Source organism: Aureibaculum koreense, assembly GCF_034296135.1.
In the GTDB taxonomy this organism is placed as follows: domain Bacteria; phylum Bacteroidota; class Bacteroidia; order Flavobacteriales; family Flavobacteriaceae; genus Aureibaculum.
In genome coordinates this window covers 57672-115342 of record NZ_JAXKVV010000010.1, presented here as the reverse complement: position 1 = coordinate 115342, position 57671 = coordinate 57672, and the positions used below count along the sequence as shown (strand labels likewise).

Annotated in this window: 52 protein-coding genes (1 of these 52 only partly in view); 32 read left to right on the top strand and 20 right to left on the bottom strand. The window is 32.7% G+C overall.

All coding sequences use genetic code 11. The features are described from left to right. Window positions 1–174 precede the first annotated feature (174 nt). From UMM65_RS10775 to UMM65_RS10700, 17 genes are all read left to right on the top strand, one after another. The gene (locus UMM65_RS10775) at window positions 175–2082 is read left to right on the top strand and encodes an AHH domain-containing protein (protein WP_321976540.1); all 1908 of its coding nucleotides are present in this window, start codon (window positions 175–177) and stop codon (window positions 2080–2082) included. 15 nt (window positions 2083–2097) lie between these two features. Beyond that, window positions 2098–2820: an imm11 family protein gene (locus tag UMM65_RS10770; protein WP_321976539.1), complete on the top strand. Its 723-nt coding sequence runs from the start codon at window positions 2098–2100 to the stop codon at window positions 2818–2820. A 74-nt stretch (window positions 2821–2894) separates the two neighbouring features. After that, window positions 2895–3032, top strand: coding sequence for a hypothetical protein (locus UMM65_RS10765; RefSeq protein ID WP_321976538.1), 138 nt, complete (start codon window positions 2895–2897; stop codon window positions 3030–3032). An 83-nt stretch (window positions 3033–3115) separates the two neighbouring features. Continuing rightward, entirely contained in the window at window positions 3116–4009 is an 894-nt protein-coding gene (locus UMM65_RS10760) for a DUF1963 domain-containing protein (protein WP_321976537.1), read from the top strand. A 60-nt stretch (window positions 4010–4069) separates the two neighbouring features. Then, window positions 4070–4210, top strand: coding sequence for a hypothetical protein (locus UMM65_RS10755; protein WP_321976535.1), 141 nt, complete (start codon window positions 4070–4072; stop codon window positions 4208–4210). Between the two features lie 884 nt (window positions 4211–5094). Then, the gene (locus UMM65_RS10750) at window positions 5095–6873 is read left to right on the top strand and encodes a hypothetical protein (protein ID WP_321976534.1); all 1779 of its coding nucleotides are present in this window, start codon (window positions 5095–5097) and stop codon (window positions 6871–6873) included. 5 nt (window positions 6874–6878) lie between these two features. Further along, window positions 6879–7460, top strand: coding sequence for a hypothetical protein (locus UMM65_RS10745; protein ID WP_321976533.1), 582 nt, complete (start codon window positions 6879–6881; stop codon window positions 7458–7460). Window positions 7461–7554: 94 nt separating this feature from the next. Beyond that, window positions 7555–8127 carry a hypothetical protein gene (locus UMM65_RS10740; RefSeq protein WP_321976532.1) on the top strand — a complete coding sequence of 191 codons (573 nt, stop codon included), beginning with the start codon at window positions 7555–7557 and terminating at the stop codon, window positions 8125–8127. 24 nt (window positions 8128–8151) lie between these two features. Further along, complete coding sequence (locus UMM65_RS10735; protein ID WP_321976531.1) at window positions 8152–8409, top strand: hypothetical protein; 258 nt, start codon at window positions 8152–8154, stop codon at window positions 8407–8409. A gap of 15 nt (window positions 8410–8424) precedes the next feature. Beyond that, a complete protein-coding gene (locus UMM65_RS17655; protein WP_415859562.1) occupies window positions 8425–8784 on the top strand; it encodes a hypothetical protein in 360 nt (119 codons plus the stop codon). 2 nt (window positions 8785–8786) lie between these two features. Continuing rightward, a complete protein-coding gene (locus UMM65_RS10730) occupies window positions 8787–9485 on the top strand; it encodes a hypothetical protein (protein WP_321976530.1) in 699 nt (232 codons plus the stop codon). Between the two features lie 665 nt (window positions 9486–10150). After that, window positions 10151–10669 carry a hypothetical protein gene (locus tag UMM65_RS10725; protein WP_321976529.1) on the top strand — a complete coding sequence of 173 codons (519 nt, stop codon included), beginning with the start codon at window positions 10151–10153 and terminating at the stop codon, window positions 10667–10669. 732 nt (window positions 10670–11401) lie between these two features. Beyond that, complete coding sequence (locus UMM65_RS10720; RefSeq protein ID WP_321976528.1) at window positions 11402–12010, top strand: hypothetical protein; 609 nt, start codon at window positions 11402–11404, stop codon at window positions 12008–12010. 141 nt (window positions 12011–12151) lie between these two features. Then, window positions 12152–12808, top strand: coding sequence for a hypothetical protein (locus UMM65_RS10715; protein ID WP_321976527.1), 657 nt, complete (start codon window positions 12152–12154; stop codon window positions 12806–12808). Between the two features lie 57 nt (window positions 12809–12865). Continuing rightward, entirely contained in the window at window positions 12866–13315 is a 450-nt protein-coding gene (locus UMM65_RS10710; RefSeq protein ID WP_321976526.1) for a hypothetical protein, read from the top strand. A gap of 66 nt (window positions 13316–13381) precedes the next feature. Continuing rightward, on the top strand, window positions 13382–14632 hold the full coding sequence (locus UMM65_RS10705) for a WG repeat-containing protein (protein WP_321976525.1): 1251 nt from the start codon (window positions 13382–13384) through the stop codon (window positions 14630–14632). A 267-nt stretch (window positions 14633–14899) separates the two neighbouring features. Continuing rightward, window positions 14900–16786, top strand: a complete 1887-nt coding sequence (locus UMM65_RS10700) for an OmpA family protein (RefSeq protein ID WP_321976524.1) — start codon at window positions 14900–14902, stop codon at window positions 16784–16786. An 18-nt stretch (window positions 16787–16804) separates the two neighbouring features. Here the strand turns inward: UMM65_RS10700 and UMM65_RS10695 are convergent, their stop codons facing one another. Both UMM65_RS10695 and surE read right to left on the bottom strand, forming a co-directional pair. Next, a complete protein-coding gene (locus UMM65_RS10695) occupies window positions 16805–17092 on the bottom strand; it encodes a hypothetical protein (protein ID WP_321976523.1) in 288 nt (95 codons plus the stop codon). Beyond that, window positions 17080–17850: a 5'/3'-nucleotidase SurE gene (surE, locus tag UMM65_RS10690; RefSeq protein WP_321976522.1), complete on the bottom strand. Its 771-nt coding sequence runs from the start codon at window positions 17848–17850 to the stop codon at window positions 17080–17082. Before surE ends, UMM65_RS10695 begins: the two co-directional genes overlap by 13 nt. A 215-nt stretch (window positions 17851–18065) precedes the next feature. Here surE and UMM65_RS10685 point away from each other — a divergent pair, with 215 nt between their 5' ends. Continuing rightward, complete coding sequence (locus UMM65_RS10685; RefSeq protein ID WP_321976521.1) at window positions 18066–20198, top strand: carboxy terminal-processing peptidase; 2133 nt, start codon at window positions 18066–18068, stop codon at window positions 20196–20198. Between the two features lie 73 nt (window positions 20199–20271). On the opposite strand, the gene UMM65_RS10680 is transcribed toward UMM65_RS10685, so the two are convergent. The 3 genes from UMM65_RS10680 to UMM65_RS10670 form a co-directional block, all read right to left on the bottom strand. Continuing rightward, window positions 20272–22077: a chloride channel protein gene (locus UMM65_RS10680; RefSeq protein WP_321976520.1), complete on the bottom strand. Its 1806-nt coding sequence runs from the start codon at window positions 22075–22077 to the stop codon at window positions 20272–20274. Between the two features lie 27 nt (window positions 22078–22104). Beyond that, complete coding sequence (gene aspS / locus UMM65_RS10675) at window positions 22105–23853, bottom strand: aspartate--tRNA ligase (RefSeq protein ID WP_321976542.1); 1749 nt, start codon at window positions 23851–23853, stop codon at window positions 22105–22107. An 85-nt stretch (window positions 23854–23938) separates the two neighbouring features. Beyond that, window positions 23939–24562 carry a hypothetical protein gene (locus UMM65_RS10670; RefSeq protein ID WP_321976519.1) on the bottom strand — a complete coding sequence of 208 codons (624 nt, stop codon included), beginning with the start codon at window positions 24560–24562 and terminating at the stop codon, window positions 23939–23941. Between the two features lie 178 nt (window positions 24563–24740). Here UMM65_RS10670 and UMM65_RS10665 point away from each other — a divergent pair, with 178 nt between their 5' ends. Continuing rightward, window positions 24741–27314 (top strand): carboxylesterase family protein, encoded by a 2574-nt coding sequence (locus UMM65_RS10665; protein WP_321976518.1) that lies wholly within the window; start codon window positions 24741–24743, stop codon window positions 27312–27314. A 162-nt stretch (window positions 27315–27476) separates the two neighbouring features. On the opposite strand, the gene UMM65_RS10660 is transcribed toward UMM65_RS10665, so the two are convergent. Next, a complete protein-coding gene (locus tag UMM65_RS10660) occupies window positions 27477–28034 on the bottom strand; it encodes an RNA methyltransferase (protein ID WP_321976517.1) in 558 nt (185 codons plus the stop codon). Between the two features lie 128 nt (window positions 28035–28162). Continuing rightward, the gene (locus tag UMM65_RS10655; RefSeq protein WP_321976516.1) at window positions 28163–28711 is read right to left on the bottom strand and encodes a hypothetical protein; all 549 of its coding nucleotides are present in this window, start codon (window positions 28709–28711) and stop codon (window positions 28163–28165) included. 179 nt (window positions 28712–28890) lie between these two features. Here UMM65_RS10655 and mutS point away from each other — a divergent pair, with 179 nt between their 5' ends. The 3 genes from mutS (at window position 28891) to UMM65_RS10640 (ending at window position 32489) form a co-directional block, all read left to right on the top strand. Beyond that, the gene (mutS, locus tag UMM65_RS10650) at window positions 28891–31464 is read left to right on the top strand and encodes a DNA mismatch repair protein MutS (protein ID WP_321976515.1); all 2574 of its coding nucleotides are present in this window, start codon (window positions 28891–28893) and stop codon (window positions 31462–31464) included. A gap of 154 nt (window positions 31465–31618) precedes the next feature. Then, window positions 31619–31906: a Sec-independent protein translocase subunit TatA/TatB gene (locus tag UMM65_RS10645; protein ID WP_321976513.1), complete on the top strand. Its 288-nt coding sequence runs from the start codon at window positions 31619–31621 to the stop codon at window positions 31904–31906. 10 nt (window positions 31907–31916) lie between these two features. Further along, window positions 31917–32489: a phosphatase PAP2 family protein gene (locus UMM65_RS10640; RefSeq protein WP_321976512.1), complete on the top strand. Its 573-nt coding sequence runs from the start codon at window positions 31917–31919 to the stop codon at window positions 32487–32489. Here UMM65_RS10640 and UMM65_RS10635 read toward each other — a convergent pair. From UMM65_RS10635 to UMM65_RS10605, 7 genes are all read right to left on the bottom strand, one after another. Next, window positions 32479–32904, bottom strand: a complete 426-nt coding sequence (locus tag UMM65_RS10635) for a hypothetical protein (RefSeq protein ID WP_321976511.1) — start codon at window positions 32902–32904, stop codon at window positions 32479–32481. The genes UMM65_RS10640 and UMM65_RS10635 overlap by 11 nt on opposite strands. A gap of 87 nt (window positions 32905–32991) precedes the next feature. Next, window positions 32992–33633, bottom strand: a complete 642-nt coding sequence (locus UMM65_RS10630) for an O-methyltransferase (RefSeq protein WP_321976510.1) — start codon at window positions 33631–33633, stop codon at window positions 32992–32994. Window positions 33634–33744: 111 nt separating this feature from the next. Further along, a complete protein-coding gene (locus UMM65_RS10625; RefSeq protein WP_321976509.1) occupies window positions 33745–34005 on the bottom strand; it encodes a hypothetical protein in 261 nt (86 codons plus the stop codon). A 6-nt stretch (window positions 34006–34011) separates the two neighbouring features. After that, window positions 34012–34581, bottom strand: a complete 570-nt coding sequence (locus UMM65_RS10620; RefSeq protein WP_321976508.1) for a sigma-70 family RNA polymerase sigma factor — start codon at window positions 34579–34581, stop codon at window positions 34012–34014. Window positions 34582–34609: 28 nt separating this feature from the next. Beyond that, window positions 34610–35572: a succinylglutamate desuccinylase/aspartoacylase family protein gene (locus UMM65_RS10615; protein ID WP_321976507.1), complete on the bottom strand. Its 963-nt coding sequence runs from the start codon at window positions 35570–35572 to the stop codon at window positions 34610–34612. After that, a complete protein-coding gene (locus UMM65_RS10610; RefSeq protein ID WP_321976506.1) occupies window positions 35532–36440 on the bottom strand; it encodes a RimK family alpha-L-glutamate ligase in 909 nt (302 codons plus the stop codon). Before UMM65_RS10610 ends, UMM65_RS10615 begins: the two co-directional genes overlap by 41 nt. A gap of 12 nt (window positions 36441–36452) precedes the next feature. Further along, the gene (locus UMM65_RS10605; protein WP_321976505.1) at window positions 36453–37661 is read right to left on the bottom strand and encodes a bifunctional alpha/beta hydrolase/OsmC family protein; all 1209 of its coding nucleotides are present in this window, start codon (window positions 37659–37661) and stop codon (window positions 36453–36455) included. 148 nt (window positions 37662–37809) lie between these two features. Here UMM65_RS10605 and UMM65_RS10600 point away from each other — a divergent pair, with 148 nt between their 5' ends. Genes UMM65_RS10600 through UMM65_RS10580 form a run of 5 tightly spaced genes read left to right on the top strand, consistent with a single transcriptional unit; the run spans window position 37810 to window position 42669 of the window. Beyond that, entirely contained in the window at window positions 37810–38487 is a 678-nt protein-coding gene (locus tag UMM65_RS10600) for a succinate dehydrogenase cytochrome b subunit (protein ID WP_321976504.1), read from the top strand. A gap of 12 nt (window positions 38488–38499) precedes the next feature. Continuing rightward, window positions 38500–40503 (top strand): fumarate reductase/succinate dehydrogenase flavoprotein subunit, encoded by a 2004-nt coding sequence (locus UMM65_RS10595; protein ID WP_321976503.1) that lies wholly within the window; start codon window positions 38500–38502, stop codon window positions 40501–40503. Between the two features lie 34 nt (window positions 40504–40537). Continuing rightward, complete coding sequence (locus UMM65_RS10590) at window positions 40538–40915, top strand: four helix bundle protein (protein WP_321976502.1); 378 nt, start codon at window positions 40538–40540, stop codon at window positions 40913–40915. A gap of 58 nt (window positions 40916–40973) precedes the next feature. After that, window positions 40974–41720, top strand: coding sequence for a succinate dehydrogenase/fumarate reductase iron-sulfur subunit (locus UMM65_RS10585; RefSeq protein ID WP_321976501.1), 747 nt, complete (start codon window positions 40974–40976; stop codon window positions 41718–41720). Between the two features lie 4 nt (window positions 41721–41724). Next, a complete protein-coding gene (locus tag UMM65_RS10580) occupies window positions 41725–42669 on the top strand; it encodes a M28 family peptidase (RefSeq protein ID WP_321976500.1) in 945 nt (314 codons plus the stop codon). An 8-nt stretch (window positions 42670–42677) separates the two neighbouring features. On the opposite strand, the gene UMM65_RS10575 is transcribed toward UMM65_RS10580, so the two are convergent. The 4 genes from UMM65_RS10575 to UMM65_RS10560 all read right to left on the bottom strand — a co-directional run bounded on the left by UMM65_RS10575 (window position 42678) and on the right by UMM65_RS10560 (window position 50061). After that, window positions 42678–43691 carry a phytase gene (locus UMM65_RS10575; protein WP_321976499.1) on the bottom strand — a complete coding sequence of 338 codons (1014 nt, stop codon included), beginning with the start codon at window positions 43689–43691 and terminating at the stop codon, window positions 42678–42680. Window positions 43692–43700: 9 nt separating this feature from the next. Beyond that, window positions 43701–46553 (bottom strand): TonB-dependent receptor, encoded by a 2853-nt coding sequence (locus UMM65_RS10570; RefSeq protein WP_321976498.1) that lies wholly within the window; start codon window positions 46551–46553, stop codon window positions 43701–43703. 254 nt (window positions 46554–46807) lie between these two features. Then, the gene (locus UMM65_RS10565) at window positions 46808–47932 is read right to left on the bottom strand and encodes a leucine-rich repeat domain-containing protein (protein WP_321976497.1); all 1125 of its coding nucleotides are present in this window, start codon (window positions 47930–47932) and stop codon (window positions 46808–46810) included. A gap of 38 nt (window positions 47933–47970) precedes the next feature. Next, window positions 47971–50061, bottom strand: a complete 2091-nt coding sequence (locus UMM65_RS10560) for a S46 family peptidase (RefSeq protein ID WP_321976496.1) — start codon at window positions 50059–50061, stop codon at window positions 47971–47973. A 321-nt stretch (window positions 50062–50382) separates the two neighbouring features. On the opposite strand from UMM65_RS10560, the gene UMM65_RS10555 reads away from it, so the two are divergent. From UMM65_RS10555 to UMM65_RS10540, 4 genes are all read left to right on the top strand, one after another. Then, window positions 50383–51525 (top strand): methionine aminotransferase, encoded by a 1143-nt coding sequence (locus UMM65_RS10555; RefSeq protein WP_321976495.1) that lies wholly within the window; start codon window positions 50383–50385, stop codon window positions 51523–51525. Between the two features lie 59 nt (window positions 51526–51584). Further along, a complete protein-coding gene (locus tag UMM65_RS10550; RefSeq protein ID WP_321976494.1) occupies window positions 51585–52058 on the top strand; it encodes a hypothetical protein in 474 nt (157 codons plus the stop codon). 81 nt (window positions 52059–52139) lie between these two features. Continuing rightward, a complete protein-coding gene (locus UMM65_RS10545) occupies window positions 52140–52550 on the top strand; it encodes an endonuclease domain-containing protein (RefSeq protein WP_321976493.1) in 411 nt (136 codons plus the stop codon). Window positions 52551–52565: 15 nt separating this feature from the next. Continuing rightward, entirely contained in the window at window positions 52566–53375 is an 810-nt protein-coding gene (locus tag UMM65_RS10540) for an amidohydrolase (RefSeq protein ID WP_321976492.1), read from the top strand. Window positions 53376–53526: 151 nt separating this feature from the next. On the opposite strand, the gene UMM65_RS10535 is transcribed toward UMM65_RS10540, so the two are convergent. Both UMM65_RS10535 and UMM65_RS10530 read right to left on the bottom strand, forming a co-directional pair. After that, window positions 53527–53955 carry a hypothetical protein gene (locus UMM65_RS10535; RefSeq protein ID WP_321976541.1) on the bottom strand — a complete coding sequence of 143 codons (429 nt, stop codon included), beginning with the start codon at window positions 53953–53955 and terminating at the stop codon, window positions 53527–53529. Between the two features lie 92 nt (window positions 53956–54047). Continuing rightward, on the bottom strand, window positions 54048–56852 hold the full coding sequence (locus UMM65_RS10530; protein WP_321976491.1) for a TonB-dependent receptor: 2805 nt from the start codon (window positions 56850–56852) through the stop codon (window positions 54048–54050). Between the two features lie 647 nt (window positions 56853–57499). Between UMM65_RS10530 and UMM65_RS10525 the strand changes: the two genes are divergently transcribed. Then, window positions 57500–57671 carry the beginning of a TonB-dependent receptor gene (locus UMM65_RS10525; protein ID WP_321976489.1) on the top strand. 2267 nt of this gene lie beyond the right edge of the window, so 172 of the gene's 2439 nt are visible here — the first part of the coding sequence; it begins with the start codon at window positions 57500–57502; the stop codon falls past the right edge of the window.

Below are 57671 nucleotides of genomic sequence, written 5' to 3'. Positions count from 1 at the left end.
CACCAGTTATCAATTATACACTAAAACATTTTTTGAGTATTTTTAAATCAGAAATGGTATAAAATGGGAGGGTAGGAGTTTCTTTTTATAGTTTGCACTATTCTCTTTCCGTTTTATTCCATTTTTTTTACTAATCTTGCCTGTCGGCAGACAAGTTTTAAACCTTTACCTATCATGAAAAAATTCATTAGACTATTTACGTTTTTAGCATTGCTCTTTTTGCTGACCAATTGCGAGAAAGAGACAATATTAGAACAAGAAACATCATCAACAATTTTAGAGACCCCTACTGAAAATTTAATTGAAACGCTGACTTTTGATGAACTGTCTAGTGACTATGAGTTTTCTGAGATATCAACGGCATTTAAAATAGACCAACCTTTTGAGACTGTTAAAAAATCGGGAAAAGCGGAAGATTCCATACATGAAGGACTGGATATTGATTATACCTCGGTTAAAAAAGTAAAAGATAAAAACGGGATTTCTTTTACCTTTTTAATTAAAAGCGAAGAAAAGGAACCAACTGTTTTTGACAATTTGGTTATCGAAAAAAGGAAAGATGGCGAAATCAGGGGTTATTTGATGCGGTACCAATATTCCGAGAATTATATAGAGAATTTTAAAAAAGGCATTTTGCTTCCTTTTGAGGGTAAGATAAAAAGAACGCCTTATAGTACAGATGTAAAAGCATTAAAAAAACTATTAAAGAAAGCAAAGGAAGGTGTTAAGACTAAAGCTATCGTTTGCGTAGAAACAACAGTTTCATTTGCTTCCTTGTGTCCGTGGGGTAACCACAAGAACGGAGTTTACTGTGATGGCTTAGACAGGACTTGGTATGGTTATCGTAATGAAACAGTTGTTACTTGTTTCTCTAGCGGATGGGGCTTTTCAAACTATTGGTATATTAAGCCTTTAGGAGGCCCCAGCACAGATTCAAATGGAGGCCCTCTTTATACACCAACTACCCCAAATGAACCTACTATTTTAGATGATGTTGAAGATATTCAACACTTTATAAATAAATATTCATTAGAAGGTGCAGAGATAGAATGGGCCAGAAATAGAGCTAATAGAAATAAAGTTTATTTTTTTCATGAAGAATATGGATATGGAGATTTAGCCGATAAAGAAGTACAAGGGCAAATTGAACTCGAAGCATTAACTAATGATTTAAGCTGGCAAAAAGTTTCAGGGAAAATTGAAAACAGAGACGATTTTAAATATACCCATAGAGCTCAAAAAGGCAGCTATATTTATTATAGAATGGAAGATGGTTCTCAAGTGTCTAGTAGTTTAGTACCCTTAATACTAAACAATAATGGTAAACTACAAGATATAGGAATTACCGAAGTTTCCAATGGAAGATATTATTATATTAAACCAATAGAAACAGGAGTTTGGGCAACATTGATTATAGGTCAACAGCCAGGTCTAGCTACAGAATTAGAAACCATGTTTAAATTGGGCTTAATAGATTTTGCCCATGTCTTAGGCACATATGTCTTACCTGTTGAAGATATAAAAATAATTATAGACGGTAAAGATTTTAATGGACAGCAAGCCAGCAGATGGTTGGCCACTGGTTTTTTGGTAACAAGCGTTGTGCCAGGTAGCAAATTTGTAAAGGTGGTAAAAGTTGTGCCAACAAATGCATTTAATTGGACCAAGGTTATTGCGGTTGGTTCCAAAAATGTAAAACTAAATTTTGAAAAAATAAATGGTATTGTTGATTTTGGATCTTCGGGCAGTAAATTAAGAACAATTTTAGGTATAACCGATAGTAGTTTTCAAGCACATCATATAATTCCTTGGGCAAAAAGAACTCATGACGCAGTTCAAAAAGCTGCTAAATCCAGTAAAGCATTTCATATCAACGAAGCACTAAATGGTATACCCATGCATACTGATTTTCATTTCGGGAGCCATCCTAATTACAGTAACTTGGTACAGCAACGTTTGGATGCTATTAATTTAGGTCAAACAGCTGATGAAGTGTTTGACGAGGTATTGGATATTATCAGCGATATAAGAACTGCTATTCAAAACAATCCTACAACCCATATTAATCAATTAACCTTTTAGTGATTTTGCGATACTATGAACTATTACGTTATTAGACATTCATTAGATCCAAAAATTGTTGGTGCCCACCAACAAGTTGAAGAGGCTAAATATACTTGCCATGTGTGGGACGACCCCCTTTTTATAGATCGGCTCAGTTTTACAAAAATTGATGTAGAGCCCAAGGTTGCAAATGCCATCTTGACCAAAAAATCGAAACTTACAGATCTTATAAGTGCCCCTATAATAGGCTTTAACAAGAAACTTTTGGTAAGCAGTAAACTTAAAAAGATATTAATGAAGTATAGAAAAACCGGGGTTCAATTTTTTCGTTCAGGAGTATTCCGCGACAATATATTTTATGAGGAATATTGGATATTAAATATGTATGAAATTAATATGGATTTTATAGATTTTAAAAAATCGAGTTTTGTTTTTAGAAAGAGAAAACCTGAGGGTGGAACTTACCTGGAGAGTGTTAATGTCAATTCATATGATAAATTCAAAAAGATTTTGTCAAAAAAGAATGAGTTAAAATTCACTCAATTTTTTGTAGACGAAATTAGACTAGCAGATAAGATTGACCAAGATTTTTTTGTGCTGAACCATGTAAATGGTGGCGTAAAATATGTAGTTTCCGAAAAATTAAAGCAAGAAATTGAAGAAGAAGGGTGCACTGGTATTGAATTTATGCCAATAGAATTAACCTTAAATGAATGGCTACATAATGAAAGGGGAAAAATATATGGAAAAGCGTAGATTGTAATATGAGTTTAAATGATTATTTTAAAACAGTAGTAAACCCTTCTAATGGAGTTCCAAATTATTAACTTATGAGGTATTTTTCAATCGGTTCAACGCATAATTTAGCTTTTGACAGATTAGAAGGATTCATCAATTATCTAGACAACCTAATAAAAACTAATCCCAATAAAAATTTAGATCAAATAGCCGATCTAATAAATTATTAACTACAAAACTTTAAAAAGTAAATTTTGTATCTATTATGAATTTACTTTTTTAAAGAAATCCAAAAAAATATTGTATACAACAAATGCTAAACTTTAAAAAAAATAAATTCTTTAAGATAAAATCTTTCATAAATAGGATGGAAGATGGTGGAATTAGAAAAATAGATAAAGAACAATTGATCAAAATGATCAGGCCAACTATTGGTATAAAAACTAAATCAAGTGAGGATAAAAGAATTGAAATAGGTAAATCAAAAATAGGAGGGCAGCCTGATTTACCAGAAAATTTTGATTGGCCAAGAGTTAATGAAAAACCAATGTTATTTTGTGCACAATATAATTTATCTGAACTTAATAATTTTGATAAAGAAAATATTTTACCGAAAAAAGGCCTTTTCTATATTTTTTTAAGCCTTGATGATAAATGGAAAGAATTCAATGGTGTAAATCAAGCATTCAAATTTATATTTAGTGATTCTGAAAACTTAATTCGTACAACATTTCCTAGTGACCAAGAAGAAAGTGCACGCTTTAAGTCGGCTTTAATTGAGTATTTTGAATTTTATACTGTCCCTCATTATGAGAATTATAAGCTTTTTAAACTACATGAAAAATATGAGGATTTGAACGATGCACTTGATTCCATTATTCTATATATAGATAAAGTTTGCGAATCAAAAGAAGACAGATATCATCAAATTCTTGGAGAAGACAGGTCAATGCAGTCAAGTGCCGTTTATGATTTTGCCGCTAAAAATTTGGATATTTTTGGGGCTGATAGTTCGAAGTATCAAAGAAAATGGAGTGAAATATTAGAATTATCAAAAAATTATCAAATCTTACTTCAACTGGATTGTTATGACCCCAACTCTGATTTAAGTAAGTTTGGCGGATCAGGAAAATATTATTTTGGAATTACCGAAAATGACATAAAAAAGCAGAATTTTAATAATGTGAAAATGACATTTCAGTTATAGAAATAGTAGATACTTAGTATAATACGCACATCATGTATTGTCAAGAAACCTTAGAACTGATTGAACAATACAAAAAGCTTTGTGAACAATAATGGTGGAAATTCAACCATCGTGCCACCAATAAAAAATCGTCCTGATTGGGATAAAGTGGAACAAGTTTTAAAAGGTGAAAAACCGATTAGTGATTTAGGGTGTGATTAATTATTGAACTATGAAAAAAATAACTTTCACGCTATTAATTATATCGTTAATTACTTTTATTACTAAAAGTTTTTTAGATGTAATATTACAATATTTACTAATAAGGTAGAAGTAAGGGAACATATTTGGGGGCATTTACAAGGTCTTTGTAGTATATTTTAATCGATTATGTTTTACATTTTTGGGCTTACTTTCTAATTTCAATTTTAACGTATTTTTTTATATTATTTAAAAAAGATTATAATTTGGGTGTTGTACATTTTGTCTTTATTTATCGTTTCTTTAGTTTGTTTTAACAATCATCACTTTCAATTTCCAATGAAACAACATTATATTCCTCCTAGACAGTTTTTTAATTATGTTCTTGTAGAAGAAATTATTGTTTATACAGTATCACTTTTTCTAATGATTTATCTAATTGGAAAAAATCTCAAGCCTAATCTGAAAGAAAACTAAAAATACTGCCTACAAATCAATAAACTAAATAATTTGATTTAAAAAACGGACTTAAAAAACCAAAACCCAGAAAAGCTACAAAACCCTCAAAAGTGTCGATTAGAAAACGGTTAAAATCTAAAAAGAAGCTTTCAGAAAAGAAAGTGAATAGACAGAAACCTGATTTGGAGTAAAATAAGTCGTAAAATTCAACAAATATTTTATAAAAAGAGACTTTAGATTACGGTCTAAACCGTAAAAATTTACGGTTTCACGTAATGAATTTTGCGGTAAACCGTAATCAAAAAGTAAAATATTATTTATAGTTTTGCCCAACTAAAATGGAAGGGTAGGAGTTTCTTTTTATAGTTTCCGTTATACCCTTTCCGTTTACTCAATATTTTACTAATCTTGCCTGTCGGTAGACAGATCTTAACCCTTTATCTATCATGAAAAAGACCTTTATATTATTAATTGCTGTATTTACCTTTGTTTTGTTGACTCATTGTGAAAAAGATGAATATCATGAACACTCCCCAATTACAGAGGCTACTACAAAAGTTAAAACCCTGACCAATGATGACCTTGCATCCGACAGACAATTTCAAAAACTTTCTAATACTTTTAATTTCGGTCAATCAGTTGATGATACTTCGGATGATATTAAAAAATCAAATAATCAGGAACAATATTTTGAAATCGACTATTCCAAAATAAAAAAAGTGGTTAACAGTTTGGGGAGTTCTTATACTTTTTCTATAAAACCTGACAAGAAGACACCGGAAACATTCGACAACTTGATAGTTGAAGAAACTTCTGATGGTAACATACGCGGGTTTGTAATGCGTTATACGTATTCAGAACGTTATCTAGACAGTATGAAAATAGGAAAACCCATAGCTTTTGAGGGTACTATCCAACGTACCCGATACTATAACGATTTTAAAGAACTGGAAAAAGATGTTAAGCAAAGTCTTAAAAATAGTAAAAGCACTATAACCAAGGGTCTTGTCTGTTTTGAAACAACGGTAATCGTTGAATCTAAATGTCCATGGAACAAACATTCCAACGGTCAATATTGTCACGGTCTTAAAAAGGTTTGGTATGGGTATGCTTACCAAACCTCTTTAGATTGCATTTCTACCGGAAGTACGTTTACGGACCGTTGGGGCTGGACTTCTGGTTCGGGGACTTACAGTACAACCGTACCCGACCCTAATGTTACCAGCGGAAACTCTTATAGCAGCACCTCTACGGTTGAGCCTACTCTTTTTGACGATGTCTCATCTATACAGAGTTTTGTGAGTTTTTACGGTCTGCAGGGCGACGAGATAGAATGGGCACGTTACCGCCCCAACCGTAATATGGTAGAGGGCTTTATGGAAGAGAATAGTTACGGAAAAGAGGCTCGTACATTTATAAAACCGGCAGCTAACGCACTCGTTAATAGAGGGGTAGTTGATTTTGATGATAAAATTATTTTAGATAAAAGTTTAGTAGAAAAACCTTGTCAGAAAGATATTGTAAAAAAATCATATACTAATTATTCTGAGCTGGCCAACACTATAACTAGTACTTTTAGCGTCTTTAACCAAAAGAATATAAACCTAACTTTTAAAAATGAAAATTTAACGGCAACAGGTCAGGTGGGGCGTACAGACATATATGCAGAAGAAATTATAAATCCACCTTATGCAGAACCAATATATAATATCAATATAACCTTTGATACGGATTTTTTGGAAACAGCTACGGATTTGGCAATAGCTGCAACTTCTATACATGAACAGGTACACGCATTTTTAGTATATTTACATGAAACAGGAAAATTGTTGGTCAATAGTACAGAACCGGGCTATGAAGAATTAATACAAGCTTATGCTAAGTATAAAGCAGATAACGACAATATTGCTTTAGCCACTACACAACATGAATATATGACAAATTTGGTTAATGAAATGAGAGATGATCTATATGCATTTGTACAATTAAATAATATTCAGGGTGTTGATAAAGATTATTGTGAAAAATTAGTTTGGGGTAAATTAATAGGAACTGCAACGTTTCAAACCAAGTTTCCAAAATTTCAAGAGGATGGTGATTATAACCCAGATTATATAGAAATTAATAATGCGACACTTGCTGAGGCTAATAATGAAAATAAAGAATACGTACACTCAAATGGAAATACATACTTAAATTCACCGCAAGGTTCACCATGTAATTAAAGCCTATGAAAAAATATCTAATAACAATAGTATATCTACATATAATTGTTTCTTGTGCTTCACAAAAAATTGATAATGGCAGTGAATATGTATTAATTAATTTACTTGTAGAAAAAATAATTAGAGATAATAAGAAGCAACTTGAATCTGAAAGATTCATTTATCTAAGAAAAGAAACTGAGCCAAGTAATAAATTCCTGTCTTCAATTCTATATAAGAAACTTATTGATAACCGTAAGAATCATAATCCAGGGTATTTTGTAGATGAAAACGAAATAGTATACTTAAAAAAGCAGTTAAAGGAACCTTTTGAGATAGATTTTTCAAAAATAAAATTTCCTCTTTTAAAAGAATATATAGAACCTGTAGTAGTTAAAAATGAAAAAGGACATCATATTCAAACGCACGAATCATTAGCGGATTTTTCAAAAATAAAATATAATATATCAAAACCTTTTTACTCTTCTGACAAAACTTTTGCATATATATATATGTCATGTGACAATTTTGGGGATATGATAAAAATATTTAAATATCAAAATGATAAATGGAGGTTCTTTAAAAATATTGGATTGAGCATTTACTAAACCAAAAACAACCTTAAAAGTTTTTTTACTGACCATCCAGACGGAAACGATTATAAAACGTCACCTAAAGGAACACCATGCAATTAGAAGCTTTATGAAAACAATATTTCAAATAGCATTAATTACAATTAATATTTTAATTACTGGCTGTGCATTAAATCAAATTAAAAAATCTGATGATACTTATATAATCTTAAATAGTGAAATAAATAGATTAACTAATAAAAAAGAAGATACAATTTATTTAAGAAAAATAACTTATAATAGGTACTTAAAAAGTTTACTTAAAGAAAAGAAACTTGTTTCTAACGTTAAAAACCTTGAACTAATTGAAGCCTTTACTAAGGAAGAAGAAATTAATTATTTGGTGCAACAATTAGAGGACAGTCTACTAATAAACTTCAACAAAATTAATTCTAAACTTGTTAAAGAACATATTGATCCCTTTTCAAGAAGAGACTCATCTGGAAATATCGTAACAGATTATTATTATATAAAAATATTTGGTAGTAGAAAGTATTCTTTTTCCAAGCCAATTTTTTCCAAGAACAGAAAATATTGTTTCTTAATTGTTTCAAGAGACAAAATAGGAGTAGGATTAAGAATATACAAACAAGAAAATAACAAATGGAAGTTTTTTAGAAATATTGGTCTTAGCATATCGTAAAAAACCCTATAATTTTATGTAACGATGATTATAACCCCTGAGGCCAAAGCTTTGGTTAAACCGACTGCAAATGCCCTTGTAAATGGCAGTGAATTATCATTTGTTGAAATTGTCGAAGCAGGTGTAAATGGCACTCTAATTTCGGTAGCACCATTTTTTAAATATCCCGAGGGAAGTAATTATGCATCTCAATATCCTAAACTTACCGAGTATTTAAAGAATAAAATGCCTAATATTAAAGATATTCCGTTAATTGTTAATACCATCAGAGATATTACTTGACTAACAGCTGAAAAAATAAAAAAGGATTTACAATGGGGTGAAGGACCTACAATTAAAATTTTACAGCTTGACAATTACGCTGATAACACAGATGAAAATACTGTTGGAGCTTTCGATAAGAAAAATCCAGAAATATTATTATTAGACATTGATTATGTAAATGGTTTAGAAAACAGCACATCCGAACAATATGAAGAAGATGGACTTTTGTTTTATTTAGGGTCAACCATTTTGCATGAATATGTTCATTACGGTGTTAATTCAACAGGAGTCAATTATCCTGGAGAAGCAGGTGCATCTTTTGAATTAAAAGTTTACGGTCAAAATATAAGCCCAAGTTCTGCCGAATGGTTAATTTTGAGTAAATACTATTAGTTATGGAAAATTTCTTTAAAACTTTCTTTTTTGTAATTCTTATTTTAATTAGTTGCAGCAATAATAAAAAGGCTTTGACTAACCCTAATCACACAATAAAAATTCAAGTTAAATTTGATGAAAATTCAATTTATAATGATATTTTAAATGATTTGGTTGAGAATCATTTCTATAATAGGTATGCTGGTAATGCAGGCGAAATTTTGCATAAAGAATTGGTTTTAAAAAAAATTGATTCAATAAAATATAATAAGGAGTTAGATATTATAAAATTGAAATTAAGAAGCTTAGAGTCAGAAAATAAAAATATAATTTATTTAAATAGTAATAAAGATCAAACTTATTTATATAAAAGTTTTGATAGTATTGATTCTAGATTATTAAACAGTCAATTTTTTAAAGAAAATTTGAAGAAAATTAAGGATAGTTTATCATTTATAAATAAAAGATTGTATGCGAAAAAATTTGATTTGGATCTTGCACAAATAGATAATGTTGAAAATTACGTTTCCAATTATTCATATTTAATTGGTAAAATAAGTTTCTCAAAATTATATTTAAATAAGAATTTAGATAAAGGGTTAGTTTATTATTCTATTAATTGTGGTGCAAAATGTGGTAAAGGGGAGTTACTTTTTATAGTTAAAGGAAATGATGATAGATGGATTGTCAAAGAAAAAGAACTTTTATTCATCTCATAAGAATAACAATTATAACGTCAGTCACATAATTGACGGGCTTACTAAATGCTATTTTAGTGGTATGAGTCGCAGGAAATCATCCTGTAAGTGGCACAAGACAGTTTGGTTATGAAGTTGTTGCAAATGGGTCAATTAATTTTTTTGTAAGAGGTGTTGATAGGTTTGATTCTAACATAGTTGAAAATACCCTCTACGCAATTACCCTAGGAGGAAATCCTTTTTTTGGTGCAGATGATTTATGGGAAAGCTTTCAAGATAAGTTTGAAAAATTTGTTGATGATAATGGCGGTAGTGCTCTTGCACCAACACCAATAAAATATCGTCCCGATTGGTCAAAAGTAAAAGATGTTTTGGAAGGCAAAAAGCCAATCTCTGATTTAGGATGTAATTAAATATTATTGGATTATGGGTATTAAATATAAAATAGTTAATAGGTTATTTTACATTTTTTTATTGGTCTCATTTGTATTACTGCTAATTCCTACAAAATACAAAATAGAGGTCTACTCTCCGAGTATATTGGGATGGCTCTGGGTATTATTGACTCCTCTGTCTTTTATAATTTTTAGTTATTTAATTGTGTTAGATATTAAAAACAAAAACAAAGGAGAATTAATAAAAAGAAGTATAATTTTTTTAATAGTATTGATTATATCGATAGCTTATTGGGTTTATCAAGCAAAGAAATTAGGGAATCTTTAGCATTAGGTATGGCATTTCCCCCGCTTCCGCCAGTTTGCAACTGGTGGTCGCATCACCCGTTAGCTAAAATTGCTTTTGACGGAGATACTTTTTATGATTTACAAAAGGTGTTTAGTGTTGGTATTAATTCTTTAGAAAATGCTTGGAAAACGATTCATTCTGGAACTCCTCAATTTTTACATGCTAAAATTACAGGTCAGCAAAATAGTTTATATTCTGCTTTTGCAAAAACAGGAGATAGATTAACTTTGGAGAAAATGGCTGAGATTGAAATTAAGGCAATGGTAAATTCCGGAATTCCGGAAGATGTGGCCGCCGCTGATGATTTATGGGAGAGTTTTCAAGATAAATTTGAAACATTTGTTGATCAAAATGGCGGCAATGCCCTCGCACCAACTCCTAAGAAATATCGTCCTGATTGGACAAAAGCACAAGATGTTTTGGAAGGGAAAAAGCCTATTTCTGACTTAGGATGTAATTAAAATTTTCATAAAATGCACCTATTTGTAAAAAATAAAAAGCTAAATTTTGTTTTCTATTTTAGTTTGATTTTATCAATTATTGCTTCCCTTTTGCCTAAAGAGTTTACCTGGGGCGTTTATACACCAAACATATTAGGGTGGATTTGGATTGGATTTCTTATTCCATTATTTATAATATCCTACTTTTGGCTTTTAATATTAGATATAAAAAACAAAAATAGAGCTGATTTAATTAAGAGAACATTAATATTTTTATTTGTGTTAATTATATACATTGCATATTGGTTTTATAACGCAAAGAAGACAGGGGGTATTTAATAATATAATGAGCTTTGATAATTGTAAAATTATGTTTTTTAAAACCAAAAATTTTAAATAGATTACTTTACTTCTGTTTGTTCGTGTCTTTTATATTACTACTAATACCTCCTGAATATAAAATAGAGGTCTATACGCCAAGTATATTTGGTTGGAGTTCTCTGTCGTTCACAGCTCTATCATTTATCTCTTTTATTTGGCTCTTAGTGATAGATTTAAAAAATAAAAACAAAAGTAGATTAGTAAAAAGAACAATAATTTTTTTATTAGTGTTGATTACATCAATTGCATATTGATTTTATTAAGCTAATAAGTTGGGGAATATTTGATGTAAACGGTTCGTTCGTTTAAGTTTTATAAACTTATATTGAGTACAGATAAATTGATATGTAAAATTTATAAAACAATTGAAACATGAAAACCCTTGTGATTAAGAAAATAATAATCATAGTGCTTATTTTAACTTCCATAGGTTGTTTAAATAAAAAAAGGATCTATGCTTTATTTAAAGACACTTATATAAGTATTTTGTCTGAGGAAATCTTTAAATTTAAATATCTTAGATCCCCGAACCCAGAGGAGTTCGAAAGAGGAATTAAAGAACTCATCCCAATAGAAAGGGATACTTTTGAACCTTTAAATGTGTATGTGCAAAAAGGGGATTTAGAAATTAACTTTTCTGAGTTTAATAGTAAATTACCAGAGAGTTTTAAATTTGTTTCTGATTCTACCAGTAAAACTATAAGTTATTTGCCAGAAAATATAGAACATTATTCAAATAAAAAATATAACCTTATATCATTTGTTAATTTAGATAAAATTTTTGAAAAGCAGAAAAAAATATTAAATTCGGGTGGTATCGTACAGTTTAGTAAAGCACTATTAAACAAAGAACAAAATAAAGCATTGTTGTTTATTAGAGATACTCGTAATAAATTAGATTCTGTTGAAAGTTTAATCTTATTTAACAAAAATAATGGAAAATGGGAAAAATTTAAAGTTATCGGGATTTCTCTATCTTAAATTGAAGGAGTTTTAAATTGAATCAAAAATCAAACTATAGTAAATAGTTTGATTTTTCTCAACTTACTATTTACTTTATACTTAAATACAGATCCAGCTGAGTGTAAAATTTTATGTAAATAGAATATAAAAATGAAACAGATGCAAAAGGCACAAAAAGTTGTAACTAGTTTAGCTATCTTATTTTTAATCACAATAAATAGCTGTCTTTCACAAACTAAAAGTGATGATTATCAATTGTTAAAGAAGGTAATCGAGATGAATTCCATTTCTAAAGATTCTATTTTTTTACTACAAAAAAGCAATGATTTTAATCAAGAACAATTACACAAATATTATAGACATCACGTGTTGAAAGAAAAAGGTGTTATAGGTATAATTGGTGGTAAAGTAAATAAAGATGGGAAAATTGTGCGAGATGATTATACCCCAGAAGTTCAAGATGATTTTCAAGAAGCGTGGTATGCCATTTACAGACCAGTAGATAGTATTTTTTCTATCAAAGAAATTGAACTATTAGCCACAAAAGAAGAAACTTCCTTTTGGGACGAGAAACAATTAGGCAATAAAGTTCAATTAATTGATTTAGACTCCTTGGTTAAAGAAGCAAGAAAAGGAGACTATACGGGCGTTAATTATTTTCAGAGCTATAAAATATCGAAACCGTTTTACGCTAATAATAAGAAGTATGCTATTGTTCAATATAGAAAATATGCAAAGCCCCCTTCATATCTTTATATTTTTGAGAAACAAAAAGAAGAATGGGTAATAATTGAAACCATAAAGGAGCATTTTTAATTTAAAAATTTTAACCTAATTATTAAAAATCCAATGTGTTGCACTCAGCATGTTTCCATGATGAAAGAAGTAAATATTTTTGATAAAAAGAACATTTTTTTGCTTGAACCTTATGATGGAATTGAATTTATCTATTCAGTTTTACAAAACATCGGTCATTATTCTGACTTCACAACTCTAAAAGCTAGGAGAGATGGTTTAAAAGTAATTAATCAACTTTTTGTACTAGACTTAATTGAAATTTTTCATTGGGGTAAGTACCAACGTGAATTGAACGATAAAAAACTGTCCATTTTTGAAATAATGATGTACATACAAGAATTATGGTTTATTGGAGCTAATTTTGAAAATTTTCACAATATGCCTATGTTTAAGTACAAAAATTGGTACATATCAGAACTAGAAAAATTAGGAATGACCCATACAACTGATTGGGAAGAATTTGTAAAAAATAAAATAGGGGATTTAGAAAAATGGATAAAGGAAAATAAACCTAAAGATGTTTAAATATTAATTTTAACAACCCAAATTAGCCTTGGGCTATAAATGTTATAAAAACAAAATTATACTATTATGAAAAAAAGCAACTTGTTCGCTTTATTATTTTTATTCGGTCAAGTTTTATTAGCTCAAAACTTGCGATTAACTATAGAAGAGCTAATTTATTTAGGCAAGGTTCCTCAAAATAATCTTTCAAACATAGAAGTTGATAAGTTAGATTACGATTTGTCTTACGATATACCAAACGATTCAACAATAAAAATAGGGTATTTAAACGCAAAAGGGAAAACAATAATTGACCCTATTTATGATATGGGCTTAGATTACTATGGCGAATATGCCAATGTAATCAAGGACTCTGTTTATGGTGTTATTGATAAAAAAGGAAATACAAAATTTTATAAACAATATGATAAAGTTTTGTTTTATAAAGGCAATGTTGGAATGGCAGTAAAAAACAACCTTTCAGGCTTAATTAATAAAGAAGGGAAACCAATTTCAGATTTTATTTACTCTAGAATAGATATTTTTGGGATTGATTGTTTTAAAGCCACCATAGGTACAGGAGAGAAAAAACAATCGTTTGTTTTAAATAAAAAAGGCGAAGTAATGTTCAAGTTAAATGCTAAGAACAGAAGCATTATTATGGCCGATTCCTTATTAATTTATGAAGATGTTGTCAATGAAAAAAAGAAACAAGGATTGATAAATATTAATGGAAACGTATCTTTAAAGGCCCAATATGATGAATTAATGTTTGAATACGGAAAAGATGATTACGTATTTGTAGTTAACAACGGGAAAAAGGGCTATATAAACAAAAAAGGAGAGGTTATTGTACCAATTATTTATGATGAATTGGGTCTGGGATTTAATGAAGGGCTGTTGGCTGCATCTAAAAATGGTAAATGGGGCTTTATAGATAAAAACAACCAAGTCGTAATTCCTTTTATTTATGATGATGCAAATGGGTTTTATGAGGAATTGGCATTTGTAAAAAAAGGGGATTATTATGGATATATAGATAAGAACAATAAAATAAAAATTCCTTTCCGATTCCATAATTCTAAATTTGCTTTTTTTGCACAAAGCAGGTGTGTTTTTGCGGATAAAGAAACGGGTAAATATGGATTTATCAACAAAAAAGGAAAAGTAATAGTTAAACCTATATATGATATGGCTCTACCTTTTTATAACGACAAAGCCCTGGTTAGACTTAATGGAAAGGAAGGTTATATTGATAGAAAAGGAAAAGAAGTAGTGCCAATAAAATATAGGCAATTATGGTTAGAAAGAAACGGAATGATTCGGTTTGTAAAATAATTAGAAAAACTGAACAACCTGTGAAAAAACAGTACTTAAATCTAACACTTTTTATACTTTTCTGTTCAACAACAATTTTTAGAAAAAAAATGAAAATGTGGCGTATGTTGTAGAAGTTTCTTATGGGTTGGGGAAGTTTTTGGAAGAAAATAATATTAAACTTGAATAGAAAAAAACGCTCAATAATAAATCATATTAAGACCAAACTATTTGGGAGAGTTTGGTTTTTCTTATTTTTATGGCAATAAATAAAAACATCCAACATTTATGAAAAAACAGTACCTAAGCATAACACTCTTATTCCTTTTCTGCACAATAGCAACTTTCAGCCAAAACACGTACGATATTGTTTACCCGCAAGCAGACAGAGAGCAAAAATGCCAATATTATAATCAGCTTTTTAATCAAAAACCAAAAGAAGTCGGTTTTTCAGTACAACAGGAAAAAGAAAAGCTCTATTTTCAAATTAATGACAAACAATTTTTTCTTCAACTCTTTAAAAAAGTAGGTGATGGTATTGCCATAGACGTTGTGCCCAAAAGCCTCTATGACTGTGCTGAAGCCGCTGTAGCAGACACTCAAATTAAAGGAATGTTGTTGAAGCCTGTTTATATGCAAAAATTAAAACAAGGCTTAAAACCGTATGGTAATAATACATTTAGAGTATTGGTTGGTGCGTTGCCAGAAACTCTGGTTTCTGAAGAATTAGAGTTTAACATCTTGTTTCTAAACAATAAAAATTTATGTAGATACCAACGTGTTTATGAAATTGAACGCTACCCATGGGATTTGTTGGATATGGGTATGTATTTAGATTCTCTCACCTACCAAACTAAAAAAATAAAACCAACAGATAAAGAGAATTTCGTAACAAAATATAAGACGTTTAAGTTTGAAGTTCCTTTTGAAAAGAACAAGGCTACCTACTCAAAAGAAGACATAAAACCGATGTACGATTCATTGCGACTGACAGATTTCAACATTAAAACAATAAATATTAGAGCATATTCTTCAGTTGAAGGTAGTTTAGAACGTAATATGGAATTGCAAGAACAGCGTGCCAATAGTATTGCGGAGGCTTTGCAGACTTTTCAAGAACCTACCATTTCAACTAAAGTAAATTCCTCTGAAAATTGGGTCGAATTTTTAAATGATATTACCGATACAGAACATGCTAATTTAAAAGAGTTAAGCAAAACGGACATAAAAAATAAATTGGTGGGTAATCTTGCCCAAGAATTAGAACCCTATTTAAAGAACCATAGAAAGGCGGTTATTACACTTGAATTGGAAAAGAAAGACCTCTATAAAGAGAAATCCTTGGAACAATTGATTACTTTATTTAATAAGGTTTTGGAAGCCAACGACGTTGAAATTGCAAATGATATACAAAATTCCATTTTTGAAAAATTAAAGGAAAGTCAATCTTCGCCAGACATTATCAATAAAATGAAAGTGCCACAACAAAAAAAATATGCACGTTTTATTAATAAAAACAGCGTGAACAAATTTCTTTTAAACCAGAGCTATTTGTTGATAGCTTATAATGAATTGTTAAAACTTGAAAAATTAGTCCCAAGGGATAAGGAGGTTAAATACAACCTTGCAGTATTAAAATTTACCATGTGGAGACATAATGCCCAGCCCGTTGATGCAGAAAAATTTAAAAAAGAAATTTATCAGCTTAAAAACTATGGTATTAAACAGATTTTGATTGACAGGATGATGGTGAATTTTCATATAATAAAAGCAGAACAATACATGCGTAAAAGGGATTATGCAAATAAAGATAAGTCGGTTGCTTACATCGAAAAAAATTATAAAAAATTCCCACTCTCCAATTATGATTTTCTGAGTCTTGCCCAGTTTTTAACCTATTATTCAAACCACGACAAAGCGGTCGATTTATTAGATGAAAAAGTGAGAAGTGTTACGGTTGACGAAGATTTGTTGTTTTATTATTTAAACTTGACCTTAATAAAACCATCGATTACGGCATCTTCAAATTATCGTACTATCATGCTGAACGCTATAAACATGAATCAAAAAAGGTTTTGTAAGGTATTCAATTCAATTAATGATGGCGGAGTAACTTTTCAACTTTTAGAGGATGAATATTTAAGAAAAACCTATTGCGAAAATTGTAATGAATAAAAAAGATCATTAGTAGGGTCAAACAAACTGAGCCACCAAAATCAAAAAAGCAACTACCAAAGTAGCAATCAATACACCTCTAGCCCTATAATCTTGGCGTTTTTTAATAAAAACAAAAAAAGCCAACAAATTCGGAATCGCTGCAATACTCAACACCTGTCCGTAAAGGCTATTTTCTTTTAAAACCGCGAGAGATTCTTCAAATGTACCTTCCAGAGCATATTCAACATATAAATAAAAACCCATAGCTGTGGCAAACAACCCAACTAAAAACCCAATTAGTATTTCTTTTTTTATAAATCCCATGTATTCAAATTTTTGATATAGTGATGTGCGGTCATGTCAAATTGTACAGGTACCAAAGAAACATAACCGTTCTCTAATGCCCACATATCGGTATCTTCACCTTTGTCCAAATTTACAAACTTACCCGCTAACCAATAATAATCTTCCCCCTGAGGGCTAACGCGTTTGTCAAATACTTCTTGCCAGTTGCCATGAGCCTGTCGGCATACTTTAATCCCTTTGATAGCTTCCTTTTTTAGGTCGGGGATGTTTACATTAAGTACAACACCTTCTGGTAATCCATTTTCCAAAATGTTTTCCACTATCTTTTTTACATATTTTTTACTAGCTTCAAAATTTGCATCCCAATTGTAATCCATTAAAGAAAATCCAACGGCTGGCACTCCTTCAATACCGGCTTCTACCGCAGCACTCATCGTACCGGAATAAATTACATTTAAAGAGGCGTTTGAACCGTGATTTATCCCTGAGACACAAATGTCAGGTTTTTTATTTAAAATTTCGTTAACTGCCATTTTAACACAATCAGCGGGAGTACCTGAGCAACTGTACTCTAATTGTGGGCCATCATCTATGGTAACTGGGTTACACCTCAATGTGTCGTTTACCGTAATGGCGTGCCCCATGCCACTTTGGGGGTTATCAGGTGCCACTACTACCACATCACCAATCTCGTTCATTACGGAGATTAGGGTTCTAATTCCCGGTGCTGTAATACCATCGTCATTACAAACTAAAATCAAAGGCTTTTCACTCATAAAACAAATTAATTAATAAGAATACAAAACTACTATTTTTTTACCTTAACTACTTTACTATTTCTTTAACACTTCTGTAATAATAGATATTAAATCTATCCGTTTAGAATCAATACAGTTCCTGAATATTGAACTTGAAAAGCAAAAAATCTGTTAAATCCTTTACAATTTGAATTATTGGCACTATTTTAGTAGATTGTTAGCAAGTTGTCCTAATGAAAAAAATAATAAAGTTTATGAAATCGAATTATAAAATTATACTCCCAGTAATTTTATTGGCAGGGATATTATTGAGTTTTAATATCAAGCAAAAACAAGATCCTGAAAAAGAAAAAATATTGCTAGGTCTGATAAGGTCCGCACTGACACAAGGTCATTATCAGCCACATGAAATAGATGATGAATTCTCAAATGCTGTCTATACTAATTTTATTGAAGGATTAGACCCTGCTAAACGTTTTTTTACTCAAGAAGACATTAAGGAATTTGAAAAGTACAAATTGCAGATCGATGACCAAATAAAAGCAGAAAACCTATCTTTTTACCGCGTAGTAACTTCAAAATATTTACAACGTGTACAAGAGGCCAAAGGGTTTTACAAAGAAATTTTAAAGCATCCTTTTGATTTTAGCAAAGACGAAATTTTTGATATTGATTACGACAAAAAAGAATATCCAAAAAATGAGGTGGACTTAATCATTAACTGGCAAAAACAGTTTAAGTTAACAACCTTATCACGTTTACACAGTAAAATTGAAGCACAAGAGGATAAACAAAAAGAAGATGCCAATGCAGAGTTAAAAACTTTTACCGAGCTTGAAATTGAAGCTAGAGAAGCTACGTTAAAAAGCATGGAAGAATTTTTTGATTATAAAGATGATGAAGATGATGAGGATTGGTATTCCATTTTTATAAACAGTATTTCTACAGAGTTTGATCCGCATACCACCTATTTTGCCCCAAGAACAAAAAAGAAGTTTGATATTGATATGACGGGAAAAATTGAAGGTATTGGTGCCAGACTACAGCGAAAAGGTGAATATACACGTGTTGACGAGCTTATTTCGGGTGGTCCAGCCTGGAGAGATGGAAACCTAGAAGTGGGAGATATTATTACGAAAGTAGCACAAGCAGACGGTGAACCGTTAGATATTGTTGGGATGCGTTTAGATGATGCCATTGAATTCATTAAAGGAAAAAAAGGAACAGAAGTCAGACTTACTGTCAAAAAATTGGATGGTTCAACACAGGTAATCCCTATAATTAGAGATGTTGTGGAAATTGAAGAAACCTTTGCCAAAACAAGTATCGTAAAAAAGGATGGCAGAAAATTTGGGGTTATTGATTTGCCTAAATTTTATATAGATTTTAGCGAAAGAAACTTTAGAAATTCTGCTTCGGATATGGCACTTGAAGTAGAAAGACTGAATAAAGAGAATGTTGAAGGATTAGTTATAGATTTACGTAACAATGGTGGCGGGTCTTTAGACACTGCAATAGATATTGCCGGATTGTTTATTGAAGAAGGACCAATTGTTCAGGTAAAATATAAAGACGGTAAACCAAAAATACGTTCTGATAAAGATTATAGAATTCAATGGAACAAACCATTGGTAATTATAGTTAATGAAATATCTGCTTCGGCTTCGGAAATTTTTGCTGCTGCCATGCAAGATTACAATAGGGCGGTTATAATTGGAAGTAAACAAACTTATGGTAAAGGTACCGTACAAAATTATATGGCACTTAACAGGTATTTTGATTATGATAAAGATCTAGGTGCTTTAAAGCTGACCATTCAAAAATTTTATAGGGTAAATGGCGGATCAACACAACTTAAAGGTGTGGTTTCCGATGTAGCTTTGCCCGATAGGTATGCTTATATGAATATAGGGGAAAGAGATGAGACAAATTCTTTAAAGTGGGATAAAATTGAAAGTGCTGAGTATAAAGTATGGGATGGCTATTCAAATTTTGATGAAGCAGTAAACAATAGCAAAAAACGTGTTGTTGAAAATGAACAATTTAGACTGATAGATAACAATGCCAAATGGTTAAAAGAAGGTCAAGATGATACTACTGTTTATTTAAATTACGAAAAATATAAAGAAGATTTAAAAAATCGAGAAGAGCAGGGCAATAAGTTTAAAGCAATGTACGAATACAAAAACGACCTGAGTTTTACATCGCCCAGTTACGAGGTAGAATCGTTAAAACAAGATTCTATTTTAGCTAAAAAACGCGAAATTTGGCATAAAAATCTAAGTAAAGATATTTATGTAGAAGAAGCGTTAAACATTGTTGCCGATTTGAAAGTAAAGAAAGAGAAAACTCTGGTTAAGAATTAACTCTATAAGCCATTAGGCTAGTATATTTAAAATGCCCTTTGAGATACTATTTCAGAGGGTTTTTTCTTTATCTTTAAGATGTTGCTTCAATCAATTTACTTCTATATGCGGTCAAAAGCTTCGATTTGGAAATAAAACCCAGGTATTTGTCGTTTTTTATTACGGGTAAATTCCAAGCTCCGGTCTTTTGAAATTTTTCCATTATCATTTGCATTGAATCTTTTTCATATATAATCTGTTCTGGCGATTGGTGCATATAATCTCTAACCGTGGTAGTATTGTATAGGGATTGATTAAACATACATTCTCTTATGTCATCAACCAGAACCACACCCACCAAAATTTTGTTTTCGTTTACCACTGGAAATAAATTTCGTGTAGATTTTGAAACACCTTTATGTAGCATATCTCCAAGGGTCATATCAGGGTTTAATACAATAAAATTCTTTTCAATTACTTCATCTATTTTCATTGAAATCAATACGTTTTGATCTCTATCATGGGTTACTAAATCGCCACGTTCTGCTAGTTCTTTCGTGTAAATGGTATGGCCCATATACTGTTTGGTAATCATATAAGAGATGGCAACAGCAATCATTAAAGGGATAAAAAGTTCGTAACCGCCCGTAATTTCAGCAATTAAAAAAATGGCCGTTAACGGTGCTTGAATTACACCCGCAATTAATCCTGCCATACCGATGAGCGTAAAATTAGCTTCTGAAACATTAAAACCCAGCCCTAGGTTATTGATGATTTTAGCAACAACGTTGCCTAACGTACTACCCATTACCAATGAAGGAATAATGACTCCACCAACCCCACCAGCGGCAAAAGTGATAGTCATGGCAACCGCTTTAAATACGGTAATTCCAACTAATAGCCCAATAATAATCCAGATATTGTCTATATGGTCATCAAAAGGTGTTGAACCCAATGCGGCCAATGTTTCGCCATGTAATAAATTGTTTACAAAGCCTAATCCCTCACCGTACAATGGTGGGATAAAATAGAGTAAAATACCAATAATTAAACCACCTATCAATAGTTTGACAAAACGACTCTTAAATCGATCAAAAAATTGATATATGGCAAAATATATTTTGGTAAAATACAAAGATGCAATTCCCGTACCTACTCCCAAAATAATATAAAAAGGCGTGTCTTTTAAGGCAAACTTATCAATAACATCAAAATTAAAAAGCACCTCTTGACCCATAAAAAAATAAGAGGTCAATACGGATGAAATAGAAGCAATCAACAATGGAACCAATGATACAAACGTGAGGTCTAAACTGAATATTTCAATGGCAAACACCAATGCAGCAATGGGCGATTTAAAAATAGTGGCAACAGCACCAGAAGTGGCACAGGCAATTAATAATGTTCGTGTTTTTTTATCTATTAAAAGGACTCTACTAAAAGTTGAACTAAGAGCCGAACCAATAGTGATTGTTGGCCCTAACAAACCTACCGAACCCCCAAAGCCAACAGTTAAGGGTGCAGCGAATAAATTAAAATAAATACGCTTGTGCGATATTCTTCCATTTTGCCTTAAAAGTGCATATAATACGGATGGAACAGCTCTTTTTATATAAGATGGTGTTTCGGGAAATATGCGTTTTTTAAAGATATACTTTCTCAATAAATATACTAAAAGCAATCCGATTATAGGTAAAATAAAATAGAGCTGATTTTGAGAAAAAATAATACCTTGCTCTAAAGTTTTCTCAATTGTAAAAGTTATATTTTTTAAGGTAACTGCAGCTAAGCCCGTTAAAAAACCAACCGTTGCACTCGCTAAAATGATAAACTTTTTTTGGGAAATATATTTATACCTCCAAATATTTACCTTCCTAATTATATTTTTGTAAAAGGCCATGGGTTTATCATGAGATAATATTGAATATTATAAAGTCACCTTCAAATGTAGCTCTTTTAACTGAGTTTCATCTATAGGTGCTGGAGCATCAATCATTACATCTCTTCCTGAATTGTTTTTAGGGAATGCAATAAAATCACGTATGGTTTCTTGTCCACCTAAAATAGCAACTAATCTATCCAAACCAAATGCAATACCGCCATGTGGTGGTGCACCGAATTCAAATGCATTCATTAAAAATCCAAATTGAGCTTTGGCTTCTTCTTTGGTAAATCCTAAATGGTCAAACATTAGAGACTGTGTTGTTTTATCGTGGATACGGATAGAACCACCTCCTATTTCGTTACCGTTTAACACTAAATCGTAAGCGTTGGCCCTAACTTTTGCAGGGTCAGAATCCAATAACTTAATATCTTCAGGTTTTGGCGATGTAAACGGATGGTGCATCGCATGGAAGCGTTCAGTTTCTTCGTCCCATTCCAACAAAGGAAAATCAACAACCCATAATGGTGTAAATTCTTTGGGGTTGCGGAGACCTAAACGATCTGCCAATTCCATTCGTAAGGCACTTAGTTGTGCTCTAACTTTATCTGTTTGCCCAGAAAGCACACAAATTAAATCGCCAGGTTTTGCTTCCGTGGCTTCAGCCCATTTTGTTAAATCTTCCTGATCATAAAATTTATCGACAGAAGATTTATACGTGCCATCCTCATTACAACGTACATACACCATTCCTAACGCACCAATCTGTGGACGTTTTATCCAATCAGTCAGTTTGTCAATTTCTTTTCTAGTGTAGGTATTTCCACTAGGAACGGCAATTCCAACAACCAATTCGGCTTGGTTAAAAACGTTAAAATCTTTATGCTGGGCTACTTTGTTCAATTCGCCAAACTCCATTCCAAAACGGATATCGGGTTTGTCGTTTCCGTATTTTTTCATGGCTTCATCAAAAGTCATTCTTGGAAATTTATTGACCTCAACACCATTAATTTCTTTTAGTAAATGACGTGTCAATCCTTCAAAAGCATCTAAAATATCCTCTTGCTCCACAAATGCCATTTCGCAGTCAATCTGCGTAAACTCGGGTTGTCTATCGGCACGTAAATCTTCATCTCTAAAGCATTTAACAATCTGAAAATATTTGTCTAAACCACCCACCATCAACAATTGTTTGAATGTTTGCGGACTCTGAGGTAAGGCGTAAAATTGACCTTCGTTCATACGAGAAGGCACCACAAAATCGCGAGCACCTTCTGGGGTCGATTTTATCAAATAAGGGGTTTCCACCTCTATAAATCCTTGATTGGATAGGTAGTTTCTGACCTCTTGGGTGACTTTAGATCGGAATATCAATTTCTCTTTTACCGGATTTCTTCTGATATCCAAGTAACGGTATTTCATCCGTAATTCCTCTCCACCGTCTGTTTCATCTTCTATTGTAAAAGGAGGCAAAAGTGCTTCATTTAAAATTGTCAATTCAGAAACCAATACCTCAATTTCTCCTGTTGGAATGTTTGGGTTTTTTGAAGTCCGTTCAATCACTTTTCCTTTTACTTGGATAACAAACTCTCGTCCCAAATTTTGGGCTTGTTTCAAAATAGTTTTTGAGGTACGTTCTTCATCAAAAATAAGTTGGGTAATTCCATACCTGTCTCTAAGATCGACCCAAATCATAAACCCTTTGTCTCGTACTTTTTGTACCCAACCAGACAAAATTACTTCCTTATTGATATGCGACGCGTTTAATTCGCCACAATTATGACTTCTATACATGGTAAAAAAATTGATGTGCAAAATTAGTTAATTTTGATGGGTTTGCTATCAATTTTTTATGGCATTATTTTGATCTGTTTTTAGGCTAATTTGTTTCACTATAACCAATTGGAGGTGGAGGAGGTGGAAGAATTTCAATTTTTTCCCATAACATAATATATAATGGCGTTTTAAGTTTAATTGAATCAGCGGTTCTGGTTATTCTATCAAACAATTCAATTAGGTTGTCAGTTGAATCAGTCGCTTCATACTGGATTGCTATTCCTATTCTTTCAGGACTATCACTATAACTAGGATCTTTTCCATAATTCGAATAGTCTTTTTTCATTACATAAAAGAGACTATCTATTGGAAAAATATCTCCAACCTTAAAAACGGAATCTTTAGTTATTTCAATGATATTTTTTAGATTGGGGCAATAAGTCATCCCGCTTGAATAACAAAATTCATTAAAATAAATTGTTTTTAAAATATTTTTAGTTTTGAATGAAATATTGGGTGTGCTATCATTGCACGATAGTTCTTGTATTTTGTTGTGAAGTTTTAAGTAAGTGGGGTATTTTTTTAAATCTATTTCCACATAAGTACTATCATTATCTAATATTTTATACCCATATTCTTTTTTTATAAGATTATCATCAGATGATTTTTGTTTTATACATCCCTGTAGAAGAAGAAATGAAATACATAAAAGTAAAAATCGGTACATTTAGTTATGCTTATAGGTTACTAAATTACATCAAAAACTAAACCAAGACTTTCTTAATTTAAGAATTTACTTGGCTTATTTTACTTTTTAGGTGTTAATAAGGGTTCTTGGTCTAAAAAGTTAAACCAAAACTAGATTTATTAATATTTTAGTGTGTTAAATATTAATTAGGGGATAAATGAAAATAGTTACACCACTAAATTTAGTTTTAATCTTAACTTTAATGGTTACGTTAAACTGTATGTATGCCCAAAAAACAGGTAACATCGTTGAATATTTTGGTAAGGAAAAAGTAAATGAAGTTAGTGAGGGTAAGGTCTTGCATATTTTTAAAACGGGATTAAAATTACAAATGCCACGTTTTGGATTTGAATCTTCTTCTTTTCCCAATGATCCTGTTTTTGAACGTTTTTTAATGAATAGTAACTATAAACCAACCAAGGAACCTACATTTGATATAGATTTTTTAGGAAATCCCTTACGATGGGAATCCATAAAAGTAGATAGTACTAGCAGTTTTTCAGATCGCGGTTTACGATCGGCTTATGTGTATTTATCTTATAAATCGAATTCAGAAAAAATTGTGCTTTTTGAAGCATCAGGCCATTCGTTGGCTTTAATTAATGGTTTTCCGCATGAAGGTGATCATTACGACTTTGGTTATAGTCTTATCCCCATTAAACTCAAAAAAGGCGAGAATATTTTTGTGCTAAAAGTTGGGCGATTTCCAAGAATTAGAGCAAGATTGATTACACCTTCTACAGGATTGCAATTTACCTCAAGAGATATGACTATGCCAGATGTTCAGCAGGAAGAAAATAAAGATTATATAGGAGCCATTAGAATTGTAAATGCGACTGAAAATTGGATTAAGGGTGCTAAAATAGAAGCAAATTTAGAAGGAAATATTGCCATAAATAGTATGGAAGCTATTCCACCATTATCAGTTCAAAAAGTACCATTTTCTTTTACTTCAAATCCTGCTCAGGCGTCCAAAAAGAATATGCAATTGCAGTTGGAACTGAAAAGTGATAAAAGTGTTACACTTGATAAGCAAGAGGTTACTTTACAAGTAAAATCAAAATACAAACATCATAAAAAGACTTTTGTAAGTAATATAGATAATAGCGTACAATACTATAGCGTGGCACCGTCAACATCTAACGATGATTCACAAGCTTTGTTTTTATCCGTTCATGGAGCTTCGGTAGAAGCTGTAAATCAGGCCAATGCTTACAAACAAAAAGATTGGGGGACATTAGTTGCACCTACCAACAGAAGACCATTTGGGTTCGCTTGGGAAGATTGGGGAAGACTTGACGCTTTGGAAGTATTGGCTGATGCGACGACAATTTATAAACCAGACCCAAGGAAAATTTATTTGACCGGTCATTCTATGGGTGGACACGGAACATGGTATTTGGGGGCAACTTATCCAGATAAATTTGCTGCTATTGCCCCTTGTGCAGGGTATCCTGATTTGTTGGCGTATCGCGATGGTTTTACAAAACGAATATTGGAAATGACACCCGAAAGATTAGAACGGATGGGTATGTCTTCAAAGATTGTGGAACGTATGAAATTGCAATCTGTAAATACACCTATGGAAAATATAATTGAAAGAGCCGGAACTCCAAGCAGAACACTTAAATTGGAACGCAACTATTTACAAAGTGGCGTTTATGTGCTCCATGGCGAAAAAGATAATGTTGTACCAACCTCTATAGCAAGGGAAATGCGTGAACGTTTGGGCAAATTCCATAACGATTTTACCTATTATGAATATCCTGATGGTACTCACTGGTATGGAAACCATAGTGTGGACTGGCCTCCAATTTTTGATTTCTTTAAACAAAGAACCATAACAAAAGATAAGGATGTAAAAAATCTTGAATTTTTTACGGGTTCTCCTGGCGTTTCAGCAAAATCACATTTTATAACTATACATCAACAGGAAAAACCGTTTGAAGTCAGTTCTTTTGATTTTTCTAAGGAAAACGGCTTTAATATTACTACGAATAACGTTGCAATTTTAGAAGTTGATTTATCGCATCTAACAGATACAATCAGTGCAGTTACTATTGACGGAAATGCTTTGGAGGTTACAGCCAATGGCAAAATATTTCTTAAAAAGGATAGTGATAAATGGACAACAACTTCTGCACCCTCATTAAGTCAAAAAGGACCTCACAGAAATGGCGGATTTAAAGATGCATTTAGAAATAATGTAGTTTTTGTTTACGGTACCAAAGGTACTGCCGAAGAAAGCAAATGGAATTACCACAAGGCACTTTTTGATGCGGAGACTTTTTATTACCGTGCCAACGGAAATGTTGAAATGATAAAGGATACTGATTTTTCTTTAAAAAAGTATGCGGATAGAAACGTTATCATATATGGAAATAAAGATAACAATGCCGCTTGGAAATTGCTGCTAAAAGATAGTCCCATTCAGGTTGCAACTAATGAGGTTGATTTTAATGGTAAGAAGTTGACGGGAGATCAATGGGGTATGTACTTTATAATGGCCAGAAAAGATAGCGAAAATGCAAGTATAGGTGTGGTAACCGCAACTGGAAACAAAGGAATGAAAGCGTCTTATGCCAATCATTATCTGGTAAACGGTACTACTTTTCCCGATGTTGTTTTGTTTGATAGCGAAATCTTGAACCAAGGTGTTGATGCCGTAAAATGTGCAGGCTTCTTTGGGAATGATTGGTCTGTAGAAAATGGGGAATTTGAGTGGAAGTGAAAAGAAGCCCCTCCCCAACCCTCCCCCGAGGGGAGGGAGTTGCTTAGACTAAGGATTTTACACTTGAAACTGGAGATGAAATCTAACGGTTAATTTAACAAATTCCAATATTAATTATTGAAAACAATAATTAAATTGTACCATTTTAAACTTAAACGACTATTAGTTCCCTCCCCTTGTGGGGAGGGTTAGGGAGGGGTTTTTGTTAAACAAATCCCATAACACTACCCCGCAACTCACAGAAATATTTAGAGAATGTTTTGTGCCGTATTGCGGAATTTCAATACAATAATCAGACGCTGATACGACAGGTTGTTGTACCCCTTTTACTTCATTACCAAAAATAACCGCTAATTTTTTACCTTTTGTCGGCTTAAAATTTTGAAGTTCAATACTATTTTCTGCTTGTTCTATGGAGGCTATTTCAACATTTTCATTTTTTAATTTTTCAACCAACTGTAATGTGTCGTCAATATGTTCCCATTCTACAGTTTCTGTTGATCCCAAGGCGGTTTTATGAATATCTTTATGTGGTGGTTTTGCGGTAATCCCGCAGAGGAAAATTTTTTCAACTAAAAAGGCATCAGAAGTTCTAAAAACCGAACCAATATTATTTAAACTCCTTATGTTGTCTAAAATTACAATCAAAGGTGTTTTATTGGCTGATTTGAATTCTTCGGTATTTAGTCTATCAAGTTCGCTGTTTTTTAATTTACGCATTTTTTAATCTTCATTTGGCGGTGTTCAGTTTGCAGAAAAATTCTGTGAGAATCTGCGAAATTATCGGGAAATAAAACATGTTTATCAACTATTTCTAACTGTTTGGTTATATAGATTTCGTAAGTAGTTTATTTTAGTTCCTGTTGTATGTAATTTTCCATTTCAACTAATCCTTTCATTCTTTCGTTTTTAGACAATTCATTAAATTTATCCCATTCCGTTTCAAATGATTCGTAAAATAAATTCTCATATTTTACAATAGAATCCAACGTTATTGATTTAATGTTTCCTTTGTTTAAATTTATAATTTTAGATACAAGTTTTCGTCTGTAAACTTCACATAAATCAAATCTAGCCTGAGCAATTCTTATAAAATTCGCGTCAGACGTATCTGATACGTAAGAATTTTCAGGTAGAAATACGGTTGTAGAACGTAAAACAATACTGTCGGTTATTCTATGCACGTTGACAATTCCTACTCTGGCGGAAAAATTATCAATATAATTTTGATCAGGGTCAAACTGAAAGTCTGATACTTTCAATTCCACATTGGGAGTCCAAATTATAGATTTTCGTAATGCTAAATATTCTTGTACATCATTCCATTTGAAGGTAACAAATAAAATAAAAAATATCAAAACTACTAAAATTATCCAAATAGTTTTCTTCTTCTTCATTAGTGATAATTAAATTACTGTTATTTATCTATAATCAATCCCCAAAAGTAAAAAATTAATACCATGATTGTGAATAATTGATACAGCTTCATTTTAAACTCACCCTAAAAAAATGTAACTTCGCGTCTTATCATTTAATCTCCAGAATCTTGGCTAAAACGAAAAAAGTCACCCCTTTAATGAAGCAATATAATGCCATCAAGGTTAAATATCCTGATGCCATGTTGTTGTTTAGAGTGGGAGATTTTTACGAGACATTTGGCGAAGATGCAGTAAAAGCAGCTGGTGTTTTAGGGATTGTTTTAACAAAACGCGGTGCAGGTAGTGAAAGTGAAACGGCCTTGGCGGGATTCCCACATCATTCCTTAAATACCTATTTGCCGAAATTGGTAAAAGCGGGTATGCGAGTTGCCATTTGCGATCAATTGGAAGATCCCAAAATGACTAAAACCATTGTAAAACGTGGTGTAACGGAATTGGTTACCCCCGGTGTGGCTCTTAATGATGAGGTGTTACAATCTAAAACCAACAATTTTTTAGCAGCAATTCATTTTAGTAAAAGACAATTAGGTATTTCTTTTATGGATATCTCTACAGGTGAATTTTTGGTGGCAGAAGGCAATGATGAGTATATTGATAAATTGCTTCAAAATTTTAATCCGAGTGAGGTATTAGTTCAAAAACAATTTAAAAATAAGTTTAAAGAAGCTTTTGGCGAACGTTATTATACTTTTTATCTCGATGATTGGATTTTCCAAGAAGATTATGCCAATGAACAATTAACCGAACATTTTAAGATAAAATCGCTTAAGGGTTTTGGTATTGACGATTTGCAACATGGAATTGTTTCCGCGGGTGCAATTTTATATTATTTATCTGAAACACAACATAAAAAACTAGAGCATATTTCTACCATTCAACGTGTAGAAGAAGATCATTATGTTTGGATGGACCGATTTACGGTTCGGAATTTAGAACTGTATTATTCCAATCAGCCCGAAGCAGTTACTTTGTTGGATGTTATTGACAGGACCATTTCACCCATGGGTGGAAGACTCTTAAAACGCTGGCTGGCATTACCATTGAAAAATATTGAACAGATAAGGCAACGGCACGAAATCGTAAAGTACCTGATTGATAACGATGATTTTTATAACGGCATCATTTATCAAATCAAACAAATATCCGATATAGAACGGTTAATCTCAAAAGTAGCTACGGGAAAGATAAATCCGCGTGAAGTGGTATTGTTAAAGGATTCTTTAAAAGCTATTTTACCAATTAAAATCAATGCCGAAAAGAGTGAAAATAAATCTCTGCAACAATTAGGAAAACAACTGCATAATTGTACGGACTTAATAGAAAAAATTTCAATAACCATATATGATGATGCTCCCGTAAATATCAACAAGGGAAATACAATTGCAAAAAATGTTTCCAAAGAATTGGACGATTTACGAGCCATATCTACCAACGCCAAAGATTATTTGGACAATATGTTGGCACGAGAAACCGAGAGAACTAAAATACCAAGTTTAAAGATAGCTTTTAACAACGTTTTTGGGTATTATATTGAGGTCAGAAACACGCATAAAGACAAAGTGCCGGAAGAATGGATTCGGAAACAAACTTTGGTAAATGCCGAACGTTATATTACTGAAGAGCTCAAAGAATATGAAACTAAAATTTTAGGTGCAGAAGAAAAAATAGCCGTACTAGAACAACAGATTTTTTCCGATTTATTACAGTTTATGACGGTGCATATTCAGCAAGTGCAAGAAAATGCTCAACTTGTTGCAAAATTGGATTGCCTTTGTTCTTTTGCACAAACTGCCAAAGACCATAATTATGTGCGTCCGCAATTAGATGAAAGTACCGATTTAGAAATCAAAAACGGTCGCCACCCAGTAATTGAAAAACAATTACCCATTGGCGAAGAATATATTGCCAATGATGTGGTTTTGAATAGAGCACAGCAACAAATCATCATGATTACAGGGCCGAATATGAGTGGTAAATCGGCTATTTTACGTCAAACTGCCTTGATAGTGTTATTGGCTCAAATGGGAAGTTACGTTCCTGCACAACAAGCTCGAATTGGTGTGGTTGACAAAATTTTTACAAGGGTAGGAGCGAGCGATAATATTTCCATGGGAGAATCTACCTTTATGGTAGAAATGAATGAAACAGCCAACATTCTAAATAACATTTCTGAACGTAGTTTGGTATTATTAGATGAAATAGGGCGTGGTACGAGTACATACGACGGAATATCAATTGCTTGGGCAATTGCAGAATATTTACATGAACATCCTTCAAAAGCAAAAACATTATTTGCCACACATTATCATGAGTTAAATGATATGACAGAAACATTTGACCGTGTCAAAAACTTTAATGTTTCCATAAAAGAACTCAAAGACAATGTTATTTTTCTACGAAAATTAGTGCCAGGAGGTAGTGAACACAGCTTTGGAATACATGTGGCCAAATTGGCAGGGATGCCCGCTTCGGTAATTCATCGAGCCAATAAAATGCTTAAAAAATTAGAAGCAAGTCATTCTTCTGACGAAATAAAAGACAAACTCAAAAAAGCTACTGAGGAAGATGTGCAACTTAGCTTTTTCCAATTGGACGATCCACTTCTAGAAGATATAAAGGAAGAAATTTTAGCGACAAATATTGACGCTCTAACGCCAATAGAAGCTTTAATGAAATTGAATGAGATTAAGAGGATGTTGACTAAAAAATAGAAAGCTTTTCCTAGACCTAACCTAATGGGAGGTATTTACGAATGTAACTTCATCCCCTCATGGCTATTTACAAACTCCATTTTTTGTTAATTTAAGAGCTAAGGCTAATATAGATATTATTATTCTGCTATCTTTGTGGTAATTAATTTAGACTATGCATTTTTTATTTATAAGCGGTGGCGAAATATTTGTAGTACTCATTATAGTACTTATGCTTTTTGGTGCGGATAAAATACCTGGTATTGCCAAAGGATTGGGCAAAGGGATGCGTCAATTAAAAGACGCTACGAATGATATTAAGAGAGAGATTACTGAAACGGCAGAAAAACAAGGAATAGATACCGATTTGGCTAAGGATCTTAAAAAAGATATAAAATCGATAAAAGAAAACGTTAAGGGCAATATTGACGATGTAACCGGTCCCATAAAACGAAATTTATAAATTAGTATAATTGGATTTCTTAGATCAAATTATTGAATATGACAAGGAGTTATTTATCTATTTAAATAATTGGGGGTCTGAACCTTGGGATGAATTTTGGTTGACTATTACAAATCAGTTCAGTTGGATTCCTTTATTTTTACTACTGTTTTATTTTATTTTTAAAGCCTATGGCTGGAAAAAAGGATTGGTACTCGTTTTAGTTGCTGCTGCTCTGGTAACCTTTTCCGATCAGTTTGTTAATCTGATAAAAAATGGAATAGCTAGGTTACGACCCAATAACGACCCAACTGTGAAAGAACTGATTCGGATTTTAAAGAATCCAAAAGGTTTTAGTTTTATTTCCGGGCATTCCACAACTTCTTTTGCCGTAACAACTTTTATGATATTAACCTTGAGGAAATATTATAAATATACTTTTTCACTACTAATTTGGCCTTTATTGTTTGCCTATAGTAGAATTTACCTAGGTGTGCATTTTCCCTTAGATATATTTATAGGAATGCTTGTAGGGATTTTAATAGGTATTTTATTTTATAAAATCAGCTTGTTTTTTCTTAAAAAAGTAGCTGTTAATAGCTAAAACCATGTCGTTGCATCTGAGAATCTGAACTTAAAAAATCAGAAATTCGTTTTTTTAAAGATTTTATTTTCCTTTTAACCCTTCTGATTTCTTGAATAAGCGATTTATTTTCTTCTCGATAAATTTGTAGCTCTACCGTATTGCCCGTTGCTAATAATTGAGACAAATGTACTCTGTGCTTTTCCAAATTATCCGATAAGTTTTTCATCAACCTATCTTGCGTAGTGTTTGTAATTAAAGCAATGTTTTTTTGTACTTGAACTTCAATATGGTCTTTAACTTTTTTGGAATTTACACGGCGTTTTAATTCACGTAGCTCGTCAATATAAAAGTCAAATTCCTTTGCCCATTTTTTAGTTTCCTTATACCACTTTTTCAGATGTTCCTTGTTTAAATTTGATGTTTGAGTATTCATAATTTAGAGTTTATTTGTTGTTCTAAAGGTATGAATAGTTAACCCGATTTTAGGTTAACATATTGTCAAATTAAAGTTAAAGATTTGTTATTTTACCCTGCTGATGGATAAACCATCCCTTATTGGTAGTAAAACCGTTTCAACCCTAGTATCGTCTTTAAGCAATTTATTGTAAGCGATTAAAGCTTTGGTATCATCATCACTAGGATCTAATTTTTCAGTTACTTTGCCGCTCCACAACACATTATCTGACAAAATGATACCTCCTTTGTGCATTTTATCAATAACCAAATTGAAATAATTACTGTAATTACTCTTATCGGCATCAATAAACACTAAATCGAAACTCTCATTAATGTTCGGAATAACTTTAAGAGCGTTACCCGTATATTGTTCTATTTGATTTTTATAAGGCGATTGATCGAAATATTTTTTTTGTAAGAATAATAGTTCTTCGTTATGGTCAATGGTATGTAGCTTGCCATTTGGTGCAAGTCCTTCCGCCAAGCATAATGCAGAATAACCTGTATAGGTGCCAATTTCTAAAATAGATTTTGGCTGTACCAATTTAGAGAGCATTGCCAACACGCGACCTTGAAAATGACCGCTTAACATTCTAGGAACTAACACTTTTTGCCAAGTTTCTCGGTTGAGTTGTTTCAATAATTCAGGCTCGTCTTCCGAATGGGCAATTGCGTAATCTTCTATTTTTTGAGGTAAGAAATCCATGGAGTAAAAATAATCAATATTCAAGCACCAAAAAACAATTAAAAATTAAAAAAGGAAGTTATAAACTGCAAAAATCAGAGTTGGAATTTGGAATTTTAAAAATTGAGTTTTTTATTTCATTCTTTTAACCACTTCTGTTTGAAGCACTTCTTTTTCTTCATTGCAAAGCTTATGTTCACTTTCGGTTTTATGCAAATGTTTGTTGCAAACTTTAGTTAATGTAGCATTCTGTTTAGAATAAAGTCCACAAGTTTTGCACATAAAAATATGGAATCTTAGTTTTAATATCTCCCAAAAGGAAGCTTCTTTATATTGACTTTTATTGCAAATGGCAGTAGCTTCATCACAGCTAATTAAAAAAATCTTACTCATAAAACACTATTTTGAAAACCAATTATCTTCTAAACATTTTCTTAGTTGATGCCTAGCTCTATGGATGATTACCCATAAATTAGACGGGGTAATGCCCAATTCATTACATATTTCTTCTGTTTGAAAATGCTCAACATTTTTTAATAAAAACACCGTTCTGTATTTGTCGGGTAAATTATTTATGCATTTGTTCAATACATTTTTTAACTCTGCATTCTCAATTTGTTTTTCAGCTCCATTGTCCCATTGTTGTGGTACGCGTTCTTCTAACCAACTTCCTTTTTTATCTCCTTCCTCGTAAAAGTTAACTTTTACTTCAGCTTTTCCTTTGCGGGAATTTATTTTTCTGTAATAGTCTATTATTTTACGCTTTAAAATAGAAATAAGCCAAGTGCGTTCAGAGGCTTCCCCTTTAAAGTTTTTAGCAGCTTTTAATCCCGAAAAAAAGGTTTCTTGAACCAAATCTTTAGCTTGCTCATGGTTATCTACACGAGTAATGGTATAGTTGTACATATAATCAGAATATGCACTTACCCAATTATTTGGGTCTAAACTATGTTTGGTTGAATTTGACATTTAATTGAAAAAAAGCAAATATAAGCTATTATTCTTTTCCGATATGAAAAATGGCATCGCCCCTATTTACTACCGGAAAATTATTTAAGGCAATAATATATCCATCATAAGGGGCTTTAACACTTAATGTAGATTCGCCATAAGTATCGGTTATATAACCCAATATTTGTCCTTTAGTAACAACTTCTCCGTTCTTTATCCGCAAATTAAGCATACCGGCAATTCTAGCTCTGATCCATCTTCTACTGGTAATTTCGATTGTTTTAGCAACCTCTTTTTCCTCATCTTTCGCTGTCATTTCAAAATATTCCAAGACATTTTTAATACCCTCAATACCTTTCCTAATGGCAAATTTGTTAAACCTCAAACTTTCTCCTGCCTCATAAACTATAATTGGAATATTATGTTGGTGAGCGGCTTTTCTAAACGATTTTGATATTAAATTTGAGGCAAATTGATAGGGAGCATTAAATACGGTTGCCAATTGTTTTCCTTCGTCAGAACCGGGAGTGTATCTAACCTGAGGGTAATTACTACGTTGTTTTCCGCCCGTGTGGATGTCAATTCCAAAATCGACGTTTTTAGTTATTTCCCTTAAATGGAAATAAGCAATTCTACTGGCCAAAGACCCCGTTTTAGACCCAGGGAAACTTCTGTTTACATCTTTATCATGTACATCTCTAGAGAAATGTAAAAATCCGAAAACATTTAATAACGGCACCACAATCACGCATCCTTTTTCCACATCAAAATGGTTTTTGGTAAGCATTTTCCTAACTATTTCAACACCGTTTAATTCATCGCCGTGCAATCCGGCTTGAACCAATACTGTAGGCCCTGGTAATTTTCCATTAAAGACATAAGTTGGAATCTCAATTTTAGTTCCAGTAGCTAGTCTGTCAATTTCAAATTTAATGAGTTTGTGTTCTCCTAAGTCTACTTTTTCACCTTTAATTTCTACGGGTTCGTTTTTGAAATTTTTGTCGAACATTATCTTCTAAATATTTTATAATATGATATGCTACATTTATTTGAGTATAAGCTTCAATGCCCTGTAAACCGGGAGATGCATTAACTTCCAAAAGCAAAGGTCCTTTTTTTGACCTAATAATATCTACACCTGCAACGGGCAAACTTAAATATTTGGTGGCACGCAAAGCCATTTTCTTTTCTGCATTGGTTAAGTCAGCAATTTCACCAGTACCCCCTCTGTGTATGTTGGATCTGAATTCCCCAATTTCACCTTTGCGTTTCATGGAGGCAACAATTTTATTTCCCACAACTATTATCCTGATATCTTCTCCATTAGATTCTTCAATAAATTCTTGCAACAAAAAACTGGCGTTCATATTATAGAAAGTATCCATAATAGATTTTGCCGATTTTTTTGATTCTGCCAAAATAACGCCCATACCCTGTGTACCTTCTTGCAATTTAATAATTACCGGTGGACCTCCCAAAAGTTCTATCTGTTCATCAATATTTTTTGGATTGATGGAAAAAACCGTTTGGGGAATAGGAACGTTTTTTCTGTTCATTATCTGCAGTGTACGTACTTTGTTTTGAGCTCTTAAAATTCCCAGTGAACGTGCCGTGCTAAATACACCGTTCATTTCAAATTCCTTAACAATGGCGGCACCGTGTCTGCTAACCGAAAAACCTATTCTAGGAATAACAACATCAGGTATGTCAATAATATTTTCGCCTTCAAAAACAATTTGAGGTTTGCCTTTTCCTAATTTTACGGAACATTTTGTGTGGTTAATTACACGTACTGTATGTCCCAAATTTTCAGCTTCTTGCACCAATCTATTTGTAGAGTAGATATTTTCGCCAACGGAAAGAATAAAAATGTTCATTAATTGGGCTATTTAGCGTAAAATGGTTTCAATTTCAATTTTATTTTCCAATGTTCTATGAACAGGACATCTATTCGCAATCTGGATTAATCGTTTCCGTTCTTCAAACGTAAGGTCACCAATCAATTCAATGGTCCGTACAAATTTATCTATTTTGGCTGGAGATTCTTCACAAGATAGGCAATCTTCCGCATGCTGTTTAAAATGTTCTAAATGCACCAAAACCTCATCTAAATCCCATTTTTTTCTATCGGCATACATCCTTAACGTTATTGCAGTACATGAGCCTAAACTGGCTAATAATAATTCGTAAGGTGTTAGTCCTGAATCTTTACCTCCAAATTTTTTAGGCTCATCCGCTAAAATTGAGTGCGTCCTTGCCACAATTTCCGTGCTGTATTTTGTTCTTCCAATCCTTACGACCGTTTGTTTATCGGTACTTAACTCCTTTTCTTCGTTAACAAGAACATACCGTTTTGCCCAACTTGCCAGCACTTGCCCCACATAAAACGAATCCTCTTTGTTTGTTAATAGATGATTGGCACCATCTAAAGAAATAAAGCTTTTAGGGTGATGGGCTGCGTTGTAAATTTCTTTGGCGTTGGCAATCTCTACTATTTTATCTTGAGGTGAGTGCAGCACCAAAATAGGTTTTCTTGATTCCTGTAATAATTTGGTCATGTTTTTAGAGCTCAAATCCTCTAAAAAGTGCTTTTTTATGGTAAAAGGTCGGCCACCAATTTCAAAAGTAGCTTCGCCGTCTAAATTTATATTCTCTAAATGACCATCAAACAAATGCTCTACATGCGACGGATTTGATGGTGCACCAATTGTCACAATGGCTTGGATGGATTCAATTTCGTTTGCAGCAAACACGCCTGCAGCCCCTCCTAGGGAATGACCAACTATTATTTTGGGGGACTCATAATTTTCTTTTAAAAAATTGGCCGCAGAAATCAGGTCGTCAATATTGGTAGAAAAGTTAGAATCTTCGAATTTACCTTCGCTTTTGCCCAGACCGGAAAAGTCAAAACGCATTACAGCTATCCTATTCTGGGTTAATGCTTTTGATATATTTCTGACAGCAGTAAAATTTTTAGAACCTGTAAAAAAGTGTGCAAATAAAGCATAGCTTAAAGGTTTTTTATCAATTGGGAAATCAATATTGCCATCAAGAGTTAAGTCTTGTTTGTTTTTAAATTGGACATTTTTAGAATACATAAACTTTATATTGTTTTGGGAATGCTAAATTAGAATAGCTAAATATAATGTTTTATAATCATTCTAAATAAGAAAAAAATTATAGAAGTAATTCGCTTAACAACATTGTAAATATTATCTTTGTAAGACATTCAAAAAACTAATCAAAATGAGTGGATTTTTATCTTCTTCAATTGCCAGAAAAGTTGCAATGGCACTCTCTGCACTTTTTCTGATGATATTTCTGTTACAGCACTTTATTATTAATTTTTTATCGGTTATCAACCCTAATACATTTAATGAAGTTTCCCATTTTATGGGTACCAACTGGTTGGTACAGGGCATTTTTCAACCTATATTAATATTTGGTGTCATTTTCCATTTTATAATGGGTTTTGTACTGGAAATTAGAAACAGGAGTGCAAGACAAATTAAATACGCAAAAAATAATGGAAATGCCAATTCTACATGGATGAGCAGAAATATGATTTACAGCGGACTTGTAATTTTAGCCTTTCTAATTTTACATTTTATTGATTTTTGGATTCCTGAAATCAATACTAAATACATTCAAGGTGATATGTCGGGTATGTTGGCAGAAGGTGAAGGATTTAGGTATTTTGAGGAATTACAACATAAATTTGTTAGTCCACTAAGAGTTGGGGCTTATGTTGTTGCTTTTATCTTTTTAGCGTTGCATTTATTACATGGTTTTCAGTCCGCTTTTCAATCGATGGGAATTACCTCATGGCGACAAAAATATTTTCAAAATATCGCTAAAGGATATTCAATACTTATCCCTGCAGGTTTTATTTTCATTGCTCTATTTCATCACTTTAACCATTAATCTTATTAAACAATGACGACTTTAAATTCAAAAGTACCAAAAGGTCCAGTAAAAGATAAATGGACAGATTATAAAAATCATATTGACTTGGTGAATCCAGCCAATAAAAGAAATATAGATATTATTGTAGTGGGTACTGGTTTAGCCGGTGGTTCAGCTGCAGCTACTTTGGCAGAATTGGGCTATAACGTAAAAGCTTTTTGTTATCAAGATTCTCCACGTAGGGCACACTCTATTGCCGCTCAGGGCGGGATAAATGCCGCAAAAAATTATCAAGGCGATGGTGATTCCAATTACCGATTGTTTTATGATACAGTAAAAGGTGGAGATTACCGTTCCCGAGAGGCGAATGTGTATCGTTTGGCTGAGGTTTCAGGAAATATTATCGACCAATGTGTGGCTCAAGGAGTTCCTTTTGCACGTGAATATGGTGGGTTATTAGATAATCGTTCTTTTGGTGGGGTTTTGGTATCCAGAACTTTTTATGCTAAAGGACAAACGGGTCAACAATTATTATTGGGTGCATATTCTGCGATGAATCGACAAATTGCCCGTGGAAAAATTGAAATGTACAACCGTCACGAAATGTTGGATGTTGTAAAAATTGATGGAAAAGCAAGAGGTATTATTGCACGTAATTTAATTACTGGCGAAATTGAACGCCACTCTGCACATGCCGTAGTTATTGCTTCTGGAGGTTACGGAAACGTTTACTTTTTATCGACCAATGCCATGGGTTCCAATGTTACCGCAGCTTGGAAAATTCATAAGAAAGGTGCATATTTTGCAAACCCCTGTTATACACAGATACACCCAACGTGCATTCCACGTTCTGGTGATTACCAGTCAAAATTAACATTGATGTCCGAATCTTTGCGTAACGATGGTAGAATTTGGGTGCCAAAAAACATTGAAGATGCAAAAGCAATTCAGCAAGGTAAACTAAAACCAACACAGATTCCAGAAGAGAATAGGGATTATTATTTGGAAAGAAGATACCCTGCATTTGGTAACTTAGTACCTCGTGATGTGGCTTCGAGAGCTGCCAAAGAACGTTGCGATGCGGGTTACGGTGTAAATGCAACAGGAGAAGCCGTATATTTAGATTTTGCCGCTGCCATTGAACGTTATGGTACTGAACAAGCTAAAATTCATGGTATCCACAATCCTTCTAATGAAAAAATAATAGAATTAGGTGAAGGAATTATCGAAGCTAAATACGGTAACCTTTTTCAAATGTATGAGAAAATTGTAGATGAAAACCCGTACAAAACTCCGATGATGATTTACCCTGCAACCCACTATACCATGGGTGGTGTTTGGGTCGATTATAATTTAATGACCACCGTTCCCGGTCTATATTGTATCGGTGAGGCTAATTTCTCTGACCATGGAGCTAATAGACTCGGAGCTTCTGCTTTAATGCAAGGATTGGCAGATGGGTATTTTGTATTGCCATATACAATCGGCGATTACTTATCAGATGACATCCGTACGGGAAAAATACCAACCGATACGCCTGAGTTTGAAGCTGCAGAAAAAGAAGTAAAAGATAAAATTGATTTCTTTATTAATAATGAAGGGACTCACTCTGTTGATTATTACCACAAAAAATTAGGATTGGTAATGTGGAATAAAGTAGGGATGGCACGTAACGAAAAAGGATTGAAAGAAGCCATTAAAGAAATACAAGAAATCAGAGAAGATTTCTGGAAAAATGTAAAAGTCCCGGGTAAAAACGAAGAATTTAATCAAGAATTAGAAAAAGCAGGTCGTGTAGCTGATTTCTTAGAATTAGGAGAGTTATTTGCCAAAGACGCGTTGGAAAGAAATGAATCTTGCGGAGGTCATTTCCGTGAAGAATATGTAACTGAAGATGGAGAGGCCTTACGTGATGATAAAAACTTTGCTTATGTTGCTGCTTGGGAATATACAGGCAAACCGAGTGACGCTATTTTACATAAAGAGCAATTGGAATTTAAGGATATTGAATTGAAGACACGTTCTTATAAATAGTTATTAGGTATATTGGGTTATTAAGTTATTTAGTTTGGCTGGAATAAATTCATTTGAAGAATTAGCATGTTGGAAAGAAGCAAGAAAATTGAGAGTTTTTGTTAGCAAAACTATTTTACCGAAATTCCCTAATTCTGAAAAGTTTGAACTAGTAAGTCAAATGAGACGTTCTTCACGTTCTGTTGGAAATAATATCTCGGAGGGCTTTGGACGATTTCATTTTCAGGAAAATATACAATTTTGTAGAATAGCAAGAGGTTCACTGGATGAAACTTTAGATCATGGAATTACAGCATTGGATGAATCATATATTACAGAAGAGGATCTAAGAGAATTAAGAAAAATACATGATAAAGTTCTTAGAATCTTGAACGGATATATTAAATATTTAAAAGCTCAAAAGAATAAATAATTATTGTTGTTAAGGAACTCAATAACCCAGTAACTTAATAACACAATAACTTAACAATATGAATTTAACGTTAAAAATCTGGAGACAAAAAGACTCAAAAACCAAGGGTCAAATGGTCGAATATAAAGTAACCGATATTTCAGAACATATGTCGTTTTTAGAAATGATGGATGTTTTGAACGAACAACTGGTGAATAAAAACGAAGAGCCTATAGCTTTTGACCACGATTGCCGTGAGGGAATTTGTGGCATGTGCTCGTTACAGATTAATGGGGAAGCTCATGGACCAGATAGAGGAATAACAACATGTCAGTTACATATGCGTGTATTTAATGATGGTGATACTATTATTATAGAACCTTTTAGAGCAAAGGCTTTTCCAGTAGTAAAAGATTTGGTAGTAGATCGTTCTGCTTTTGAACGTATTCAACAAGCAGGAGGTTATATTTCTGTAAACACCTCTGGTAATACACAAGATGCTAACGCAATACCTATTTCCAAACATGCCGCTGATGAAGCCATGGATGCCGCTACGTGTATTGGTTGTGGAGCTTGTGTAGCAAGTTGTAAAAATGCCTCAGCTATGTTATTTGTTGGAGCAAAAGTTTCTCAATATGCATTATTGCCACAAGGTAGAGTAGAAGCTACTGAGCGTGTATTGAATATGGTAAAACAAATGGATGAAGAAGGTTTTGGTAACTGTACTAATACTGGGGCTTGTGAAGTGGAATGTCCAAAAGGAATATCTTTGGAAAACATTGCCAGAATGAACAGGGAATACTTAGCCGCAAGTTTAAAGGGCTAATCGGATGAAATATAAATGTCTTTTTTATGGGTTAGTGTTTTTATTAATCCTATCTGGATGTAAATCGCAAATTACTGCTACAGAGAGTTCAGTTGATAATTCCACATCTGCAGTTGAATTTTCTAAAGATTCATTATTGCACCACATAAAAGTATTGTCTTCTGATGATTTTGAAGGCAGAAGAACTGATACCGAAGGTGCTGCCAAAGCAAGAAACTATATTACTTCAAAATTCAAGCAACTTGGTGTTTTGCCATTGTCAAATAACTATCATCAGTCTTTTTCATTTACCAGTAGGAGAGATACCAAAAGCTATAATGGTATAAATGTTTTGGGTTATGTTAAAGGGGGTGAAAATCCTGATAAATACATTGTTATTTCGGCACATTACGACCATTTGGGAATGAAGGACGGGGTAATCTACAATGGTGCTGATGATGATGCTTCGGGTACAAGTGCGTTATTTAGTTTTGCAGAATACTTTAAAAAAAACCCACCAAAAAATTCTGTTATCTTGGCTGCTTTTGATGCTGAGGAAATGGGGCTTCAAGGTTCAAAATATTATGTTGATAATCCTATAGTTGAGAAAGAAAATATACTGCTCAATATTAATATGGATATGATAAGTAGAAGCGACAAAAACGAATTGTATGTGGTTGGAACACGTTTTTACGAAAACCTGAAATCCGCCATTGATAATGCTGAACTTCCTGCCAACTTTAAATTGTTAATTGGTCATGATGGTTCTGATGACAAGCAAAATTGGACAAACTCATCAGACCATGGGTCGTTTCATAAAAAACAAATTCCGTTTCTTTATTTTGGTGTGGAAGATCATAAAGATTACCACAAAGAAACCGATGAGTTTGAAAATATCCATCCTGAATTTTATGCAAAAGCCGTAAAAGTCATTATTTCTGTTTTTGAAAACTTGGATAATAGCTTATAAGTTAAAACTTATTGAGCTATTTTAAGAGAGTCTAATGCGTGAAAAAAGAAATTTTTCTCATCATTCATAGAAACAAATAAACCGTTAGGATATTTGCTCCCTAAAGCCTCTGTAGTAACGTCACAACCGTCTGTTTCTAGCGTACCTAAGTTTAGTTTTTTTACAAAGCTATTGTCACTTCTTTTAAAGAAATTAAAACTATGATCTTGTTGGTCAGATACTATTAAATACCCTTTTTCTCCTAAATAAGTTGCTATGGCAATACCTTCTATGTCTCTAGAAAAAAGTTCTCCTCCAAAAATTGAAATTTCTTCATTCCCTTTTTCTGGGTCTGCATAATATTTTCTAATACCTACACTTTCATCACTGTAATATACATAACCTAAGGCATCATCTACAGCAATAGCCTCTATTTCTTTTTCACCACTAAAAGTTCCAAATTTTCGAATCAAATTTGACTTTACGCCTGATGAGTCGGCAACAAATTCATATTGATATAGATATCCTTGTGCTGGGCCTTCTTTTCTACTAACTATGGCTGAAATGTTTCCATTTTCTGGATTTTTATATAGTGAAACTCCCATTGGACGTTTCATTTTTGTATCTGTTTCGTCTTCAAAAACCTTAAAGCCACCATTATCTAACGGTTTCATATCAGGAATAGAGTATAGCCGTATTTGATTTTTTTCTCTTTCAGTAAACACCAAAATATCTGTACTGGTAGAATCTGTTAAAGCAAAACCATATTCAATGTCTACATTGTTTGGATAACTAACACCTGTCAAACTTTTTTCTTTGATTATTTTCCCATCTAAATCAAAAGCGTATACGCCGCCGTTAATTTCATCTTTATCAGTTCCAAAAACAATACTTTGTTCAGGATTACTCTTATTCACCCAAATGGCAGGATCATCTGTATCATGTGGCGTTTTTTCTGAAATTAAGGTTGGTTGTATTTCTGGAAGGTTAAACTTACAAGCAGTAACTAGCACTGTTAAAGCCACTATATATATGCATTTCATAATTTAAGCTTATTTTTTAAATAGGTCATATTTTAACCCAAAAGTTAAACGTTTTTCGTAATATTCCACCTGCATTGTTCTATTCCTTGTACCTTGATAATAACGCAATGGTTGGTTGGTTATATTATTAAGTTTAGCATAAATAGTTAAACTTTTACTTAGTGCTACATTAGCATTTAAATCTACAAATAATTGCTTATCGTAATACCTATCTTCAAATGCATTACCGCCAATCTCATCAATATAATCATCAGAATAATTAGCAGATAAACGTAAACTAAATTTGTTGTCTGAGTAACCTATTGATCCGTTAAACATGTTTGGTGATGTTTGAGGTAAATCTAAGTCAGTTCGCTCTTCACCATCTTCATTGAAAATACCATCGGCACTTGAGTTTAAATATGTGTAATTTAAATAAATACTAATATTCTTAGCAAAACCTGGCAGGAAATCTAAACGACGTTGAAATGAAATTTCAGCTCCAAATACGGATGCTCCCTTTCCATTTAAAGGCTGGTAAACTTCATAACCATCCGTATTTTCAGTTTGTCTTATATATACAAAATCTTTAATGTCTTTATAAAATAAACCTCCAGAAATAATACCAACAGATTTAAAATAGTGTTCTGCCATAAAGTCAAAATTCATCGATGTAGTTGGGTTTAATTCAGAATTTCCCAAGAAAATTTCTTCATCTTCATTATTTATTTCTTTATAAGGGACAAGATCTACATAGTTTGGTCTGGCCAATGTATTGGTCCAAGCGAATCGAATTACCGTGTTGTCAGACATATCGTATTTAAAATGTACACCAGGAAGGATGTTTGTATAATTATTTTCATCCTTTAAAACTGCTATACCGTCAATATCACCATCTGCATCAAATGTTAACTCATTTCCTTCACTTTGTATTGATGTATGCTCTAATCGAACACCGGCTAAAACACTGAGTTTATCTGATAATTCTTGATCTATCATTGCGTATCCTGCAAATACATTTTCGTTTACATCAAAATTTGCGGTTATATATTCTTCAGGAAGATCTTCGGATTCAAAAAGATTTGAATCGTTAAAGTTTAAACTTCCTAAAAATGCAGCCGAGGCGAATGTCCCTATTTGATATTGACTACCGGCCAAGAAATCTGGATTGGAATAGTTTATAGTTTCAACCATACCTAATTCTTCTAAAGATCCTGTTTCATCGCTTAATTCAGTAAAGTCATTATCTCTATTTTTATTTTTTAACCTAGCTTTTACCCCAAATTTAAAACTTCCGTTTTTATCACTAATTATGCTTAGAGGTAATTTAGCGTTAACAACAAGGTTAATATCTTCTTCCTCAGTGTACTGGTTTTCCTCTGATATTTCGTTTAATGTAAAAAGAGAGAAGTCTGCCTCTGAGGCGTCTGTTGGGATAAATGCAGGTTTATCTTCATTGTTGTTAAATGATACTCCATATTCGCTCTCGTATTCTAAATAGCGTTCAAATAGGCGTTCTTCAGAAGCTTTTGCGAAAGAGGCCATCCAATCTAATTCTAAATTGCCAAATAAATGATCTCCACCAACACTAAAATTAAACATCCGTTGATCTTCTAATCTTTTGTTCTGATTGCGGTTGTTATCGATACCTCCTTTGGTTTGCCTTTTAGCTTCAACAGGGAAACGGGTAAGGTTACCATTAGGATCCACATTAAAATCAGCACTTGAAATATCTTCCCCGTCAAGTATTTCATTTTCTAGTCTGAAGCGATTTTCGCGATCGTCTCTCCAGTTGTATATAGATTTAAAATAGACGGTATTGTTTTTATTGAATTTATAATCAAAGTTAGCAGAGAAACTTCTACGAATTCGTTGTACTCTGTATTCTCTAATTTCGAACACATTAGCGTATGGATTTACATCAACCTCTTCTAAAATAGCATCACCGTCAACATCTTCAACACCTGTATTATATTCAAAGTCGTCAGTCCATTCAGCTTCAACGTCATGACTACCAAAATCATTATCGTTAATGGAAGCAGAAAGCATCCATCCAAATTTTTCATTTTTTGAACGATCACCAACTAAAAATGAACCATTGAGAATTCTTTTATCATTAATAAAATTTATTCCAGAACCTAGTGTTGTAGATAAACGAAAACCTTGTGGAGAGGTTCTGGTTATTAAATTAACTGAGCCACCTAAAGCATCAGCATCCATATCGGGTGTTATGGCTTTATTTACCTCTACACTTTGTATCATGTCAGAAGGAATTAAATCCATTTGAACATTTCTATTATCACCTTCTGCTGATGGAATTCTACTACCATTAAGTGTCACTGAATTTAATTGAGGGGATAAACCGCGTACAATTATATTTCTTGCTTCACCTTGATCTACCTGCATTGTAATACCTGGTATACGTTTTACGGCATCACCAATATTAGCATCTGGAAAGCTTCCAATTTGATCTGTTGAAATAATATTGGTAATATTCTTTTTATTTTTTTGTGTGTTTAAGGCTCTGGCTTGACTGCCAATTCCATAACCTCTAACAACAACTTCATCTAGCTCTGTATTTTGAGAAGTAATTGTTATTGTAACGGTTGTTGTATTAGAAGATGTTATTGTAACTTCTTTTAGTAAATCAGCAAATCCTAAATATTTAATTAATAAATTATGGGTGCCTACTGGGAGATCAACAATAGTGAACTTACCATCAAAATCTGTTACAGCACCTTTGTTTTGTTCTTCTAGTATTACTGATGCTCCAGGAATGGAAACTCCATTTTCGTCAGTGACGGTTCCTTTTAAATTTCCCTTTTGTGCAAAAGCAACAATATTGAATGCAATTAGTAATAGAAAAGTAAAAATATGTTTCATGTTCTACGGTTTATTTTATCTAGCAAAAGAATAAAATTGATGATAGAACTAGTTTAAGGTAATTTAAACTTTTTATTAAATATTGGTCACTTAAAACAGGTAGAAACGTTATAAAAACAATTCGTTAACCATTTTTTAAAGAACTATTTTTTTTTAAAATAAAAAGAAAGAAGGTACTTACTTTCTTCTAAAAAGCCTCTTTATATTCAAGTTGGAAATTATTGAGCCCATTAATTAAGGCAGATGAGGATATTTTAATATTTTATTACTTTTTTGGAAGCCATTCCAGTTTCCGTTTTAATAATAAGATAATACATACCATTTGCCAAAGAGGCAAGGTTAAACTTATTATCTCCTATCATCAAATTACCGCTCTTAACAGTTTGTCCATTTGCATTTATAAGTGTGTAATTTGCATTATCCAATATGGAGACATTAAGTTCACTTTGAAATGGGTTTGGATATATAGACAAGCCATCTAATTCAAACTCATTTGTACTCAACGGATTACAATTTATACTGAAAATTACTTGAGCATCAACATTGGTCCAATTGGCAGTTGAATAGGCTGGGTCATCAACAGTAATACAATTTAGATCAGGATTATTTCTAGCAAAAAAGCGGTCGATATTGGTATTATTTCCATTGTTAAGATTTAAACTTGACAATATATTATTAGAACAATTGAGTGTTCTTAAAGCGGTGTTTCCACTTAAATCGAGATTTGTAATTTGGTTGTTGTAGCAATATAAATGCTCTAAGTTGGTGTTTTGGCTAACATCTAAGTCCACAAGCTCATTTCTAAAGCAATCTAAGCGAATCAATGCTGTATTCCGACTTAGGTCAAGGCTTGTCAATTGATTGTAATAACAATATAAATTCCGTAATGCAATATTGTTACTCACATCTAAACTTGTTAGTTTATTATTGGCACAAAACAGTACAATCAGCATTGTATTTTTACTTACATCTAGGCTAGTAAGTTTATTTCTATAACAAAGCAGTGTTGTTAAAAGCACATTTTTACTGATATCTAAACTAGAAATATTATTCTGTTGACAATACAAACTTGTAAGTGCAGTATTTTTGGTTAAATCTAAATTTGTTAATTTGTTTGACGAACAGTTAAGATTTTTAAGGGCTGCAAAGTCTTCTATTCCAGTTAGGTCTGAAATATTTCTATTAGAAACGTTTAAAGCAGTAATATTTTTTATATTATCTGTTGGTACGGAACCATCTATGGCTCCTGTGTCATACCCTAGATCTATTAAGGCTTGTTCAAAGTTGCCATCAGGAATATTTGTTGTTTGTGCAAAGGAAGACAACGTAGCCAAAAGAAATACAATGGTAAATAATTTTAGTATTTTGGTTAACGTCATCTGTTGATCATTAAGTATGATTTAGATATCTGCGATTACTATTTTTTCTTTGGGTGTACCAATTTCATCTCTTCAATCAAATGCTTTGCACCAGCATATTTATCAACAATAAAAAGCACATAACGAAGGTCTACCATAATATTTCTACAAATATCAGGGTCGTAGTAATAATCGCTCATAGTGCCTTCCCAAACACGGTCAAAATTCAAGCCGACTAAATTACCTTCGGCATCAATAGCTGGGCTACCGGAATTGCCGCCTGTGGTATGGTTTGTTCCTAGAAAGCAGACCGGTACACTACCAGTTGCATCGGCATATTGACCATAATCTTTATTTTTATATAGTTCCTGTAATTTTTGCGGAACATCAAATTCATAATCGCCAGGGATATATTTTTCAATAACACCATCTAGATAAGTCAACGGCTCGTAATAAACAGCATCTCTAGGTTTATAACCTCTTACCTGACCATAAGTTACGCGTAATGTGCTATTGGCATCTGGAAAATACCGCTTATTGGGCATTATTTCCATTTGAGCTTTCATATATTCCTTTTGATGGGCGTTTATTTCGGTATTGATACGGTGAAATTCAGGCTCAATTTGGGTGTAAAAATCTATAATAAACGGCCTTGCATATTGATAAGCAGCATCAGCATTTAATTTCTTTACCACTTCTTCTGCATTGCCTTCTAAAACCTTTAAGGCTTTTTCTAAATCTGTAAAACTGGTTTTATCATAAATTGAAGTATCAACTTTATCTGTATAAAAGGGCATTATAGCTTCAAAAACTCCTTTATCAACATCAACATTATAATTTTTATGAACACTTTTTATTAAAGAAACCATTGATGATTTTGCTTTCTCAAATTTCGATTTGTCTTGGTTTGCTGCACTTTCCAATTGCGTCAATCTAAACATCATCTGCATTAGTTCATTGTTACGAATAAAGACCTCTGTAAAATTAGATCGTTTAACCGCTATAGGCTCGATTTCAGTATATAGTTCCTCAAACTTTGGTAATAAATAGGCATATTGGTTGTCTAAATCTTTTTCACGAAGTTGTTTATTAAATTCCGATTCAAATGCTCGTCTTTTAGCAATTGCATTGCTTTTTTTAAGACCTAGGTTTTCACCGATCCATTTTTTCCAAGAATTGGCAATTCTTGCTTGTTTAGATGCGTATTGAATTCTAATCTTATCATCACTTTTCATGGCAGCATCTATCACTTTTAAAGCGGCTTCTCTAATGGCAATATTACTCGGGTTTATTTTTTCAACTATTTGTTTAATGGCAACGGCAGGTAAATATTCATCAGTACTTCCAGGAAAACCAAAAACCATTGTAAAGTCACCTTCGTCAACACCGTCTAATGATATTGGCAAAAAATGCTTTGGCTTATAGGGTTTGTTATCTTTAGAATATTTTGCCGGACGGTTATTTTTGTCGGCATAAATTCTAAACAGAGAGAAATCGCCCGTATGCCTAGGCCAAACCCAATTATCGGTATCAGACCCAAATTTTCCAATACTTGTTGGAGGAGCACCCACTAAACGTATGTCTTCAAAACGTTCCGTTACAAATAAAAAATATTGATTCCCTTGAAAAAATGCTTTAACTTTGGTGTCTTGCCAGGCTTCTTTTTTGGTTTTTTTCTGAATCGTATTACTATTTTTATCGGTTAAAGATTGCCTTTCTTTTTCGGTCATTATATCGGTAACACCTTTTAGTATTTGATCGGTAACATCTTCTATTCGCACAATAAACTCAACATACAAGCTATTATTAGGTAACTCTTCATCTAAACTCATTGCCCAAAAGCCATCTTTTAAATAATCGTTTTCTAAAGAAGAATGTGATTGAATTTGGCTGAACCCGCAATGGTGGTTTGTCAATATTAAGCCTTTTGGCGAAATAACCTCACTTGTACAACCACCGTTAAAATGACCGATAGCATCTTTTAAACTGGAATTATTTACATCGTAAATATCTTTGGCAGTCAGTTTACTGCCCAAAGCCTGCATTTCTTGCTCGTTCATACCTTCTAGTAAAGAAGGAATCCACATACCGCCTTGTTGTGCAGAAAGTTGTAGTGTAAGGAATAAAATTAGTATTTTAAAGAATTTCATGTTGAGGTGTATTTGAGTTTTCGATGATAAGAATTAAATAAATAAAATTTTATAACCCAATGATCATCATGAGCCAAAGATAAAAAAAGACCGGTTATTATTTGAACAAATCACTATATTGACCACAATAAAACAAAATGGATGAAAATATGCCACTAATTCACGAATATTTTGGTTGCTTAACATGAAAATAAAGAAAATGAACACTAATTACAAAAAATCTATAGATTTTTTATTTGTGATTATCCTTTACATCATTAAGTATGTTAATTAGTGGCGAAAAATAAGCCAATATAGCAATACAAATCATTAATACTGAACATGACTCATCTTTCAAAATTGCCCAACGTTAAAACCACCATTTTCACGATAATGAATAGGTTGGCAAAGGAATATAATGCGATTAATCTCTCACAAGGTTTTCCTGATTTTGAATCCGACCCGAAGTTAATTGAATTGGTCTCAAAAGCTATGAAAAACAGCTATAATCAATATGCACCCATGCCAGGGGTTTTAACTTTACGCGAGCAAATTGCTAAAAAAATCCATCGTCTATACAATGTAAATTACCATCCCGAAACAGAAATAACGGTTACAGTGGGAGCAACCCAAGCTATTTTTACCATTATTTCAACTTTTATCAGTAAAGATGATGAAGTTATCGTTTTTAAACCTGCCTATGATTGTTACGAACCCACTATTGAGCTACATAAAGGCAAACCCGTTTTTGTGCAATTAAAAGCTCCAGATTATAAGGTAAACTGGGAAGAGGTTAGAGCGAAAATTACTACGAAAACCAAAATGATAATTATTAATACACCACAAAATCCGTGTGGAACGATTTGGAGTAGTGAAGATATATTGGCACTAGAAAATATAGTAAAAGGCACCAACATCATTGTGTTGAGTGATGAGGTTTATGAACATATTATTTTTGATAGCCTAAAACACCAAAGTGTATGTCAATTTCCACAGTTAAAAGAACGAAGTTTTGTGGTGGCTTCATTTGGTAAAACTTTTCATAATACAGGTTGGAAAACGGGTTATTGTGCGGCACCTTGCGAATTAATGCACGAATTTAGAAAAGTACATCAATTCAATGTTTTTTGTGTTAACCATCCCATGCAAATGGCTTTTGCCGAATATTTAAAAGATGAAAACCACTATCTCGAATTGTCCAACTTTTATCAGAATAAAAGAGATTTCTTTTTAAATGCAATTAAAGATTCTAGATTTAATTACTTACCATCAAAAGGAACTTATTTTCAATTATTGGAGTATAGTGCCATAAGTAATGAGTACGATGTAGATTTTGTTAAAAGATTGGCCAAAGAACATAAAATAGCCGCGATACCAGTTTCCGTTTTTAATACAAATAACCTTGACCAAAAAATGATTAGGTTATGTTTTGCTAAAAAGGAAGAAACATTGGAAAAGGCGACACATATTTTAACTAAAATATAAATATGTAAATTACTATTTTAATTAACTTTGTTTAAACTAAATTTAAAAACTTACAGATTATGAAGAATATAAAAACATTTATTACGATTGTGTTATTATTTGCAATAGCATTGGTACAAGCACAGAAAGTGGAATATCAAGGTAAGGAATATAAGGTAAAAAAGGATTTGATATTTTTAGACGGTGAAGATGTGACAACGAGTTTAACAGTCTCAGAAAAAACAGCTATAAAGGATGCACTAAAAAAACAAGAGGCCTTAGAAAAAGCTGAAAAGGAACAGAAAAAAGCCGAAAAAAAGCAAAAGAAAGCAGAAAAGGAGCAGAAAAAGGCTGAAAAAGAAATTAAGAAAAGAGAAAATGCCCAAAGCGACTTGGAAAAAGCCCAAAAAAAATATAAAAAGGATACTGAAAAGTACGAAAAGCTTAGAGACAAAGGAAAATTATCTCCTCAAGATGAAGAAAAATGGCTTAAAAAATTAGAAAAGCAAAAAGAGAAAATAGAAAAGGCTGAAAAGAAAGTTAGGAGGATGTAAATTTTGCTGTCAGATTATTTTTAAATAAAATGTGATAGTTCCCCTCTTGAGAGGGGTTAGGGGTGTGTTATAACCCAAGCTATGAAAAAGAGAAAAATTATACCATACAATCCTAAGTTAAAAGAATTTGCCAGAGAACTACGAAATAATTCTACAAAGGCAGAAATCATTTTATGGCAAAAGCTGAAAAGAAAACAAATATATGGTTATGATTTTCATAGGCAAAAACCTTTGGATAATTATATTGTTGATTTTTTCTGCCATGAATTAATGTTAGCCATTGAGGTGGATGGATATTCCCATATTCTATTTGAAGTACAAAACAAAGATGTTAAAAAAGAAAATAGGCTGAACGAATTGGGAGTTGAAGTGCTAAGATTTTCGGATTATCAAGTTTTAAAGGATACGGAAAATGTTATGCGTTCTATTGAGCATTTTATTGTTGAATTTGAAAAACACACCCCTAACCCCTCTCAAGAGGGGAACTCTTAATGCGTAAAACAAACCATGTCCAATAACCTAAAAATAGCCATTATCCAGACCGATTTGGTTTGGGAAGATTCAGAAGAAAATCGACAGCGTTTTACTGAAAAAATTGAGGCTATTTCCGATCCAGTTGATTTAATTATTTTACCTGAAATGTTTACATCGGGTTTTACAATGCAGCCTGAAAATGTATCGGAAACCTTGAACGGTAAAACAATACAATGGATGAAAAATTTGGCTAGCAAAAAACAAGTCGCCATTTCAGGGAGTTTGGTTGTTGAAGAAGACAATAATTTCTATAATCGTTTGGTATTTGTTTATCCAAATGGCAATATAAAAACTTACGATAAGCGGCATACCTTTACGTTGGCAGGGGAAAACAAGGTTTACCAAGCGGGTAATAAAAAACTAATAGTCGATTATAAGGGTTGGAAAATTTGCCCAATGATTTGTTACGATCTTCGTTTTCCGGTTTGGGCAAGGAATACTGAAAATTATGACCTGCTCTTCTATGTTGCCAATTGGCCAAAACCCAGAATTGAGGCTTGGACAACTTTGTTAAAAGCAAGAGCCATAGAAAATATGTGCTATTGTATTGGTGTAAACCGCATTGGCACAGATAATAACGGACATGAATACACAGGCAACTCGGTAGCATTCGATGCTTTAGGAAAGCAAGTTTCTAGTATAAAACCTTATGAATATACAACAGAAGTTATAACTATCTCAAAAGAAGAGCTTACTACTACTAGAGATAAATTCAAGTTTTTGGATGATAGAGATGAATTTAAAATGATTAACGATTCACGATTGGAGAGTAACGATTTTTGAATTTTAAAATAAGAGAATGAAATTAATAAAAACTTGTTCTGTGAAAATCATCATAATCTGCGGGAAAACTTCGTTCTGAATGACACAATCGAGTATGTTCTTTTCAAGTAATGAGTTCCCTCCCTCAAGGGGAGGGCTAGGGTGGGGGCTTCTAACTAAACCATTGGCTCCAAGGAATTCTGCTCAAAACAAACAACAAACCTAATCCGTAAAAAACGGCGATAGCTTTAAATCTGCCTTTATCCGTAGTTTGCTTTTTGTGCCTAACCCAACCCATAGTAATAAAAATGATACCAATTAGCATCATTAATGGATGTTCTACACTTAAGAGACGTAAGCCCGAATTCCTCATTGCCTCACCCATTCCTACTTCCTTTAAGGCATTATATGAGGGCGACATGAAATACCAACCCAAACCAATTAATAACTGAATGTGAGTTACAATCAAAGTAAATAAGGAAATACGTAAATCTTTATCTTTAAATTCTTTATGTTGGGTTAAACCAATAATAGCATTTATGGTTGCTATAATTAACAAGACCAATACTAAATAAGCCCAGTAAGAATGTATCATTTTCATCATAGTAAGTAGGTTTTATTTTATGCAAATTTAGTAAAAAATAAGCATAAAAAACCCCGCCAAAAGCGGGGTTATGTATTTATATATACTTATTAGAAATTATATCTTACCGTAGCACTCCAAGTTCTTCCCCAACCGAAATAAACACGGTTTCCTGTTGCAATTCCTTTCCACGTATCATCACCTGGTCTTACGTGAAAATTAGTTTCAGATTCTGAAATATAGACTCTATTCGCTAGATTGTTTACATTAAGCCTGAAATTCAATGAACCCATACTTTTTAAGTCTAATTTATACGACAATCCTGCATCGATTAAAGAATAACTTGGTAGCCTAAGTGCACCATTTTCCTGATCAGCTTCACTATCGAAACTCTCAGCATCGAAGTCTGCATACAATTTGTCCGCATAAAATTGACTTATGTCGAATTTTAAACCTTCTAATATTTCGTAATCAAAACCTAATCTAGCTGTAAATTGAGCTGCATCCCCAACTTTAACACCTTTCAGGTAAAGGGTTTCGTTTTCTGATCCAGGAATTGGGTTTTCGCTATTATCAAAATAAGCAGCTGTTACATTGTCTTTATACTCCCAATCTCCAATAGAAGTCATTAAGTTAACTCTTAAATTACCAAATTTGGCAGTTGATTCAACTTCAATACCTTTATGAACTTGTGTAATACCATTTAAATTAGCAGTACCTCTTACATCATCATCGCTATTATCAGGAGTATTATTCACATCAAAAGTATTAAACGATCTTGAGAATCGATCTTTCCATGATGTCCTGTACAAGTTAATATTAACTCTATAGTTTTCAGATCTAAAACCGTATCCAGCCTCCAAACCAAATACTTTTTCATTAACTAAATTATCATTGGTTTCATTACTTGTAAAACTTGGAAATACAGCGTCAAAAATAGGTTGTTTTGAATAATAACCTGTATTAGCGAATATATTATGCTGTTCGTTAATATTCCAGTTTATGCCACCTTTAATATTACCCCCTAAAAGATTCTCCCAATCAGATTCTTGCTCTGAATCAGAATCTAAGTAATTAAAGTAATCGATTCTTTTGAATGACTGACTAGAAAAAGCTCCCTGAATAAATGTAGAAACTACTCCGTTAGTATATTCTAATTGTCCAAAAACCCCACCCCATTTCACTTTTCCATCATTGTAATAATCAATCTTAACCTCATCGTCAACATTCTTGAATACATTCCAGATGTTATAAATCTCAGGAGCATAAGTTTCTGTAACTACTCTGCCTAATTCATTTATATTATCGTTGTCAATGTATACATCTCCCCCTAACAAATCTACCAATCTTCTATAATGAATACCTTTGTACGATCTTAAATCGATTCCAAAATCCATTGTTAAATTTTCAGTCAATTCAGTATTGAAATTTGATATTACTCCAAACCAGTTATGAGAATTCATTGAAGATCTTTGAGAAATACCATTTTCAGAACCTCTAGTAAAAGGTCTGTCACTTGAGAAGTGTTGACCTGGATTATTACTTCCATTAACATACATACCTAAAATTGATGCTGGACCGCCTGCCCCACCAGTATATACATCTCTATCTCCTAAGGAGGCTCCCGCTTGACCTGAGTTATATGCAATTATATCGTCAAATCGAACTAATCCATTATCATCGCTAAGTTGAAAAGATTGCCTTCCATTGATTCTACCTATAGAACCTACTGAACCACCTCTTCCTAAACTGGCATATAAAACTGTTGATATTGTGGAAGATTCCGATAAATTCCAATCCCAGTTTAATGAAGCGATAGGTTTATGGTAAAAATTTCCTCCAAAAGTTTCTTCTTTTCCATTTCTATAACCCCAATCACTATTATATTTTATATCAGGATCACCATATTTATTGCCATATTTTATATAATTGCTAAGACTAGGAGCAAACCCCCGAGTATTATGTCTTTGAGGTGCACCCGTGACTGTAAATTGAAAATCATGACTATCATTAGGCTGAAAACCAAAGGCTAGATAATAATTATAACCTTCATATTCTGTTCCATCTACATAACCATCGCCAGCTGTACGTCCGAATAAAGCAGATACAGAAAGACCATTGTCCAGTTTACCTGTATTATAAGCAATTGTAGTTTTTAATCGACTATCGTTACCTATTGAAACAGTTGCCGATCCTCCTTCTGATTTATCAGAAGCTCTAGTTAAAACATTTATTGTTCCTCCTACTGATGAAATCGCTAATTTAGAAGATCCTAATCCTCTCTGTACTTGCATAGCAGAAGTAACGTCAGATAAACCTGCCCAGTTAGACCAATATACCCAACCGTTTTCCATATCATTAACAGGCATCCCATTAATCATTACCGCAGTATTTCTTTGGTCAAACCCACGGATATTAATACGGGCATCACCAAATCCACCACCTTGTTTTGTAGCATAAACGGAAGGTGTTGTGTTTAAAATTTCAGGAAATTCTTTTGTTCCTAGATTCTCTACAATTTCAGCAGCTCTTATGGTTGAAACTGCAACGGGAGTTTCTCTATCTCTAGCAATATCGACAACCCCTCTAACCACAACCTCTTCCAAAGTATTATCTGATTCTAAAAGAATAGCTCCTAAATCTTTAGTTTCTCCAGCAGCAACAGTAAATTTTACTGTTTTATTGCTAAAGCCAATAAAAGAAATAACAATATTACCTGAACCCTCTTTAACATTTAACGAAAACTTTCCGTCAAAATCTGTAGTAGTACCATTGGTAGTGCCTTTTTCCAAAATATTAGCTCCTGGCAATGGGCCAGTTTCATCCTGAACGGTACCTGTAATGGTTTGTGCATAAATTGCTGATGACATTACAAAACATAATACCACCAAAAATAATTGAGTAATTTTTTTCATGTGTAAATTGAATTAGTTTAAATTTTACGGGGCAAAAATAATGATTTAATGCCAATTACAACTTTAAGAAAAGATTAACTTTTTAACCATTTTAATAGTTTTGTTGATAAATGTTTAACAATCGGTTAACGTCTGTTAAAATAGTAGTATTTAGAGATTTAAATATTGTGTAATTCTTATAAATACATCTTTGTTTTTTAGGATTAATTAGGTAGCTTTTTTTTAACGATTTTATTTTTTTATTCAGTATTATCTATTTTAAATAAAAAATCTTAAATCACTATTTGTAATTCAAAATTCTATTATACCTTTGTAGCATCTCAATAAAGGGGTGCTTTTTTATCAGTAGGCAGTAAGCAGTTTTCAGTAGACAGCAAATCTAAACTCAAAACTCCGAACTTATAACTAGAAAAAGGCTGAGATTATACCCATTGAACCTAGAACAGGTAATGCTGTTTAGGGAATCCAAGATAGTAATGCTATTGGCGTTACCTCTTGGGGAAGATTCAATACAAATTTTAATAACAAAGAATAATGGCCTCTTTTTATTCGATTAATTAGTTAAAACTATACTTAATCGTATGAAAAATTTATTCACGTCCAATTTGTCATTCCTGCCCTTCGGTTTGTTTCACAAGATACTTTCAATGAAAATATACTTTCATCTCAGTAGTGCTCTGGATAAACTCAAGCAGGAATCTCACAATCGATTTATTCTAATTTTCCTTTTTGCTTCACTTTTTACCTTCGCCCAAGAATTCACCATTTCAGGTAAAGTTTATGATGAAAGCGGTGAACCAATTTCAAGTGCAAATGTGT

Coding starts and splice junctions, on each gene's coding strand:
- UMM65_RS10775 (WP_321976540.1), top strand. CDS start 175: ATGAAAAAATTCATTAGACTATTTACGTTTTTAGCATTGCTCTTTTTG.
- UMM65_RS10770 (WP_321976539.1), top strand. CDS start 2,098: ATGAACTATTACGTTATTAGACATTCATTAGATCCAAAAATTGTTGGT.
- UMM65_RS10765 (WP_321976538.1), top strand. CDS start 2,895: ATGAGGTATTTTTCAATCGGTTCAACGCATAATTTAGCTTTTGACAGA.
- UMM65_RS10760 (WP_321976537.1), top strand. CDS start 3,116: ATGCTAAACTTTAAAAAAAATAAATTCTTTAAGATAAAATCTTTCATA.
- UMM65_RS10750 (WP_321976534.1), top strand. CDS start 5,095: ATGAAAAAGACCTTTATATTATTAATTGCTGTATTTACCTTTGTTTTG.
- UMM65_RS10745 (WP_321976533.1), top strand. CDS start 6,879: ATGAAAAAATATCTAATAACAATAGTATATCTACATATAATTGTTTCT.
- UMM65_RS10740 (WP_321976532.1), top strand. CDS start 7,555: ATGAAAACAATATTTCAAATAGCATTAATTACAATTAATATTTTAATT.
- UMM65_RS10735 (WP_321976531.1), top strand. CDS start 8,152: ATGATTATAACCCCTGAGGCCAAAGCTTTGGTTAAACCGACTGCAAAT.
- UMM65_RS10730 (WP_321976530.1), top strand. CDS start 8,787: ATGGAAAATTTCTTTAAAACTTTCTTTTTTGTAATTCTTATTTTAATT.
- UMM65_RS10720 (WP_321976528.1), top strand. CDS start 11,402: ATGAAAACCCTTGTGATTAAGAAAATAATAATCATAGTGCTTATTTTA.
- UMM65_RS10715 (WP_321976527.1), top strand. CDS start 12,152: ATGCAAAAGGCACAAAAAGTTGTAACTAGTTTAGCTATCTTATTTTTA.
- UMM65_RS10710 (WP_321976526.1), top strand. CDS start 12,866: ATGATGAAAGAAGTAAATATTTTTGATAAAAAGAACATTTTTTTGCTT.
- UMM65_RS10705 (WP_321976525.1), top strand. CDS start 13,382: ATGAAAAAAAGCAACTTGTTCGCTTTATTATTTTTATTCGGTCAAGTT.
- UMM65_RS10700 (WP_321976524.1), top strand. CDS start 14,900: ATGAAAAAACAGTACCTAAGCATAACACTCTTATTCCTTTTCTGCACA.
- UMM65_RS10695 (WP_321976523.1), bottom strand. CDS start 17,092: ATGGGATTTATAAAAAAAGAAATACTAATTGGGTTTTTAGTTGGGTTG.
- surE (WP_321976522.1), bottom strand. CDS start 17,850: ATGAGTGAAAAGCCTTTGATTTTAGTTTGTAATGACGATGGTATTACA.
- UMM65_RS10685 (WP_321976521.1), top strand. CDS start 18,066: ATGAAAAAAATAATAAAGTTTATGAAATCGAATTATAAAATTATACTC.
- UMM65_RS10680 (WP_321976520.1), bottom strand. CDS start 22,077: ATGGCCTTTTACAAAAATATAATTAGGAAGGTAAATATTTGGAGGTAT.
- aspS (WP_321976542.1), bottom strand. CDS start 23,853: ATGTATAGAAGTCATAATTGTGGCGAATTAAACGCGTCGCATATCAAT.
- UMM65_RS10670 (WP_321976519.1), bottom strand. CDS start 24,562: ATGTACCGATTTTTACTTTTATGTATTTCATTTCTTCTTCTACAGGGA.
- UMM65_RS10665 (WP_321976518.1), top strand. CDS start 24,741: ATGAAAATAGTTACACCACTAAATTTAGTTTTAATCTTAACTTTAATG.
- UMM65_RS10660 (WP_321976517.1), bottom strand. CDS start 28,034: ATGCGTAAATTAAAAAACAGCGAACTTGATAGACTAAATACCGAAGAA.
- UMM65_RS10655 (WP_321976516.1), bottom strand. CDS start 28,711: ATGAAGAAGAAGAAAACTATTTGGATAATTTTAGTAGTTTTGATATTT.
- mutS (WP_321976515.1), top strand. CDS start 28,891: ATGAAGCAATATAATGCCATCAAGGTTAAATATCCTGATGCCATGTTG.
- UMM65_RS10645 (WP_321976513.1), top strand. CDS start 31,619: ATGCATTTTTTATTTATAAGCGGTGGCGAAATATTTGTAGTACTCATT.
- UMM65_RS10635 (WP_321976511.1), bottom strand. CDS start 32,904: ATGAATACTCAAACATCAAATTTAAACAAGGAACATCTGAAAAAGTGG.
- UMM65_RS10630 (WP_321976510.1), bottom strand. CDS start 33,633: ATGGATTTCTTACCTCAAAAAATAGAAGATTACGCAATTGCCCATTCG.
- UMM65_RS10625 (WP_321976509.1), bottom strand. CDS start 34,005: ATGAGTAAGATTTTTTTAATTAGCTGTGATGAAGCTACTGCCATTTGC.
- UMM65_RS10620 (WP_321976508.1), bottom strand. CDS start 34,581: ATGTCAAATTCAACCAAACATAGTTTAGACCCAAATAATTGGGTAAGT.
- UMM65_RS10615 (WP_321976507.1), bottom strand. CDS start 35,572: ATGTTCGACAAAAATTTCAAAAACGAACCCGTAGAAATTAAAGGTGAA.
- UMM65_RS10610 (WP_321976506.1), bottom strand. CDS start 36,440: ATGAACATTTTTATTCTTTCCGTTGGCGAAAATATCTACTCTACAAAT.
- UMM65_RS10605 (WP_321976505.1), bottom strand. CDS start 37,661: ATGTATTCTAAAAATGTCCAATTTAAAAACAAACAAGACTTAACTCTT.
- UMM65_RS10600 (WP_321976504.1), top strand. CDS start 37,810: ATGAGTGGATTTTTATCTTCTTCAATTGCCAGAAAAGTTGCAATGGCA.
- UMM65_RS10595 (WP_321976503.1), top strand. CDS start 38,500: ATGACGACTTTAAATTCAAAAGTACCAAAAGGTCCAGTAAAAGATAAA.
- UMM65_RS10585 (WP_321976501.1), top strand. CDS start 40,974: ATGAATTTAACGTTAAAAATCTGGAGACAAAAAGACTCAAAAACCAAG.
- UMM65_RS10580 (WP_321976500.1), top strand. CDS start 41,725: ATGAAATATAAATGTCTTTTTTATGGGTTAGTGTTTTTATTAATCCTA.
- UMM65_RS10575 (WP_321976499.1), bottom strand. CDS start 43,691: ATGAAATGCATATATATAGTGGCTTTAACAGTGCTAGTTACTGCTTGT.
- UMM65_RS10570 (WP_321976498.1), bottom strand. CDS start 46,553: ATGAAACATATTTTTACTTTTCTATTACTAATTGCATTCAATATTGTT.
- UMM65_RS10565 (WP_321976497.1), bottom strand. CDS start 47,932: ATGACGTTAACCAAAATACTAAAATTATTTACCATTGTATTTCTTTTG.
- UMM65_RS10560 (WP_321976496.1), bottom strand. CDS start 50,061: ATGAAATTCTTTAAAATACTAATTTTATTCCTTACACTACAACTTTCT.
- UMM65_RS10555 (WP_321976495.1), top strand. CDS start 50,383: ATGACTCATCTTTCAAAATTGCCCAACGTTAAAACCACCATTTTCACG.
- UMM65_RS10550 (WP_321976494.1), top strand. CDS start 51,585: ATGAAGAATATAAAAACATTTATTACGATTGTGTTATTATTTGCAATA.
- UMM65_RS10545 (WP_321976493.1), top strand. CDS start 52,140: ATGAAAAAGAGAAAAATTATACCATACAATCCTAAGTTAAAAGAATTT.
- UMM65_RS10540 (WP_321976492.1), top strand. CDS start 52,566: ATGTCCAATAACCTAAAAATAGCCATTATCCAGACCGATTTGGTTTGG.
- UMM65_RS10535 (WP_321976541.1), bottom strand. CDS start 53,955: ATGAAAATGATACATTCTTACTGGGCTTATTTAGTATTGGTCTTGTTA.
- UMM65_RS10530 (WP_321976491.1), bottom strand. CDS start 56,852: ATGAAAAAAATTACTCAATTATTTTTGGTGGTATTATGTTTTGTAATG.